Origin of the sequence: Prosthecobacter vanneervenii (assembly GCF_014203095.1) — a bacterium.
In the GTDB taxonomy this organism is placed as follows: Bacteria; Verrucomicrobiota; Verrucomicrobiia; order Verrucomicrobiales; family Verrucomicrobiaceae; genus Prosthecobacter; species Prosthecobacter vanneervenii.
In genome coordinates this window covers 402,887-460,295 of sequence record NZ_JACHIG010000001.1, presented here as the reverse complement: position 1 = coordinate 460,295, position 57,409 = coordinate 402,887, and the positions used below count along the sequence as shown (strand labels likewise).

Here is a 57,409-nt window from a genome sequence, read left to right as displayed (position 1 = left end):
GCAGGAATATGCGCACCGAGGCGAGTACCCACGCTGTCCATGAGATTGCGCCCCACCTGCCCGGATGAGTTCGCCAGCCCGGCTTTGTCACCGGATTTTGAGTTCAGCAAAATGCGTGATGTTTCACAGGTGCTCGCGGCCAGGATGACCACGCGTGCTTTTGCCACCGCATCGCGGCGGGAGATCTTGTCGATGTAATGCACACCCGTCGCTTTGCCATCCGCGCCCATCACCACCTCGCGGACCATCGCGTCGGTGATGATGTCGAGATTGCCTGTGGCCAGCGCAGGCGGCAGAAGCACGGTGGTGCTCTGGAAGTTGGCGCGGATGCTGCAGCCTCGGATGCAGTTCGTGGCCCAGAAGCAGGCAGCACGGGACATCATGTCCTTGCCGATGATCTCCTGCGCCTTGGGATTGTTGGGAAAGAGCACCTTCGGCAGATTTTTCCAGTCCATCGGCTGGCTGAGCACTGCACGATGAGCGGCCACGACGGGCACGCCGAGTTTACGCCCAGCCTTTTTGGCCAGCAACTCACCCACACGCGGCTTCGGCGGAGGCATCAGCACTCCAGGTGATGAGTTGGGCGCATTGGCAATGCCATCATTTTCGCCATACACACCGATGAGCTGCTCCACGCGGTCATACCACGGAGCCATGTCTTCATAGCCCATCGGCCAGTCCACACCGAGGCCATCGCGGGACTTGGGTTTGAAATCAAACTCGCCAAACCGCAGCGAGATGCGGCCCCAATGATTCGTGCGCCCGCCGAGCATGCGCGCGCGCCACCACCAGAAGTCGCCTTCCGTCCCCTTCTTGTTGGTGTAAGGCTCTCCCGGCACCTGCCAGCCACCGTTCACCGTGGCATCGTAATACCCGAAATACCGATCCGGCGTGGCCGCCCCACGCAGCGGAGCCATCTCAGGCGTGTTGAACATTGGCGTCTCCTTCACCGGATCATAATTGCGCCCGGCCTCGATCATGAGCACTTTCACGCCATTGAGAGCCAGGATCATCGCCGCCATGCCGCCCCCAGCTCCGGATCCGACAACAATGACATCATACTGAGGCTGAGTTTTGCGTTCGGTGAGAATCGGCATGGGAAATGGTTTGCTCGGACTACAGCCAAGCGGTCATGGCGGCAAGTCATGTTACAGTTCGATCAGATTTTACGCGTTCTGCAGCGGGGTTTTTCACCCGAAAAATGACAGAACTGCCACAAGGCAAAATCGTCACCTCGCAGCTTTCGACAGTGGCAGGCAGTGAGCGCATAGGCGGCGCGCTCAGCCTCTCCTGACATGAAAATCCTCCCTTGGAAAATCACCGCAGCCACCTTCACGCTCGCTGCTCTTCTCGCGGCCACCTCGCTCCCTGCCGCCACCTTTGTCATCAGCACAAACTCCACAACCGCCCAGACGCTGGGCAGTGGATCGGGACAAACCGGCACCATCAACAGTGGTGTCTCGCTTACAGTCAGCGGTGCCACAGTGGCTGTCACCATCACAGGCAACAACGAAACCCTGACCAATCTCGGCACCCTCAGCCAGACCGGCACCGGACGTGCCATCCGTGACAACACCGGAGTGACCGGCCTCATCATCAACAACGGCAGCAGCACCAACTCGACGGCCCTCATGCAGACGGCTGATGCGGACGTCATCCAGATGAACAAAGCGGCCGCCAGCGTGACTTTCAACAACTACGGCACCCTGACCTCTCTAAACGCCTCGGCTGGCGGTTCCCAGGCAATCGACTTCAACGCCATCACCAGCGGCAGCAATATCCTCAACAACTACTCCACCGGCATCATTCAGGCCTCGGAAGCCGACGCCGTTCGTCCTGGCTTGAATGGCGCTGTCAACAACGACGGCACCATCAAATCCACCACGAGCACCGGCAGCAGCAGCGATGGCATCGACGCCCAGGCAAACACCGGCATCACGATTGTGAACGCTGCCAGTGCTGGTGGTGGAACCGGCACCGGCCTGATCGAAGGCGCACGCCACGGCATCACCGGCGGCAATACGGCCACAGATGCCAGCGGTAATCCAACCGTCAACAACGGTGCCTACACCATGAGCATCACCAACAATCTCGGCGGCACCATCAAGGGAAACAATGGCTCTGGCATCAACATCGACGGTCTCAACGCCAACGAAACCGCGACCATCATCAACCGCGGCACCATCACGGGAAACGGCCGCGATCTGGGCGATGGTGCCGCTCATGATGGCGACGGAATCGATATCGATGGTGTGGTGAACATCACCAATACCGGCACCATCAAGTCCATCAATGCCTATGGCGGCACGCCCGTCGGCGGCGTGCAGGGCATCGAGAACAGCGAGGGCATCACTGTAGGTGGCGGAATCATCACCAATTCAGGCCTTATCCAGGGCAGCGTGGCTGCCGGCAACACCACAGCCATCGGCCGTGGCATCACCATTGCAGGCGTGGACAAGCTCATCACCAATGGCGGCACAGGCAGCGAGGTTGATACCCCCATTCCGGTGCAGGCTCCGTATGCCGCCACCACCATCACCAACCAGGTGGGTGGACAGATCATCGGCGACTCAGATTCCGCGATCATCTTCAGCTCCGCACTTTCCAGCGGTTTCAGTCACACCATCGCCAATCAGGCTGGTGCGCTCATCCAGACGGGCAGCACCACGGCACCCGCCATCCTGACAGCGGCTGATTTCGTGACCATCAATGACTCAGGTACAATCGACGGCTCCAGCAGCGGCAAGGCCATCACCATGGGCACCGCGGGCGGCGCGATCAATGTCTCCGGCGGATCGGCCGTCATCAATGGCAACATCGACGGTGGCAATGCCAGTGTCACTTCCGCCACCTTCACACCCGGAGTTGGAAATTCCTTCAGCTACTCGGGTTCCATGTCCAACCTGCACGATGTGACCATCTCCACCGGCAACGTCATCCTCTCCGGGGCCAGCACCTACAGCGGCAGCACCACGGTGAACGGCACTCTGAGCGTCACCAACACCACCGGCAGCGCCACAGGCTCCGGCTCCGTGCTGGTCAACTCAGGCGGCGTGCTCAAAGGCACCGGCAGCATTGGCGGAGATCTATCTCTGGCAAACGGCGGCACCCTTTCCCCCGGCCTCAGTGCGGGCACGCTCGGCGTCGGCGGCAGCCTCAGCCTCGTAAGCGGCTCTCATCTGGCCTTTGATCTGGGAAGCATCTCCGACCTCGTCAACATCACCGGCGCTCTCAACTACACCGGTGGCGGCGCCACCATCTTTGACATTGTGGACAGCGGCGGCCTGACCAGCGGCTCCGACTACACGCTGCTGAACTACGGGTCCGTTTCCGGCCTGTCCCTTTCCAATCTCTCCTTCGGCAACACCCCAGCTGGTTTTGCCGGCCAGTTCACTGTCGGCACCAACTCACTGACACTGCACGTAAACGCTGTGCCTGAGCCTTCACGCGCACTCCTGGGTGCCATGGGGCTGGCCTTCATCGCCCTGCGCCGCCGCCGCTTACGCAAGGGGACTGCCGCCTGAACAAGCCCCGAACGGAATCAAAAAAACATGGCCGGGCTGCACTCAGCAACCCGGCCATGTTCGTTCTCAGAAAGCGTACGGACTCCGCCAGTCGAAGGTCACATCAAAACTCCCCGCGAAACACGCAGCGGGCGCTGGGTGTCTCATAAATGACGATCTCGCACAGGCCGGGGAGCTGCGGGGCCAGCTTCTTCCAGAGCCATCCCGCCATGTACTCGATGGTGGGGTTTTCCAGTCCCTCGACTTCATTGAGGTAGGAGTGGTCCAGGCGGTCGATGATCGGCTTCATGGCCTTGGAAATTTCCGCGTGGTCATAGACCCAGCCGATCTTGGGGTCCACCTCGCCTTCGACGGCGATCTCCACCTTGAAGGAGTGACCATGCATCTTGGTGCATTTGTGTTCGCCGGGGAGATTGGGCAGCGTCTGGGCGGCCTCGAAACGGAAGTCTTTGATGATGCGTGCGCGCATGAATGGTTGGGGGAATGGGAGAGTCTTTAATCCACTTCTTCTCTCTGGCCAGCACGAATGCTGTGCGGAATCTGTGAATGGCCCCTCATGCCACGCTCAGGGATTCTTGTCCGGAGCAGCCGTGGGGGCAGGTGCCACGTGCGGCGGCAGGATGGTCAGGTTCAGCCGGTACACCTGTCCGTCAAAGGGGGTGCTGTTGGGGTATTTGGCCGCTTTGAGGATGCCAAAGCTCTGCCCGGCAAAGAGGCCCGCTTTGGGCTCCTGCGGAAACCCTTGGGTAAAGGGGGCCACCCCCAGCACCTCGCTATGGCCCGGCGCTGCCAGGGAGATCACGCCTCCGGTCTCGATCTGGGCGCGCAGATTCACCCGCCCCTTTTCCAGAGTGGCGGTGCTTACCGATGTGACCTGTCCATTGGCAAAGACGCTCAGCGTCGGCTGTCCGGCCACCAGATGCAGCACATAGCCAGACTGCTCATCCCCCTGGGCCAGCAGGGTGCTGTCCTGATCCACCAGCGGATCAAACTCAAAAGCCGCATCTATAAAAACACCCCTGCCTTGGATTTTCGGAACCTGATCGGCGCGAATCGTATCGCCAACCTGTAGTGCCAGATCCACCGACCCCGCAGGGCTGGTTGCCCCCACGATCTCCGCCGCCGGACGCTCGGCGCTCTTAAACTCCTTGGGGAAAAAGGAGGTCAGCTTTTCCTTGAGCCCCGCGTGTTCGGCTCTGCCCGCGAGATTGGTCCACTCGTGCGGATCATTTTGGTGGTCGTAGAGCTCCTCGCTGCCGTCTGCGTAGCGGATGTAGCGCCAGCGATCATCGCGCGCGGCATAGCCCGCATTTTTGCCACCACCCATGCAGGTGATGGCGGGGCGATCGCGCTTGGCAGCTGGATCTTGCAGCAGTGGCTTGAGACTGCTGCCATCCAGATGCTCAGGCAGCGGCAACTGGGTCAGATCGCAAAGCGTGGGATACAGATCAATGAGAGCCACGGCTTGCGCGGAGGCGCTGTCCGCCTGAGTCACACCCGGTGCGTAGATGGTGAGAGGTACGCGTGTCGTCTCCTCCCAGAGCTTGCCTTTGTGCCACATCTGCTTCTCTCCGAGATACCAGCCGTGGTCAGAGGTGAAAACGATGATTGTATTCTTCGCATTCGGCCCCTTTTCCACCGCCTCCAGGATGCGCCCCAGCATGGCATCACAGAAGGCCACACTGGCCAGATACGCACGCACGGCATCTTTCCAGAGGTGCTTTTCCAGGATCAGCTGGTGATACCCCTCTTTGAGATGCGTCTTGGCGACGGCGGGTACATCGTCCAGATCATCCGCCTTCACCTCGGGCAGCTTGATCGCATCCAGCGGTGGCAGAGCATCAAAATACTTTTGAGGCACATACCAGGGCGAGTGGGGGCGGTAGAGCCCCAGCGCCAGAAAGAAAGGCTGCTTCTGCTTTTGAGTCAGGAAATCAGCGGCAAAGGCGGCGATCTGCCCGTCATCCGTCTTCTCATCCACCACTTGAATGCCACCCCAGTCCCAGTGCCAGATATTGAGACCGTTGAAGTTCTGCCCCGTATGCACCGGCAGGTCGGGGATCTGCACCCCAGTCTCAGGAAAACGAATTCCCCAGGCTGCGTCCTGCTCAAAACCGCGCCGCCCGCCATGCCAGCCGGTCAGACGCCCCTCTGGTCCGCCATGGTTGGCATGGAATATCTTGCCTGCAGCAGCCGTCGTGTAGCCTTGGGATTTGAAATGCTCCGGCAGCGTTGGCTTGCCGACAACCTGCACGCTGCGCCGCCAGTCCTGCTCATTGCCAAACACACCATTGGAAGAGGGCAGCATCCCTGTCAGGAGGGAGGTGCGGGAGGGATTGCACAAAGCGTAGTTGCAATGAGCATTGGTAAACCGCATGCCCATCTTCGCCAGGCGGTCCATGTTGGGGGTCACCGACTGGGGGTGACCTCCCAGCCACGCCGGATAGTCGCGCAGATCATCTGCAATGATGAAGAGCACATTGGGCTTCCCTGCGGCGGAAATGGTTCGTGTTTTCGATTTCACCGCAGCACCTGCGGGGGCTGAAATCAGCGCAATGAGAACGCACAGAAAAAGACTGGCATGGGATGACATTGGTGAAACGCTCGCATGAAGCCGGCAGGATGTCGAGCCTAGCTGTTCAAAGCCTCACAATAGCGTCAAATGAACACTCTATCCTATGTATTTTATTTAGTCGTTTCTGCCGAATTTTTGATCGTGGAACGAGCTAGTTGATGAAAACGGCGACTTTGTGAAATTTTTCACAAATAGGGCTTGAACCCTTTTCCCAAGTGGCTAAAAACAAGGCCCGCCATCCCGGCCAGACCCTACAACGGCCCTCCCCGGCAGCCCCTACCCTCATGTTGTCCTCGACTCTGCACTCAACCTCCTTCTCGCCGGTGCTCGCGAACGTGCCCAGCTATGCGTCGGAGTTCTTTAAAGAGAGCAATCTGAGCTTCATCACCACATCTCTTTTCGTCGCAACCATCATCACCGGTTTGCTGCTGTGGTTCGCTCGCAAGGCCACGACGAACATGACTCTGATTCCGCACAAGACTCAGAACCTTTTCGAATTCATCGTCGAGTTTCTCTTTGGTCAGGTCGAAGGCATCGTGGGTGCAAAACTGGCCCCAAAGGTGTTCCCGCTGCTGGCGACCGTCTTCATCTACATCCTGGTGTCCAACTGGTTCGGGCTGCTGCCTGGCGTGGGAACCATTGGCTGGGGCGAAGGCACCGGCACCCTGAGCGTTAAGGAAGTTCACTTTGCACTGCTTCGTCCTCCAACGACTGACCTCAACGCCGCCTTCGGTCTTGCCGCCGCCATGTTCGTTGTCTGGCTTTACATCACCATCAAGGAAGTGGGCGTTTGGGGCTTCATCGTACACACCTTCGGCCCCAAGGGCGGCCTTAAGGGCGTCATGGGTATGATGGTGGCTCTGGTCTTCCTCTTCGTCGGCGTGATCGAAATCTTCTCGATCGTCTTCCGCCCCATCACTCTTTCCTTTCGACTCTACGGCAACATCATCGCCGGTGAAAACGTGCTTCACACCATGAGCGGCATGGGCGGCTTCCTGGGCAGCATCCTTGCCCCCTTCCCCTTCTATTTCATGGAGCTTCTCGTCGGTCTCCTGCAGGCCATTGTGTTCACCCTGCTGAGCACGGTTTACATCCAGCTCTCCACCGCTCATGACGACCACGGTCATGAAGAGGGCCACCACTAATCTCTGACTTTGCCTGCGGGACCATGCGCAACGCGTGGACGCAGGTGACACAACAAACCAAACTAGACACACGACTATGACACTCGAACTCATCTCCATGGCCTCCGAAGCAGCAGCTCAGGTTCCCACCGGCGTCACCGGTTCCATCGCCACCGGTATCGGTGCTGGCAGCGCCGCCATCGGCGTGGGCCTCATCGGTTCCAAGGCTGTGGAAGCCGTCGGCCGCAACCCCGGCGCTTTCGGCAACATCCTGACCCTCGGCATTATCGCCATGGCCCTTGCAGAAGGTCTCGGCATTCTGTCCTTCATTCTTGGCAAGTAAGCCTTGAATTTCGCGGCGGGCTGAGTCCCAGCCCGCCGCAGCTAGCTCTCTTCTTCTCTCTCCTTTTTCTCTTCAAACTTCGGCCATGGACCAGATCAAAGGCATCGCATATCAAATCGCAGGCGACTTCGGACTCGCCTGGGGCAAGTTCTTCGCCCAAGTCATCATTTTCATCGCGGTCTACAGCATCCTGAAGAAGTTCGCTTTTGGTCCCATCCTGGCCATGCTGGAGCAGCGCCGCCAGCGCATCGCCGATGGCGAAGCCAAGCTCGAAAAAATCGCCCGCGAAGCCGCAGAGGCCAAGCAGAACACCCAGGCCATTCTCGACAAAGCAGAGGCTGACGCAGCCCGCATCGTGAAGGAAGCCGACGACGCCGCCAAGGCCATCCAGGAGCGCCGCCAGCAGGACGCCGTGGCCAGCGCCAACACCATCATCGCCAAGGCCCGTGAAGCCGCCCAGCTTGAGCAGGAGCAGCTCATGTCCCAGCTGAAGCGTGAATTCGGCCGCATGGTCTCCGACGCCACCAGCCGCGTCACCGGCAAGGTCCTCAACACCGAAGACCAGACCCGCATCAACCAGGAAACCGCCGCCCAGGTCTCCGCTTAATTTTTCTGCCGCTTCGCCATCATGAAGATCACCAAAGAAGCCCGACGCACCTCCCGCCAGCTCTTCCGCGCCTGCATGGTCAACGGAAAGCTCGATGAATCCAGCGTGCGCAAGGTGGTCAGCACCGTGGCCGGCAGCAAGCCCCGTGGCTACATCGGCATCCTCGATGCCTTTGCACGCCTCGTGGCCAACGAAGTCGATCGTCAGCGTGCCGCAGTGGAAAGCGCCTCCCCGCTTTCCCCCGCCACACAGACCGAGCTCCAGGCAAGCCTTTCCAAGAAGTACGGCCGCCCGCTCACCCTCGACTTCAGTGTCAATCCAGAGCTGCTCGGTGGCATCCGCGTGAAGGTCGGCTCTGATGTCTGGGACGGCAGCGTCAAAGCACGTCTCAAAGCCCTGTCTGACTCCCTCGCCGCTTAATTCCCGCCCCGCCTCTTCCCTCTTAGCTTTTTAAAACCAGTAATACCATGAGCAACATCCTCCAGGAGATCGAATCCCAAATCGCCGGCCTCAAGACCGCCGTCACGAAGTCCAATGTGGGCATCGTCCGTGAAATCGGTGACGGCGCAGCCAAGATTGAAGGCTTGAGCGATGTGATGCTCAACGAAATGATCGAGTTCCCCGGCGGTGTGTACGGTCTCGCTCTGAACCTCGAAGAAACCGAAGTCGGCTGCGTGCTCCTCGGCTCCGGCGAAAACATCAAGGCTGGCGACGAAGTCAAGACCACTGGCCGCCTCCTCTCAGTGCCGGTCGGCAAGAGCCTCCTGGGCCGCGTGGTGAACGCGCTCGGTCAGGCCATCGACGGCAAAGGCGAAGTGAAGGGTGCAACCCAGTATCCCGTCGAAAAGCTCGCCCCTGGCATCATTGCCCGTAAGTCCGTGTCCGTCCCCGTGCAGACCGGCATCATGAGCATCGACGCCATGATCCCGATCGGTCGTGGTCAGCGCGAACTGATCATCGGTGACCGCTCCACCGGCAAGACCACCATCGCCGTTGACGCCATCATCTCCCAGGCCCAGCAGAACAAGGCTGCCGAACAGGGCAAGCTGAAGGGCCACAAGCCCCTCTACTGCATCTACGTCGCCATCGGCCAGAAGCAGTCCAACATCGCCCGCGTCATCAAGACCCTCGAAGACGCCGGTGCCATGGAATACACCACCATCGTCAGCGCTTCCGCCTCTGACTCCGCGGTGAACCAGTATCTCGCCCCCTACGCCGGTGCTGCCATCGGTGAGTGGTTCATGGATCAGGGCATGGACGTCCTCATCGTCTATGATGACCTTTCCAAGCAGGCTGTGGCTTACCGTCAGGTGTCCCTCATCCTGAAGCGCCCTTCCGGCCGTGAAGCTTATCCGGGCGACGTGTTCTATCTCCACTCCCGTCTGCTTGAGCGCTCCTGCCGCGTCAGCGAAAACTACGGTGGTGGCTCCATGACCGCTCTGCCGATCATCGAGACCCAGGCTGGCGACGTGTCCGCCTACATCCCGACGAACGTGATCTCCATCACCGACGGTCAGATCTTCCTCGAAACCGACCTCTTCTATCAGGGCATCCGTCCCGCCATCTCCGTGGGTCTCTCCGTGTCCCGTGTGGGTTCCGCCGCTCAGACGAAGGCCATCAAGAAGGTGTCCGGCACCACGAAGCTCGACCTCGCCCAGTTCCGCGAACTCGCCGCTTTCGCCCAGTTCGGTTCCGACCTGGACGCTGGCACGAAGGCCAAGCTGGACCGCGGTGCGCGCATCGTGGAACTCTTCAAGCAGCAGCAGTATCAGCCCAAGAGCCTGCCCATCATGGTCAGCACTCTCTACGCCATGCAGAAGGGCTACTTTGACTCCGTCTCCGTGGACCGCGTGAAGGAATTCCAGACCAAACTGGAAGAATACCTCACCACCCGCAAGGCCGAGCTCATGGACCAGCTGGCCAACGAGAAGACCCTCGACAACGTCGAAGCCGGCCTCAAGTCCGCCCTCGACGACTTCAAGACCGCTTGGAAGTAAGTTGTTTTAGTTCAGAGTTTTTCATCCTTCATCCTTTAAAAGATGCCCTCCACCCGCGACATCAGACGCCGTATCAAATCGGTCAAAAACACGGCCCAGATCACCAAGGCCATGCAGCTCGTCGCGGCCGCGAAGATGAAAAAGGCGCAGGATCAGGCCAGCAACGGCCGCGCCTACGCCGAGATGCTCAACAAGATTCTCGTGAATCTCAAGGAGCACGCTGAAGAAGGCATCCATCCCTTCTTCTCCGCTGGCAAGGGGGACAAAACCCTCGTCCTGCTCATCGCCTCCGACAAAGGCCTCTGCGGCGCCTTGAACACCAACCTGTTCAAGAAGCTCCTCACCACGCAGATCGAAGGCGAAGTCGAATACGTCACCATCGGCAAAAAAGCCGTCCAAGCCATCAACCGTCTGCGCCGCACCCTGCTGGCTGACTTCCCGATCAAGGACCCTGCCAAGTTCCCTGAAGTGCGCGCCGTTAGCCGCTTCCTCCAGGAAAAATATCGCACCGGCGAATACAAGAAGGTGCTGGTCGTCTTCAACAACTTCATCAACACCGTCACCGTCGTTCCCTCCGTGGAGCAGCTTTTGCCGGTGAACCCGGTGACCCTGGGTGGCAAGCGTGACTTTGGCCATGACACCTCCGCTCCTGCGGGCCCTTCACTCGAATACAAATTTGAGCCGAGTGCCCAGGTTGTGTTTGAAACCGTGCTCCCGCAGTATGTGAACGACACCGTGTATCAGATGGTGCTCGAATCCCGCGCCTCCGAGCACTCCAGCCGAATGGTGGCTATGAAGAACGCCACCGACAACGCCAAGCAGATGATCAAGGACCTCAGCCTTGAGTACAACAAGCTCCGCCAGGCCGCGATCACCAACGAACTCCTCGAAATCACCACCGCCAAGATGGCTCTCGAATAAGCCCCTTCCACCCATCCCCTTTTACCTTTCATTTTTTATATGAGCAACATCGGCAAAATCGTTCAAGTCATCGGTCCCGTGGTGGACGTGGATTTCTCCGCTACCGGCAAGCTTCCGGCCATCTACAACGCCCTCGAAATCAATTTCGAGCAGGGTGGCAAGTCCGTCCGCCTCGTCTGCGAAGTGCAGCAGCATCTCGGTGACGGCTGGGTCCGCTCCATCGCCATGATCTCCACTGAAGGTCTGAAGCGCGGTATGGACGTGACCGACACCGGTGGCCCGATCACCGTTCCTGTGGGTGAAGAAGTTCTTGGCCGTATCTTCAACGTGACCGGAGACGCCTGCGATGACCAGCCCGCTCCCTCCGTCCAGAAGCGCTATCCCATCCACCGTGCAGCCCCTGCACTCGTGGACCAGAATCCTTCCGCTCAGATCCTCGAAACCGGCATCAAGGTGATCGACCTCATCTGCCCCTTCACCAAGGGTGGTAAAGTGGGCGCCTTCGGTGGTGCAGGCGTCGGCAAGACCGTGGTGATCATGGAGCTCATCAACAACATCGCCAAAGGCCACGGTGGTTACTCCGTGTTCGCCGGTGTGGGTGAGCGCACCCGTGAAGGTAACGACCTCTACCACGAAATGATCGAGTCCGAGGTTATCAAGGTGAAGAAGAACGGCCACGACATCGTGAAGAACGACCAGGGCGGTTACACCTGCGAACCTGGCTCCAAGGTGGCCCTCGTGTACGGCCAGATGAACGAGCCCCCGGGAGCCCGTCTCCGCGTCGCTCTCTCCGCCCTCTCCATGGCTGAGTACTTCCGCGACGAGAAGAACCAGGACGTGCTTTTCTTCGTGGACAACGTCTTCCGTTTCTCCCAGGCCGGTTCTGAAGTGTCCGCTCTCCTTGGACGTACGCCTTCCGCTGTGGGTTACCAGCCCACCCTCGCCGCTGAAATGGGTCAGATGCAGGAGCGAATCACCTCCACCAAGACCGGTTCCATCACCTCCTTCCAGGCCGTTTACGTGCCTGCTGACGACTTGACCGACCCTGCTCCGGCCAACACCTTCGCCCACCTTGACTCCACCGTGGTGCTTGAGCGTTCCCTCGCCGAGCTGGGCATCTACCCTGCTGTGGACCCCCTCGCCTCCGTGTCCAAGGCTCTTGCCCCCGAAATCGTGGGTGCCGAGCACTACCGTGTGGCCCGTGGCGTGCAGCGCGTCCTTCAGCGCTACAAAGACCTGCAGGACATCATCGCCATCCTTGGCATGGACGAACTCAGCGAAGAAGACAAGCTCACCGTGTTCCGCGCACGTAAGCTTCAGCGCTTCCTCTCCCAGCCCTTCCATGTGGCCGAAATCTTCACCGGCACCAAGGGCGAGTACGTCAAGGTGGCCGACACCATCAAGGGCTTCGCTGAAATCCTTGACGGCAAGCACGACAACGTCCCCGAAGCCAACTTCTACATGAAGGGCGGCATCGACAGCGTGAAGAAGGACTAAGCTGCTGCTTTTTCGTCATTCTGAGTCAGTCATTCGTCATTTCCTTCCCACATGCCTCTCAAACTCGAAATCGTCACCCCAGATGCCCGCGTCTATTCAGACGAGGTCGATACCGTCGTGCTTCCAGGTTACGAAGGTGAGATGGGCGTGCTGCCTGCGCACAGTAATCTCGTGACCACCCTGCGTCCCGGCGAGCTGCGCATCACCAAGGCTGGCAAGACGACCGAACTGGCCGTTGGCGAAGGCCTTGTCGAAGTGACCGGTTCCGTCACGCGCATCCTCACGGATTCCGCGCTGGACGCCGACAAGATCGACGAAAAGGCCGCTGAAGAAGCCATCGCCCGCGCCAAGAAGACCCTTGAAGAACTCAAGCCTGGTGAACACCAAGAGGAAGTGGCAGCCGCCATGGCCGCCATCCAGCGCGCCACCGCCCACCTCAACTTCAAGCGCAAGCGCAAGACCGTCTAAAGGACCAGCCAACGCTCCGACAATTCAAGGCACTGAGATGAAAGTCTCAGTGCCTTTTTGTTTAGTGCGAATCGCAGGCGGTGTTTCCAGGTCAAGTCACCGCCACAGCCGGGATTATACCACGCACAGCTGAAAAAGGGTCTCATGGGTGGAAGCCAGCATTTCATGCGGACAAGCCAGCGCTCTGGCGGAGAGGGATCGTCCCGATCCCTCTCGCTCCCGCATCGCCCTGCGTTCTCGTACCTCCACAAAACCGAGCCTCCCGCATCGTCCAGCGCCCTCGCACCTCCACGAAGCTGCTGCAGGAGGGGGATCAAGATGATCCCCCTCCTCCGTCGGCTCGTGCCTCCGTCTTCAGACCCGTTTTCATCTCATCAGGGTATTAACCCAGCACGCGAAAAGGCGGCTGGTCCTCCAGCCGCCCTCATGCCTCACCAAGCACCATTACCGCGCCTTCTCACTGAGAGATTGAGAAGGAATCCACGATGCGCTGCACCGCAGGCCCTTTGGTAACTGGCATGCCGTAATACGAGAACAGCAGACCGATCATCTGCCCCTGATGGATGAAGGTGTAGTTCAGCAGAGATTGCTGGGCCTCGGGCTTTTGGGCCTCAAAGCGCAACGCCTCGCGTCCGCCCACTCTGACGAGCTGAGGCTTGTTGAATTTGGTGAATCCCTTCCGAGTCCATGCGCCCTGCAGGGTTTTGAAAAACGCCTTGTCCGTCACGCTTTGAAAGCTGGTCTCCGGCACAGAGATGAGGGCAAACACCATCCCACCCGGCTGGCCACCTTCATTCTCGCGTGCGGCTCCCAGCAGGCGTCCGGGCCCCTTGGTTTTGGGCATCGTCTTCCACCCCGCAGGCAGAAAGAAAGAGATGTGCTGGCTGGGGAAAGAGAGCTGCTCGCCTCCCGCCACCGGCTGGCGCTGTGGCTTGGAGGAGGTGGCGCAGCTCATCAGGGACAGGGCACTTGTGAGGAGGAGGAGAGACAGGCAGGCTTTCTTCATGGCAGGCCTCCGCAGTAGCCGTTCTCCCCTCCCGGGGTCAAGCACGAAAGAGCGCCGCCCCCGACCCTGCGCATATTCCAAAGCGCGGCCCACCTTTGTAGTTGGCAGACCGGGGATTCCCACGCAGGCTCTGTGAGTCAGCAACCACACCACGCCTATGTCCATCGCCTTTGGCTGTTTTGTCGGATCCATTGTCTGGTTCCTCATGCGCTACCTGATCGCAGGTTTCTACACGGTGAATCAAAACGAGCGGGCGGTGAAAACCAGCTTTGGCCGCGTCCAGCGCATCGGCAGCCTCCGCACCGTGGACGATCCCGTGGCAGAGCACCTCACCCCGGAGCAAAAGCTGCGCTACGACTACCCGCAGGTGCGTGTCATCCCGCCGGGCGGTCCGTATTTCAAATGGCCCTGGGAGCACGTGTACAAAGTGGATGTGGCCACCAGCACTGTAAACATGGCCTGGGATCCCAATGATCCCAGCGCCAACAGCTCCGGCAGCATTCTGGAGGCCGTGACCAAGGACCAGCTCAATGTGGGGCTCACCGGCCAGATCCGCTTCCGTGTCTCTGACCGCAATCTCTACGCCTTCATCTTCGGCGTGAAGAACGCCTACGCCCATGTCATGGGCTACTTCGTCAGCGTGCTGCGCGAGCGCATCGCCACCTTTGAGGCGCCCAAGGCCCAGGGGGTGGAGGCAGAGCAGCCTGCCAGCGCCGCCGCCAGCATCAGCATCTCCATCAATGACATCCGCAAAAATCTGCGCGACCTCAATGAGCACATGGATCGCGAGTGCCTTAGCTCCTCGGCACGCTACGGCATCGTCCTGGATGCCTCCCTGATCACCGGCATCGATCCGCCGCAGGAGGTCGAGTCCGCGCTCGCCGCCATCAACACCGCCTACAACCAGGTCTCCTCGGACATCAGCCTTGCCCAGGCTAGCGCCGACCAGAAGATCGTGCAGTCACAGCGCGCCGTGGAGATCGAAACACTCAAGGCCCAGGCCGAAGTCGAGCCCCTGAGGCGTCTGGCAGACCAGCTCAGCCAGCTGAAATCCCGGGGCACCACAGCCCTGCGTGCCTACGTGCGCAACGTGCGGCTCGCCCTCTTTGACAAAGCCGGACAGGTCTTCGTCGAAACCCACAAGGACTAAACCCAGAACCTCGCACTGAGACCATCCTATGGACGCTTTTTCCAATTTCCTCATCGCTGCGGCCGGCACCTTCATCGCCTGCAGCATCGCCGTCCCCCTGCTGCTCTGGATCGCCCGTGTCGCCGGTCTCTACGCCATCGTGCAGGAGCGCCGGGCGCAGGTTTACGTGCTGTTTGGCAAGGTCATCGGCACCATCGACGAGCCCGGACTGCACTTCCTGCCCAAGAAACTTGGGCTTTCAGCCTTCCTGGTGAACTGGCTGGGCAAATGCCATGAAGTGGACCTGCGTCTGGACCAGACCTACCTGCGCAGCCAGCCTGTGAACTCCGAGGAGGGCGCGCCCATGGGTATTGGCATCTGGTATGAAATGTTTGTCAGCGATCCCGTCTCCTTCCTCTTCAAAAACACCGACCCCAGCGGCTCTCTCTCCGCCAACGTGAGCAACTCCACCGTCCGCTGCCTCAGCAACATGCCGCTGGCAGACATGCTGGTAAACCGCCACGTCATGAGCGACACCGTGCGCAATGAAGTGACGCCCAAGTCCCACGAGTGGGGCTACAAGCTCGGCAGCGTGTACATCCGCAAGGTCCACTTCCGCGATGCCAAGATGATCAAGCAGATCGAGAGCAAGGTCGTGAACCGTCTCCGTCAGGTCACCTCCGCCATCAAGCAGGACGGCGCCAACCAGGTCAACATCATCACCAGCACCGCCGAAAAGACCGCCGCCATCGAACTCGCCAAAGCCGCCGCCGTGCGTCCCGAAATCGTCGGCAACGCCCTCCGCGACATTTCAGCCGACCCCGATGTGGCCCAGGCTGTGTTTGATGTGCTGGAAGCCCAGAAGATCATCGGCGGTCAGGCCACCGTGACCCTCGTTCCCTCCTCCGGAGGCGGCTTGCTCACGGAACTGCTCGCGGCGCAGCAGCCACGAAGTGAGAGCTCTCCTCCTCCTTTGAAGAAGTAAGTTCCTGCTGAGAAGCCAACGCTGGCAGCATCAAGAGCTTGCAGGCAGGTGAAGATGGAACCATCTCCGCCTCATTTCCGTCGCTTGCATTCCCTGCACGTCTGCTACAATCGCCCTCCCGCCTTTTTCGGGCGCTGGCTTGTCGTTTCCCCTCAAATTTCGTCATTTTCCCACCCCACATGTCCCACAGAGTCCTTATCATCGGTGCCGGCGGCGTTGGCCGCGTTGTTGTCCATAAATGCGCCCAGCAGCCCGACGTGTTCGGCGAGATCATGCTGGCCAGCCGCACCAAGTCCAAGTGCGACAGCATCGCCGCTGAACTCAAGCGCCCCATCCAGACCGCCGCTGTGGACGCCGACAACGTGCCGGAGCTGGTGGCCCTGCTGAAGAGCTTCAAGCCCGAGGTCGTCATCAATGTCGCCCTGCCCTACCAGGACCTCACCATCATGGACGCCTGCCTCGAAGCCGGCGTGCATTACATCGACACCGCCAACTACGAGCCGCGCGATGTGGCCAAGTTTGAATACCACTGGCAGTGGGCCTACCAGGACAAGTTCAAGAAGGCGGGCCTCACCGCGCTGCTCGGCTGCGGCTTTGACCCGGGCGTCACGAATGTGTACACCGCCTACGCGCTGAAGCACCACTTCTCCAAGATCGACACCCTCGACATCATCGACTGCAACGCCGGTGACCACGGCAAAGCCTTTGCCACCAACTTCAATCCCGAGATCAACCTGCGCGAAGTCACCGCCAACGGCCGCTACTGGGAAAACGACCAGTGGGTGGAAACCAAGCCGCTCGAAATCAAGCGCAGCTTCCCCTTCCCGGATGGCATCGGGCCAAAGAACATCTACTGCCTCTATCACGAGGAGCTGGAGTCCCTGACCAAGCACATCCCCATGCGCCGTGCGCGCTTCTGGATGACCTTTGGCGACGCCTACATCAAGCACATGGAAGTGCTGGTGAACGTGGGCATGACCGGCATCCATCCCGTGAAGCACAAGGGCGTGGACATCATCCCCATCGAATTCCTCAAGACCCTGCTGCCTGAGCCCGGCACCCTCGGCCCCGACACCAAGGGCAAGACCTGCATCGGCAACTGGATCGAAGGCACTGGCAAGGACGGCAAGCCGCTCCGCTACTACGTGTACAACATCTGCGACCATCAGGACTGCTACAAGGAAACGAACAGCCAGGGCGTGAGCTACACCACCGGCGTGCCCGCCATGATCGCCGCCCGCCAGCTCCTGACCAATCCTGACGAATACCGCCAGCCCGGCGTGTGGAATGTGGAGCAGCTCAATCCAGATCCCTTCATGAAGGACCTCAACGCCTACGGCCTGCCCTGGGTGGAGACCTGGCCCACGGAGAAGATGCCTGGGGAGTAAAGATGTTCAAAGCGTCATGCCAGGTCAAGCGCTGTGCCTTGGCCTGCATGACTGCTCATTGATCCTTTTTTTGAGTTCGGATCTTCCAGACTCCGCGCCACTTCGATGCCGATGATGCATACATCGTCATCAAAATCCTGGCGCTGGGAGAAGGACTGCACTTCGGACAGGATTTCCTGAAAGAGCGTGTTGGTCGGCAGGTTCAGGCGCTCATGCACGGCCTGCTGCAGATCTTCGTGGCTGTAGAGCGCCCCTTCAGGGGTCTCGACCTCGAACAAGCCGTCCGTGAAGAGCATGATCAGATCTCCAGGCGCGATGGTGGCGCGTGCTGTGGTGAAAATAGTATCGGCAAACAGCCCCAGCGCTCCGCAGGTGCCTCGGCCATCCAGCGGAGCTGTCCTGCCCTCATGCCGCCGCAGGTGCAGCGGAGACGGATGTCCGGCGACGGAGTAGAGAACCTCTGACCGCGCCGCATCAGCGATGAGCATCACCCCGGTGGCATACATGGTAGTGCCTGCCTGCTTCAGGATCGAGTGCAGGCCGTGATTCATCTTTGTGAGCAGGATGCCGGGATCGGGCTCCTCCTCGCTATGCTGCTCCAGCAGGGCGCGCAGCATGCTCGTCACCAGAGCCGCGCGCACACCGTGTCCCATGACATCGCAGATGAAAATGCCCACTCCAGTTTCTGACACCGGGAAGACGCTGAAGAAATCTCCGCTGACTACGCCTGCGGGCTGGTAGAGCGAGAAGAACCGTAGCGCGCTCTCAGTCGCTGGTGCAGAGCGGGGGATGCTGGGAAAGCGGTCCGGCAGCAGGGCCAGCTGCAGCTCGCGCGCCATCGTCAGCTCCTCCTGCATCTGCTGGTTTTTGGCGCTCAGCTCCTGCGTGCGCTCGATGATGCGCTGCTCGAGGTGCCGGTTCAGCGCCTGCAGGGCGTCCTGGGCCTCGTTGCGCTCACTTTCCGCCTGATCGATGCGGCGGCCCAGCAACCGCGCCACCTGGGAGATCACTGCGGTGACGATCAGCGTATGAAGCAGCGTTGAGAGCGCGGATGCCAGCGCGGGATTGAGCCCCAGATCCACGAGAAACCGGGTGCGCAGCAGCCCCTCTGCCAGCGCCACCAACACCACAGCGGGCAGAAACCAGCGTAGCAGCATGGCTCGGGTGGAGTCCCCCATCCAGCTGCGCAGCGGCCAGCACTCCGCCCCCACAGCCGCCACCACGCTGGCGCTCATGAGGATGAAGGCTGTGGCCGTGGGCAGCGCCACAGGGATGATGGCCCCTCCGTAGAGCAGCGGCGTGCCATGCAGGTACCCCAGCACCACCACGCCGCAGATGGCCGCCACCGCAGCAGCCAGAGGCCCGGCCCAGAAACGCAGGCGAGGCTTCAGCAGGGCAAATATGGCGCTGCTGACGAGCAGAAAATTCAACGCCGTGATGGGGGACATCCGCCCTGTGCGCACGGTTCCAAACTTCACCGGATCCGCCACCAGCCACTCATCCACCCCCAGGCTGGCCCCTGAGAGAAACTCCACCAGCTTTCCAGCCGCCACGATCCCAACCGCCACCAGCACCACCTCCGCTACAGGCCTCCGAAACTTTGAATGCTCCCGCATCAGCAGCACCAGGCTGAGCAGGGTAAACGCCAGCGCCGTGCTGGGTGCCATGGGTATGTAGGCCTGGCTCACACTGGCCAGGATCACCTTTCCCGACACCCAGCCGATCAGCGTCAGAGCACCAAGTGCGCCCGTCAGTAAAGCGCAAAAAAAGCTGAGTCTGCGATAGATCATCTTCATAGTGAAAGCGACTCCCGCATAGGGTTGGTGGACAGCGCGCAGATGAAACCACGGTTGCGGAAAAAGACAATGGAATCTCTGTGTGGCGGCAAAGGGCACACATCGTGGGCGGCAGGCCGAGCGCGGGCAGGCAAAGACCATGGAATCAGTCTTCGCTGCCCTTGACTGTGCCATCCACTCCCGCTACGCAGACTCTTCAAGCTGCTATCCAGGCCACACGCTCCCGCACATCTCGTGCTTCAGGACGAAGCCACCTGCTGACACAGCCCCTCCTATCTCCATGCCACTTTCCCTCATCCTCACCCATCCAGGCGGCGCGCATAAGGACGAATTCCTTGCCTGCAGCCTGCTCGCCGCCGTGCACAGTGTACCCATCGTGCGGCGCGAGCCCACGGCGGAGGATCTGGCCGATCCCACCATCGCCGTGGTGGACGTGGGAGGAGAGCATGCGCCGGAGCGCCACAACTTTGACCACCATCAGTTTCCCGCCGACCACGAGCCCATCTGCGCACTGAGCCTCGTGCTGCAGCACATGTCTCTGTATGAAGATGCACGCGCCTTCTGCGACTGGCTGGAGCCCGCCGAGTGGTTTGACACCCGTGGCCCCAACACCACCGCCAAATGGCTGGGCGTGAGCCGCGAGGCCATGTCCAAACTGACCTCTCCCATCGACGTCACCCTCCTGCGCCGCTTTGCCAAAGCCAAGCGCCTTGAACCCGGCGAGCCGCTGTGGGAAATCCTCAGCTACATCGGCTCCGATCTTCTGGAGTACCTGCGCGAGCTGCGGACCCGGCTCGACTACATCGCCCTGCACGCCAAAATCTGGAACCTCGGCGACCACGAAGTCCTCTTCCTCCCGCGTACTGATCCACTGCCCGACGAGCCCTCCTCCGGCATCGAGCGTTATCTCGAAAGCATCGGCAAGGACAGCAGTGTCGCCGCCCTCATCTATCCCGACCGTCGCGGCACCGGCTACGGCCTCTCACGTCATAACGACAATCCGCTCTACGACTTCACCCGTATCGAGAAGGAACCCGACGTCCACTTTGCGCATGCGCGTGGGTTTGTGGCGAAGACGTCTGCGAAGGAGATGGAGCGAGTGAGGGAGCTGCTGGGAATGGCGAGGGTTTAGAGGAGGCAAAACAACTCCATCCGATCAACGCGGCCTGAAACTAGACAGACCCTGCACCTTTCAGAACCAACCGGCCTCATTGACTATTCTTCGACATCCTCACCGACGGATCGTCAACATTACAGAATCCTTCCGCCTTCATCCAAACATCAAGCTGACGAGCGTGTTCCACGAAGGTGGCATCGTAGATCAAATTTTTATTGATCAGCAAGTTAATCTTGCATCGACGACCTCTCAGCCGGTGTGTCATCTCGACCAGAAACCCCCGATGGGGCTGGAGCAATGCCAACACCTGCTCGGACTCAAACTGCTCTTCAAAATCTCCAAACACAGCCAGTCGCTCGCGAATCCGAATGAATGGGTATTCCAAACGATGCCCAAAAAACCTCCAACTCGTTGATGGTTTACGCAGGGTCGCGCCAAGGCCGTCTGGGGTATCGAGTTTTATCGAGCCCCCCATTTCCTCAAATTTACTCCAGTTTCTATCATGCGAATATGAGAGATCTCTACGGAGGCTCCACTCGACGAGCACTTCCATGGAAAACGGCGTCACATCCAGTCGCGTCAGTTTATCTGGATCATGCCACCACACATAAAACTCACCCGAATCACGAGAGATAAAGTAGGCATGCCCATCAGGATCACCGCCCACCTCGAAACAACGATCATGTGATTAGATCAGATCGCTCCCGGGCATTGATTGGAATTTTTCCATCGAACTGCCATAAATTATGATTCGATCTGAAAGACTTTCATTCGGTGGGAAGATCCTGCACTCTCCTAGAGCAAATGACATTGGGGCACGTGCCCATTGCCGTACCCCAAGCTTCGGATTCGGGACCGAGAACGAACCGAAATCCTGACTTGGGAAATTCAAGCTATGGAAACGCATGGCCGAAGGATTGGAGTCTTACAGCCTCCGCTCCTTCACCTCACTCGTGATCTCCGCAATGAAGTCATCGATGGCCTTAACGCCAAGGTCGCCCTTCTTGCTGTGGCGGACGGCGACGCTTTGGGCGGCAGCTTCTTTCTCGCCGAGGACGAGCATGTAGGGAATGCGGTCGAGCTGGGCGAGGCGGATCTTGGCGCCAATTTTGTCGGCGTCGTTGTTGAGGGTGACGCGCAGGCCGGCGTCCTTGAGCTTGGCGTACACTTCATCGGCGAAGGCGTCCACCTTTTCGCTGATGGTGAGGATGCGCACCTGTTCAGGGGCGAGCCAGGTGGGGAAATGACCGGCGAAGTGTTCGATGAGCACGCCGCAGAAGCGCTCCATGCTGCCGAAGGGCGCACGGTGGATCATCACTGGGCGGTGTGGCTTGTTGTCCGCGCCGTTGTAGGTCAGGTCAAAGCGCACGGGCAGCACGTAGTCCACCTGCACGGTGCCGAGCTGCCATTCACGGCCGATGACGTCCTTGATGACGAAGTCGATCTTCGGGCCGTAGAAGGCGGCCTCGCCGGGCTCTTCGGTGAAGGGCACGCCCAGGGTGGCTGCGGCGGTGCGGCAGGCTTCTTCGGCGGCATCCCACTTGGCGGGATCTCCGGTAAACTTGCTGCTATCCGGATCGCGCAGGCCCACGCGCACGCGGTAGTCGTGCATGCCCAGGGTGTTGAGCACGATCTTCACGAGACTGAGGCAGCCCAGCACTTCCTTGGCCACCTGATCCTCGGTGCAGAAGAGGTGGGCGTCATCCTGCGTGAAGCCACGCACGCGGGTCATGCCATTCAATTCACCGCTCTGCTCCCAGCGGTACACGGTGCCGAATTCAGCAAGGCGCACGGGCAGATCGCGGTAGCTGCGTGGCTGGCTGGCGTAGATCTTGATGTGGTGCGGGCAGTTCATCGGCTTCAGCAGGAAGCCGTCGAGAAGCTGGTCATCCGGCATCACACGGTCCTCAGGCACCACTTCCTTGCCGGCACGCTCATTGAGCTGCTGGCGCAGGCGGGAGGAGACAGCACCGAGGCGCTCCATGACCTCGCAGCAGCCGCAGCCTTCCTTGATCACCTTAGCGAGATCATCATTCTCAATGACCGGCGCGAACTGGCTGTCCTTGTAGTAAGGGAAGTGACCGCTGGTCTTGTACAGCACGGTCTTGCCGATGTGCGGCGTGAAGACCTGGCTGTAGCCCTGCTTGCGCAGTTCTTCGCTGATGAAGTTCTGCAGTTCCTGGCGCAGGATGGCGCCGTTCGGCGTCCAGAGGATGAGCCCCTGCCCCACGTCTTCGTCGATGTGGAAGAGCTTCAGTTCCTTGCCCACCTTGCGGTGGTCGCGCTTCTTTGCCTCTTCCAGCTGCTCCAGATGCTTGGCCAGTTCTTCGCTCGTCGGGAAGGCGGTGCCATAGAGGCGCTGCAGCTGCGGCTTCGTCTCGTCGCCCATGTAGAAGGCGCTCGCCACCGACATAATCTTCACGTTCTTGCACTTCGACGTGTAGCCCACGTGCGGCCCCGCACAGAGGTCGATGAAGTCACCGTTCTGGAAAGTGGAAATCTGCTCGCCTTCTGGAATTTTTTCCAGCAGGTCCAGCTTGAAGACGCTCGGATTCCCCGGACGCTCCGTCAGGCCGCCCAGACGGCCGGACTTCGCCAGCGCGATCGCTTCTTCGCGGCTCACGCCCTTCCATTCAAACTTCTGGTTCTCCTTGGCGATCTTCTTCATCTCCGCCTCGATCTTCTCGAAGTCGTCCGGCGTGATGCGGTGATCCGGGAGATCAAAGTCGTAGTAGAAGCCATTCTCCACAGGCGGCCCGTAGGCAAACTGGGCGTTGGGCCACAGGCGCAGGATGGCGGTGGCCATCACGTGGGCACAGGAGTGGCGCAGGCGGTCGATGTCGGACATCTGAGCGCGTTCTTCGAGGGTCTTGCGGGCTTCGGACATGGTTGTAAATGGGGCGTGTCCATGCCTCAGGACACGACGGGATTCAAGGTGATTAACAACACGATCCCTCATGACGCTGTCTGGCGCTGAGGATTACGTGCCAGGAACAGGTGTGGCGGGCGTGATCAGGCGGCGACGCGTCACCACAGGCACATCCCCTGTATTTACCGAAGGTGTAGAGGCAGCCTGCACCGTTGCGGCACCAGCATTGACAGTGCCTATGGAGCGGTTGGCGGCGGACACAGCAGCCACAGGAGGCTGCACCACAGGCACACCACCACCTGGGCTTCCCATGGGGTTTCCTTGGGGCACCTGCGGCATTTGAGGCATCTGCACCCTGGGATTCTGATTGGCAGCCTGAACTCCACCCGGGCCCATTGGGCCACGATTTTGCTGCTGACCAGGCTGCATGCCACCCGGGCGCTGCTGTCCGGGGACACCGCCAGGCACCGGAGCCTGCTGCCCGCCTCTGGCAGCATCCGCCCCGGCCACCTGCTTCAGGTAGTCGTTGTCAAATTTCACCTCAGCCGTCTGGCTGCCCATCGTGATCTCAGCCACGGCATCCTTCCGGCTACTGCCAATCTTCAGCGCCTTGAGCTGCATGCCGTCCTTGCCTTCCCCCTGCGATTTTCTCAGCGAGGTGCGTTTGCCGGTCTTGGTATTGACCACCACGACTGTGGGATCCTTGGCATCGCCAAAGTAGGAACCAATCGCTAGATCCTTGGCAAAGGAATCCTGATCCAGCACCGTGGGCGCTGTTTTCAGGGTGAATGGGTTTTTGTTCCAGCCAGCCTCATAACGGTCAATCGGGTAGGCCTTGGGGGCTTCAAAGGTCTCAGGCTGCGTAGTCTCCGGAGCCTGTTCCTGCACCGGCTCCTGTGCAGATGCCATGCCAGCACACACCAGACAGAGCACCACAAGGAGAACCGCCCTCGGGAGGTTCCCCGCTGCCGGCTGAGGCTTGATGGCTGACAGGTTTGTCTGTTTCAAATCAGGTGGCTGTGGATGAGAAATCGAATTGTTTCCAACAGTGCTGCCCTCGGCAAAAATCGCAATAGGAACCTTTGGCCAAAGCTGACAAGGGCTAGATCAGATCAGCAGGTGCCGGTTTCGTCTCCTACTTCTGCTTGTCGCGCACGTAGATGATTTCGCCGGACTTCAGGCGGTAGGCTGTGCCCAGGCGCTCGCCCTCGCCGCTCTTGCTGGCGGTGCTTTCCTGAAAGCGCTCCACCTTCATGCGGGCGGCGTCGATAGCTTCTGCCGTGGGGGATTTGTCAGCCTGTGCATCAGCAGCGGCAGCCGGTTTGGGGAGGTTGAAATAGCTCACCACTGCGAGCAGCAAGGCTGCGGCAAAGGCAATCCAGACATCGAAGAGATTGATCAGTCCTGTGGCGGGATCGTCACCTTCGGAGTCGTCCCAAAGGCGCTTTTTCATGGCATGGCGGGACGGTTGGCGTTGATGAAGAGATGCTCCAGCGTGCTGAGATCGCTCTGATACCAGTTCTTCCGCACGAGGTTCATCGTATAGGAGCAGCAGCCCAGCAGCACACCCACCACCGTGGCGGTGAAGGCCACCACGAGATTGCTGGAAAGCGTGGCCAGATCTCCCGAGGCCAAACCGGTGAGCGCAGGCCCCAGCGGAATGAGCGTGCCCATGAGCCCGAGCATGGGGGCGATGCGCGTCATCCACGTCAGGCGGGAAAGCGCAGTGGCAGTCTCGATCTCCAGATCCACCAGGCAATGCGCCAGCTCCCCTGCTCCGCCCCACTGGGCCAGCAACTGGTGCAGCCGTGCCGGGAGGCCGCTGGTGGCAGTACTTAGAATTTGCAGCAGCCGCACCTGATCCCCGCCCTCCACATGCGCACGGCGGAGCTGGGCCAGGATGAAGGCCGTGTGGCTGCGCCCCAGCCACTCACGCAGCAGCCCGCCCAGCAGCATGGTGCTCCAGCCCACAAGGATGACGATGGCCGCCAGCGTGGGCAGCAGCACCGCTTCGGAGATCAGGGAAAGGAGTTGTTCGAGCAGCTTCATGAGGCGGATCCGGCCTTTTTAAAGAAGCCGGCCACCATCAGGAGCACAGCTGCGGCGGCGATCAACCAAGCGAATGAATTCCATGCAGGTTGCAGCACCGTGCCCTCGGGCTGCGGCGGCTGCGGTTTATCTGCGGCTGCCGGCTGGCTGATCTGAGTGCCACTGACCTTCTCCACCGCAGTGGGCGGCGGCTCGGCGCTTTGCTGCAGTTTGGCCCGCATCTCCTGCGCCAGCGCCGCACCTTCCTGATCTCCCGGCGCGGTGAGCTTGGCGTTCACAAAATCGGCCATGCGGGTGTTTCCACCGCTGACGAGACCACCGGAGTCGCCATGCGCATTCACGGAGCGCGCATAGATCTCTGCCAGCGTGCGCACCTGCTCGGGCGTGGCCTGCCACAGGTCCTTGCGCGCGGCCTCGATCAGCGTGGCGCTGATCTCCTGCATGGCATGCGGAGACACGCGCTCAAACCACTCGGGCAGCTTGAGATTGTGCTTGTCCTTCACCAGCACGTCATACACCTCGTTCCATGTTTCCTGCGTGATGCTACCCCGCCGTGTGACGGACCAGCCAAAGGTGTTTTTCACCAGCTCGGAGATGTGCCCCGCCCCGGCGTAGTCGTGCGATTTCATCCCCTCCAGCCAGCGGCGGTTAAGGAGCTCGGACTTCAGGTTGGACGCCAGCACCTCCTCGAAGTCGCGTACGCGTGCCCCGCTGGGATCGCGCACATCGGAGATGACGGCGGCGGGTGATTTGCCGGTGACCTTCGTTACCGCCATGCTCAGGCCGCCGAGATACTCGTAGGCGTGGTGGTTGGAGAGCTGGCTGGTCATGTTGGAGGCCCACACGCGCAGCACGGTGTCGGTGTTTTGCAGCGCCTCCTCGTAGAGCCCGTCCACCTTCTCGCCCCAGGTGTCCTGGGTGTACACAAAGCTCATGCTGTCCGTGTACACATCGGTGATCTCATCGTCCTTGTCCCACACGCCGGAGCGCGGCACGAGGTAGAGGATGTTTGTGCCGCTCATGTTCCCCGGCTTGGTGCCAAAGATGCGCGCAGCGGCATATTGATCGGCACGTGCACCGGAGTATCCACGCTTGAGCAGGCGCTCCTTGGTGGCGGCCACGGCATCGCGCACGGGGTTTTCGGTTTCAGGTGCGGCTGCGGCCATGCGCACGGCCTTGTCCAGCAGCGCCACTCGCGTGGGGAAGTTCTCCTTGTACTGCCCGCCCATGGCAATGAAAACCTCCACGCGCGGCCGCTTCAGTTCCTCGGCTGGAATCAGCTCCACATCGATGACGAGGTTGTTCTGGTTCCAAATCGGGCGCACGCCCAGCAGCGCCAAGATCTGCCCCTCCATGACGCCAAAGTCGCGCATGGTCTCCATGCCATTGAGATCCATCGCGATCTTCTTCGGTTTGCGCGTGCGTAGCAGTTCATCCACCAGCTTGCGCGCAGTTTCCCACGCGGGGCGTGTCGGGATCTCCTCGGGATTGAGTGAGTAAAGATTGCGCCCGCCGGGAGCGGTGGCCGGATTACGGATGGGGTCAGGACCAGGCCCCGGCTCCATGTAGTGGCCGCTCAGTGCGGTGATGAGCCCCGCATGCTCCTTGCCTGCATCCAGCAATCGCGCGCGCACATCCCGTGCAAAGGCCAGGTCCTTCTCCAGGTCCGCTGTCATGCGCACATCGGCTGGCGGAGGGCCGTCCAAGGCGGCGCGCAGAAACTCCGCAGCAGCTGCTCTGTCCTCCTTCTTATGCTCCAAAGCAGCGCGGTGAATTCCACGCGTGGCTGCCAGATGATCCAGCAGCGGCTCTCCCAAAATCTGCGCCAGATACGGCACCATCTCCTGCTCATGCGGCCCCTCTCCCAGCACATGCAGGCGCAGCGGCGTGCGTGATTCAAAGAGATTGTGCAGATGCTCGTCCAGGCGTGTGACGGCTGCGTCATCCAGCACAGCCTCCGCAGAGCCAGCAGCGCCATGCAGCTTGGCCTCCCGCGCCTGCTGGCTGATGCGCTTGCGGTATTCCTCCTTCAGCAGGCCGTCCTCCAGCGTGCGGTATTTGTGGATGTCCTCGTGCAGGTTTTTAAACTCCTCATCCAGCCCTGCGGCCAGCGTGGGCGGTGGCATGTGGTCCACCAGCGCGGCATAGGAGCGGCGGCGCGAGAGCGTGGCCTCGCCCAGATTGTCGGTGATCCACAGATTCACCACCGGCATGTGCCCGGCGCAGATGTCGCTCCAGCAGTCCTTGGAAAGACCGGCCTCCTTGCCGGGCATCAGCTCCAGCGTGCCGTGCGTACCCCAGTGGACGATGGCATCCGCATGGTACTGCTGATCCAGCCACCAGTAGAAGGCCAGGTAGTTGTGCGGCGGCGGCACATCGCGGTTGTGCAGCAGGTTCTCGTCCTGCTTCTCGCCACGCTCAGGCTGCGGCATGAGCACGAGGTTTCCCATCTCGATCTTCGGCAGAACGATGTGCGGCTCCCCATTGCGCCGCACCACCATGATGCGCCCTGGAGGCGGGCCGAATTTCTCCACCATCACCTTGCGTGCGGATTCGCTCAGCTTGGTGTTAAACCACTCCTCATACTGATGCAGCGGCACAAGCACAGGCTGAGACTCATCCACGAGCTTTTCCAGATCTCCCTGCGCCCACGGGCCGATGTTGCGACCGCCGCGTTTCATCGCCGCGATGAGAGCCTTGGAGTCTGCCGGTGTGTTCTTGAGAGTGAACCCCGCCTCCTTCATTTTAGGCAGGAAGCGCATGAAGCTCTCCGGCGCGTCCAGAAAGCCGCCGGTGGGACTGCCGCGCATGAGGTCATCCTGGCCCAGTCCTTTGTTATAATAGATCAGCGCGATCTTCTTATCCGCATTGCTCGTCCGGCGCAGCGCGGCCCAGCGTGCGGCACGTGCGGCAAAGGCCTCGATGCGGTCCGGGATGGGTTCATGCAGGCGGAAGCCCTGGATGTTCTCCTTCAGTCCGCCCACCACCACAGGTTCGATCGTTCCCCAGGATTCCTGAAGCGCCATGAACATGCCCACGTCCCGGTGCGAGAGTCCGCGCGGATCGCGCAGCCACTCCTCATTCGTGGTGGCCAGCATGGAGATGGGGCGTAGGTAGGGCGCGTTCAGCTCCTTCAGCAGCGCCGTGCTCTGCCACATGGCGCCGTGTCGGTCCTCGATCAGGATGGTGGGCTTGGCGGCCTGCACGAGTTTGGTCACCTGTGCCTCCCGGTCTCCAAACACCGGCACCACATTGAGTCCATGCTTTTCCAGCGCCTCTATCTGGGCGTCGATGACCTTCAGATCATGCGTGATCCAAAACGACTGCTGCAGCACCAGCACCGCTACGGAGGCCTCTTCAATCCAGCGCTTCTTGCTGCGCTTGAAGGCGATAAGTTCTCCGATCTCGGCAAAGGATTCCTCGCGCGCTGGATCGTAGTAGCCCGAATCTGGAATGAGCACAGGGGGCTCGATCTCCCCCTGCTGCCCGCAGTGCTTCACCATGCAGTAGCGGATCAGGCGACGCACGTTTAGCATGCCATTGGGCCGCCAGTAGGCGGGCACAGCTTCGTCCTTGAGCAGCAGCCCCGCCTTGTCCAGATCCATCTGGCTGCCGCGCGCATCCAGCGGGATCACGCGCTGCTCAGGATTGAGCGCACGGGCCTTTTGCAGCAGCTGCGTCAGCGCCGGAGCCTGCTCGGCCTCCAGATTGAGCACAAAGACGATGCGGTAGCGCGCAGCATCCGCCTCCTTCTGTGTTTCATTGAAGGCCTGGCCTTTGAAAAAGGAAGCCTTGATGCCGCTCTCCCGGCACGCGGCCTCCACCTGCGGCATGGAGCGGTCCCAGATGCCGATGAAGGCCCAGTCCAGCGGCTCCGCCGCATCCACCCGCCCTGTAAACAGCAGCAGACAGCAGATAAACCAACTCAAAAGACAGCGCATGGCAGGGATGGGGGCTGGGGAAAAGATGACTGGCTGGAACCGTTCAAAAATGACGAATGAGTAAATCCGAATGACTAAATAATGTCGAATGGCAAAGCTCAAAGATGGACGTGAACTCGCCACATGTCCTCCACTCTGCTCCTGAAGCGGGCGGTTTCGTCATTCGCGCTTCGTCATTCATTCGTCATTCGGATTTACTCATTTGTCATTTTGTAGCGCCGCTCCATCAGAAGCGGCACGCCTCTTCTGTCTTCTTAGAACGTCAGTCTTCCGCCCACGACCACGTTGAAGCCTGCGGCCTGGCGCTCCTGCTGGGAATAGGCCTCGCGGTATTTGGAGTCGAAAACATTGTTCAGATTCAGAGTGAGTGAGAAGGAGCTGTTCCCCTGCTCCCACACCTTGACCCCGGAGCGGATGTTCGTCACGATGAAACCTGGGATTTGGAAGTTGGGATTGATCGGCAGGTTGGTGGTCGTGTTGGGAGAGCCCAGCGCCGGGTCGGTGGAGAAACCGGCGTCGATTTCGTCGCTCGTATTGTGGCGGATCAGCGGACCGGCCCACAACTCAGAGACGTCCACCCACCATTTTTTCTCCTCGCTCTGGAAGCGCACGCCAAAGCTGCCGTAAAGCGGCGGGATGAAGCGCAGCGGCACTGCCTGGGACTGGTTCTGGCCGTAGGTCCAGGTGGTGTTGTTAAAGACGCTGAAGTGCTTGTCCAACTGGTAGTCCAGGGCCAGCTCCACGCCGGTGATGTAGCCTTTGGAGGAGTTGGAGTTGCGGGTAGCATTGTAAGTCACGCCACCGATGACAACGGTACCAGAGGTGGTGGAGACGATGAGGTCGCGCAGCTGGGTCAGATAGCCGGTGAGCGAGCCTTTGAAGCGCTCCGTGTGCATGCGTGCGCTGAGCTCATAGGTCACGCTCTTCTCCGGGTTGAGCATGGCGCTGGGCAGTGAGGCGGTGAGACTGGAGAAGACGGGCGTGCCCGCGCTGAGAAGATCGCTGTAGGTGGGGGTGCGGTAGCCGGTGGCCACATTTCCCACGAGGTCAAACGAGTCCGTCACCTGATACACGGCCCCCACATTCCAGGTCACGGCATTCCAGTACTTGTTGGCCATGAGATCGCTGAGGGAGTAGCCGGCACCGGGGATCACGTCCATGATCTCCGGACGGGAGCGCAGGTGTGTGTTCTCATAGCGTGCGCCCATGTTCACCAGCAGACGGTCCACAGGCTTGAAGTCGAGTGTGGCAAAGGTGTCAAACACCGCATAGGTCCCGTCCGGTGTGATGCCCGCCGGCTGTGAGATGGTGGTGACCCCGGTGGCCAGCACGCGGGAGTTCAGCACCTGGGAGGAGGACAGATTCTCATGGCGGTAGTCCATGCCGATGACGAGGCGGGTGTTTTCCCCGAAGGTGGCGGCATTTTGGATGCCCACCCCCCATACGTCCTGGTCTGAGTTGGTGATGGTGTTGTTGAACGTGGTGGCGCTCTGCACACGGCGCTCGCGCAGCTGGTCGTAGTACTGGTAGTAGCCGTACACCTTGAGTTCCTTGCTGAGGAATCCAAGATCCTCGGCGGTGTAGTCCATCTTCACGATGCCACGGCGCTCCAGCGGGGTGTAGATGCGGGGGATGCCGTTGACATTGAGCCGGGACTGCACGTAGCTCTTTACATCCGTGCGCTCATTGCCCACCCAGGAGAGGCGAAAGGTGTGCCCTTCCACAGGACGCCAGGCGAGGTTGGCGTAGCCGCCGCTGGCATGAAAGCCGGTGGGCTGTAGCGGGCCGGAGGAGCTGTGATAGTTCCCCACGTCCTGAGCGGACCATCCGGCGGAAAAGGCCAGCTCCTTGGTGCTGGCGTGCGTGTTGATCGCGCTGGTCATTTCCGAGTTGTTGCTGCCGTAGCGGGAGTAGATGTCTCCACCCACGTTCAGGCTCTCGGAGAATTCACCGCGCTTGGAAAAGACATTGATCACACCACCGATGGCGTCGCTGCCATACTGTACGGAGCCCGCGCCACGCACCACCTCCATGCGGCCCACGGAGTCGATGGGGAACTGGTTGAAGAAGGGATTGGGGCCGGAGAAGATGGCGCCGTTGTTTATGCGGATGCCATCCCAGAGATACACCAGTTTGTTCCCCATCTGGCCACGGATGATAGGAGACCCCTGCGCTGCCACCTGGTTCACCCAGATCCCGGGCTGCTCCTGGAGCATCTCAGAGGGAGCAGTGGCTTGGTAGTGCTCGATGCGCTTCTGCTCCACCACGTTGGTTGACTGGGGCACTTTCTTCTGCTCCGTGGCTGTTCTGGAGGCCGTGATCACCACGGTGGGCAGCTCATCGGGCTCTTTCTTTTCAGTCTCCTTTTTGGGCTTTTCAGCAGCATGTACGTGCACGGCCAGCAGTGCGGTCAGCGAGAATGCGAGAGCGGGAATATAAGAACGGGAGACAAACATCGCGCTCCTCTTTGCATCCCCTGCGTAGAGTGGCAATCCACGCTCTTTGGAAAGGGGGCGAATGGTCACTTTTTATCCATATCGCACTAGGAATGGCAGGCTTTTGACCGATGGGCAGCGCCCCTGCCTTCTCTCTAGCGCCGGTTGTCCACCCCGGTGGCAGACAGCCAGTCGCCAGCCTGAGGTGTGATCTGGCCATTTATACCGTCCGCAGAAAAGGCATGCCGAAACGGTGCATCCGTCCCAAAATGGCGGATATGAAAGCCACGGCATCTTCAGTTCTCATTCTGGGTGGCGGTTGTTTTGGTCTCACAGCCGCACTCGAGCTCCGAGCCCGCGGCTGGCAGGTGACCCTGATCGACCAAGGCCGCCTCCCGCATCCAGACGCCGCCTCCACCGACATTAGCAAGGTGGTTCGCATGGACTATGCCACCGACAAACAGCACACTGAGATGGGCGAACGCAGTATTGAGCTTTGGCATCAGTGGAATGCACAGTGGAAAGAAAACCTCTACCATGAGACAGGTTTCCTTGTGATGTCTCGCGGAGCCCTCATGCCGGGCGGCTTTGAACATGACAGCCTGGTCTTTGGAACAGGCCGTGGGCACTCATTGCACCGGACCTCCGCTGAGAGGCTGCGGGAATGTCACCCCACGTGGAATGCCGATGCCTACCAAGATGGCTACCTGAACCCCAGAGGAGGCTGGGTGGAGAGCGGACGTGTCATCGCCCGGTTGGCCGCCGAGGCACGAGCCTTCGGGGTGCAAATTCACGAGGACGTTGCTCACCCCCGCCCCATTTTTGCAAACCGCTGTTGTACCGGCATCACCTCCGCCGACGGACGCACTTGGCAAGCTGATGCAACGATCATTGCCGCAGGTGCCTGGACGCCAAGTCTCTTGCCTGAACTGCGAGAGGTCATGTGGGCCACGGCGCAGACCGTATTTCATTTCAAGCCTGAGAATCCCGATCCATTCACTCCACCGCATTTCCCCGTTTGGGGCGCAGACATCGGCCGCACCGGCTGGTATGGCTTTCCAGCCAATGCTGATGGCTTGGTCAAGGTGGCGAATCATGGACCAGGCCGCCGGGTGGAGGCCTCCGCCCTCCGCAGCCTGCCGGACGGGGAGGAAGCGCGCTACCGAGCCTTTCTCCAAGAAACCTTTCCCAGCCTGGCCGCAGCCCCGCTTTATTCCACACGCGTCTGTCTCTACTGCGACACCTTTGACGGAGCTTTCTGGATTGACCACGTACCGGATCGACCAGGCCTCATCGTCGCAGCAGGAGACTCGGGGCACGCCTTCAAATTTACACCCGTCATGGGTGGGATCATTGCAGACGTGGTTGAGCATAAACCCAATCCTTGGACCCGACGCTACCGCTGGAGAGAAAGAACCGCTGCAAATTCAGATGGTGCCCGTGCCTCATCTTGAAACGGTTCACTAGTAACATTCCAGCTCCGCCTGATGGTGTCCAACATTGCGAAAGTTCGGCTTGGAGACGGCAGCTTAGGTCAGAAGCTCAACTTGATGCTGGTGCCTTTGTCTCAAAACAGCATGGGCTGATCGTCCGCTTCAACAGCGGCTTTGGCACGCTTCTTTTTGGGGGTTAGTTCTTCGGCTTGAATCACCAAAGCATCTCCTTCTGTAGTTTGCTCAGGTAGCGGCTGAACTGCTTCTCTCACAGGCTCTAATGAAGGGGGGGCTACATCTGTAGGCACCTCTACCACCATCGACTCTTGAGGAGCATCAGTGGCCACGATAGGTGCTTCCATGATCGTTACATTTTTCACCGCCACTTCGTGGTCGGATATAAACACTGTTTCACCGACTTCTAAATCTATATTTCGTATTTTTACGTCTTCAACATGATCGGCATTGACCACTTTTTTAGCCCGCTTGGTCGTCCCCTTTTCTCTTTTTGGTAACGCTGTGGATGGTAATTCGTCGTTAGCTCCTGCTTTGCGCAAACGATGTCTGGCCACACGTTTGGCAGTCAGCGCCTTGTTCTGCGCAACAGGGCTGTTGTGCCTTTTGAAATTACGAAAAGATAGTTTCCCATTCGTATCAACCAGCCAGCCTGTGTGCTCAAGTGCCAGGGCAAATCCTTTACGCCCAACCACGCGATCAATAAACTCTTTGGTAACGCTTAAGTCGTTAGGATCTATCCGATTCAGCTCGGCCCAACTCCATAGACGAACGAGCTTGCCCATCACCGTATCTTCATCCATGCGGAGCTGAGTGGATAGGCTGCAGATCTCCGGCTTGTCCGGTGTGCAGGTTTCGATCTTAATCCAAGGGCGTCTCATAGGGCTCGTATTTCAGCGGGAGAGCAGGTTGCCGTCAAGGAAACCTTATTAACGTTACATTGTCGCTCTGTGAATAACCTCACATACAAGCTCGCCGACTGAATGGACTTCTTGCCTATCGGTCTGAATCCAAGATCATGTCACGCGATCTTCCACGCCTCGCGCATCGGCTTGAGCAGCATCTGGTTGGCCGCGTCGTCGCTTTCAAAACGCTCGGCTTTGGGGTCAAACTTGAGCGGGCGGCCCAGGGCGGCCGAGATGGCGCCGATGTGGCAGGTGGTGGCGGCACGCTGGGCGATCTCCGCCGTGGCGGCTGTGCGGCCCCGGGAATAGACTGCGTCGATGAAGTTGCGGTGGTGATTCTTCGACTCGAAGAGCTTCACGTCACTGTCCTTGAGCTTGGCGCGCAGGATGGCGTCGTCGCTGGCTTTGAGGACTTCGGACTCGGTGTAGATCCAGCCTTCGCTGCCGATGAATTTGGTGCCCCACTTGGTTTTGTCGTCTGTGCTGGTCATCACCACACGCAGGCCGCTGGCATAATGATACTCGATGCGGAAGCTCTCGGCAGCATCATAGATCCCGCTGGTACGGCGTTTCACCTCGGTGGCGCTGACTTCGGTGGGGGTGGTTTCGTCCATGCCCGCGCCCCACTGGGCCACGTCCAGGAAATGAGCGCCCCAGTCGGTGATGTAGCCGGGGGCGTATTCCTCGATCCAGCGGAAGTTGAAATGGCAGCGCGCTGCCGTGTAGGGCCTTTCCGCCGCCGGGCCAAGCCACATGGCGTAGTCCAGATGGGCGGGCACGGGCTCGGGGGCCTCCAGGCCGGTGAAGCCGCCACGGATGGCAAACTTCCCCGGCACTCCGATCTCGATCTCCTTCAGCGTGCCGATGTAGCCATTGCGCACGCGCTCGCAGGCCATGCGCACCTTCAGGCCGGAGCGCCGCCAGGTGCCGCACTGCAGCACGCGTTTGTTTTCTTCCACCGCCCGGCAGATGGCACGGCCCTCCACGATGCTGGCACCGAGGGGCTTTTCCGAATACAGATCCTTGCCAGTCTTTGCTGCGGCGATGGCTACATTGGAGTGCCAGTGGTCGGGAGTGGCGTTCATGATGGCGTCCACATCACTGCGGGCCAGCACCTCGCGGAAGTCTTTGAAGATGGCGCTCTCGGGCAGTCCGGCCAGCTTGGCGGCAGCGGCGGCGTGCTGGGAGTCCACATCGCAGATGGCCACGACCTGCACACGCTCGTCCGCCATCAACGCCCGCAGATTGCTCGTGCCCTGCCCACCCACGCCGATGCAGGCCAGGCGTACTTTCTCATTGGGAGAAACCGCGCCAGCACGGCCCAGTGTGGCGGCGGAGACGATGAAAGGAACAGCAGTTTGTAGAAACTGACGGCGGGAAGTGGAAGCAGACGCAGACATGGGAAAGAAACGCAGCTCGTTTCCGATATTCATCACCCACCCGATTTCTTCACCCGCTCATGGATTCCTCGCCCCTGCCCCGCCGTCGTGACTTTCTGCAAACCACCGGCCTGGGCCTCATGGGCTGGCCGCTGATGCAGGGACTCTTTGGCAGCACAGGCAGTGCAATGGCGCAAACAGCAGCCTCTGCACCCGCACTCCCGCCGCTGAACCGCTTTCCGCGCATGATGCAGGACTGGCTGGTGGCGGAGGTGCGTGCCGCCGAGCAGCGTGGCAATGCACGACGCGAGGCATTGAAGACCAAGGCGGACGCCGAAGCCTATGTGAAGTCTGTACAGGAGCGCATCCGCCAGTGCTTTGGCCCCATGCCGGAAAAGACACCCCTGAATGCCAAGGTGACGAAGACGATGGAACGCGATGGCTACCGCATCGAGAACATCACCTTTGAAAGCCGCCCGGGTTATCTCGTCACAGGAAACCTCTATCTGCCCACTAGTGGCAAAGCCAAGGCGCCAGGTGTGATCGGTGTATGCGGTCACTCGCTGAATGGCAAGGCGGCGGAGGCCTACCAGAGCTTTGCGCAGGGACTCGCGCGCCAGGGGCAGGTCTGCTTTCTCATTGACCCCGTGGGCCAGGGAGAGAGATTTCAGTACTTGAACGAAAAGCTGGGCTCACGCCTAGGTGGCGGCACCTCGGAGCACAACCAGATGGGCGTGCCACAGGCGCTGGTCGGAGAGTTTCTCGGAACTTGGTTTGCCTGGGATGGCATCCGTGCACTTGATTACCTGATCACACGCCCGGAGGTGGACACCACTCATCTCGGCATCACTGGAAACTCCGGCGGCGGCACGCAGACCACCTGGCTCTGCGGGCTGGAGCCGCGCTTCACCATGGGCGCGCCCTCCTGCTTTATCTCCACCTTTCGACGCGATGCGGAGAACGAGCTGCCGCAGGACATGGAGCAGTGCCCGCCGCGTGTGCTGGCGCAGGATCTGGATCACTGCGACTTCCTTGCTGCGATGGCGCCGAAACCGGTGATCATCCTCGCGCAGGAAAAGGACTTCTTTGACAATCGCGGCTCCACCGAAAGCTACGAGCGTCTCAAGAAGCTCTACACGCTGCTCGGTAAACCGGAGAACATTCAACTGCACATCGGACCCGATCCGCACGGTTACTCGCAGTCCAACCGCGAGGCGATGTACCAATTCTTTGGCAAGGCCACCGGCATCCCTGCCGCAGCTGCTGAGCCGGCGCTCACCATCGAGAAAGACGAAGTGCTGCTCTGCACACCGAAAGGACAGGTGGCGGAGGCGGGCTCGCGCACGCTTATGACCTTCACGCGGGAAAAGGCGGACGATCTGGCCGCAAAGCGCAAGGCACTCTCTGGCGAAGCATTGCAAAAAGCTGCGCGCAAGGTGCTGAAGATGCCCACGATGACAGATAGTGCGCCAGACTACCGCATCCTGCGCAGCGTGGGCGCGCGCAAGTATCCCACCAAGGGCTACTGCACCTATGCCGTGGAGACGGAGCCGCTGATTCATGCGCTGGTCACACGCCTGAGCGACGAGGCGCTGACCTCGCGCCTGCCACGCGGACAGAGCAAGGCCGTGCTATACATCTCTCATCGCTCCGCCGATGCCGAACTGCGCAGCGATCCCTTTGTCAAAGAGCTCATTGCCGCCGCGCCTGACGCAGCCTTCTTTGCCTGCGATGTGCGCGGCATGGGAGACTCCCAGCCCGACACCTGCGGTGCGAATCAGTTTCTTGGCCGCTACGGCAGCCACTACTTTTACGCCGCCTTCAGCCAGATGCTCGACCGCCCGCTGCCGGGGCAGCGCACCTATGACGTGCTGCGTGTCATCCAGCTGCTCGCTGCAGCAGGACACACGGAGATCCATCTGGCTGCTCAGGGCTGGGGCACACTGCCCGCCGCCTTTGCCGCGCTGCTCAGCCCGGATATTAAACAGGTCACGCTCAAGCATGCACTCAGCTCCTTCCACGAACTGGCCGCGCACGAAGACCAGCAGTGGCCCGCCGCCATCATGGTCCCACAGGTGCTGCAGCACTTTGACCTGCCCGACTGCTACGCGGCGCTCAAAGCACAAAAGCTACAGCTCATCGAACCCTGGGGCGCTGCGGATGGCATGAAGCAAGAGTAGGCCAGCTCGTTTTGTTTCGCGCTTTTGTGTGCAGAGGGATTTTTTGTCCTCTTAAAACCGTCCGTGTCTTCATGACGGACAGTCAGTTAACCGTGGTCGGGCTGGCGAGATTCGAACTCACGACCTCTTGCACCCCATGCAAGCGTTCTACCAGGCTGAACTACAGCCCGACCTAGGTTTGACTTCCCGCCAGCGGCGCCGCATTTGGGGTGGCTCCGGTTGGTGGGACGTGCATTGTGGAGAGTCCTGAAAGCTTTGCAACTGCGATGTTGCATTCTTGTGAGAATCTCTGCGCGGCTGGCTTGCGAATTGCCTTGAGACTCAAGTTCTAGTAAAAGCCATGGAAGGATTTTCGACTCCTTCTTTTTCCTCACCCCAAGCGCATGGTCACCATCACACTCCAGGAACTCACCAAACGCTTCAGCGGCAGCGTGGTTCTCAGCAGTGTGGATCTGCAGGTGCCTGCCGGGGAGCTGTTCTTTCTGCTGGGCCCCAGCGGCTGCGGCAAGACCACGCTGTTGCGCCACGTCGCGGGCTTTTACCGGCCGGACGAGGGGCGCATCTGGTTTGATGACGAGGATGTAACCCGCCTGCCTGCGCACCGTCGCGGCACGGGCATGGTGTTTCAGAGCTACGCGCTGTGGCCGCACCTGAACGTGGCGCAGAACGTGGCCTTTGGCCTGGAGGAGCGGAAGCGCCCGCGCCGGGAGATCGAGCACCGCGTGGCAGAGGCGCTGGATCAGGTGAAGCTGCAAGGCCTGGGCACGCGGAAGATCCAGCAGCTCTCCGGCGGACAGCAGCAGCGCGTGGCGCTGGCGCGTGCGCTCGTCATCCGCCCCAAGTGCCTGCTGCTGGACGAGCCCCTGTCCAATCTGGATGCCAAGCTGCGTCTGGAGATGCGCACCGAGATCCGCCACATCGTCAAAGAGCACGGGCTGACGGCCATTTATGTGACGCATGACCGCGACGAGGCGCTGAGCATGGCTGACCGCATGGCCATCATGGATGCGGGCAAGCTGGTGCAGGTGGGTGTACCACAGGACATCTACCGGCACCCGGCCACACGCATGGTGGCGGAGTTTATCGGCGAGACGAATTTCGTCGAAGGCCGTGCCATGCGACAGAGCAGCTGGGCGGGCTTTTACGATGTGGAGACTCCATTTGGAACACTGCGCGGCCGCACCAATGACGGCACCTGGCAGCCAGCCGCGGGTCAGCCTGTGGTGCTGAGCATCCGGCCGGAGTCGCTGACCTTTGGCACCGTGGTGGATTCATCCAATCGCATCCCCGGACACGTCGTGGACACCACCTATCTGGGTGCCACGGTGCAGTATCTCATCCAGGTGCACGGCGGTCCGCTCATGAAAGTGTGCGAGACCAACCCCCAGGAAATCCGCCTTCCCTCCGAGGACGAGGTGCGTGTGATGGTGGCGATGAACGATGTGGTGATCCTGCGCAAATGAAGGCTCTGCTCCAGCACCCGCGCACGCAGGCCCTGCTATCATGGCTGGGGCACTGGCGCAAGGAGACTGCGGTGTGCCTGCTCATGCTGGCCACGCTGGCGGGTCCATTCCTGCTCAAGCCAACGCAGAGCACCGCACCGGCACACTATGACCGGCGGCTGATCATTGTATCGCCGCACCATGACCGCATCCGCGAGGAATTCGGGCACGCCTTTGTCGCACACTGGAAACAGAAGACTGGAAAGACGCTCTTCATCGACTGGCGTGTGCCCGGCGGCACCTCGGAGATCGCGCTGCTGATCAAGTCGGAGGCGCTGGCGGCATTTCAGCAGCACTGGGAAAAGAAGCTGCATCAGATGTGGAGCCCTGCCGTGGCCGTGGCATGCCTGAATCCGAAAGCCGCTGCCGATGATCCCGCACGGCAGGCCTACCTGAACTCGAATGTGGGCACAGGCATCGATCTCTTCTTTGGCGGCGGCGCCTTTGACTTTGAGCAGCAGGCGCGCGCAGGTACGCTCGTGGCAGGTGATGGCATCAAGACAGGTCTCAGCGCGCTGGCCAAAAAGCACCCCGAGTGGTTCAGCGATGCGGGCATCCCCGAAAAGCTCAGCGGCGAGCCCTTCCGCGATCCCCAGGGCCGCTGGTGCGGCACCTGCCTCTCCAGCAGCGGCATTGTTTTCAACCGCGATGTGCTGCGCCGCATCGGCATCCAGGCCGATCCCACCGCCTGGGCAGACCTGGCTGATCCACGCTACTACGGACAGATAGCCCTGAGCGATCCGGGCAAGAGCGGCTCCGTGACGAAGGCGCTGGAGATGCTGATCCAGCAGCAGATTGAACTGGCGCTGGAGCGGCTGAAGTCAGTGCCAAAGTCCAAGCTGACACCGCAGCAGATGGAGGAGCAGGCTGTGGCCGAGGGCTGGAATGAAGGGCTGCGCCTGATCCTGCGCATCAGCGCGAATGCGCGTTACTTCACCGATTTTTCCACCAAGATCCCGCTGGAGGTTGCCAAGGGCGATGCTGCCGCGGGCATGTGCATCGACTTCTACGGACGCTCTGCCGAGGAGGATGTGCGGCGTGCGGACGGCACCTCGCGTGTGGGCTTCATCGCACCGCTGGGCGGCACGTCCATCAGCGTCGATCCCATCGGCCTGCTGCGCGGTGCGCCCAGTCCGGAACTGGCCACGGCCTTCATGGAGTTTGTGCTGGGAGACGCCGGGCAGAAGCTGTGGAGCTACCGCGTGGGAGAGCCCGGAGGCCCGCGCCGCCACGCCTTGCGCCGACTGCCCGTGCGGCATGATCTCTACACGCCGGAAAACACCGCCCGCATGAGCGACGGGGCGGAGCAGCCCTTTGAAAAGGCCCGCGCCTTCACCTACCACCCCGAGCGCACCGCAGCTCTTTTCAGCGCCATCCGCTTCATCGTCCGCGTCATCTGCGTGGACTCCCATGAAGAACTGCACACCGCATGGCGGCAGATCATCGACAAGGGCATGCCCGAGCGTGCCGTGCGCGTGCTGGAGGATCTCACCCGAGTGAAGCACGAGGCCGCCACCGGCAACATCTCCCGCATTCTCTCCGCTCGCGACAAAGTACAGGAAACCCGCCTAGCCCGCGAACTGGGAGACGCCTTTCGCAATCAATACATCAAGGCCGCCCGCATTGCCGAGCGGGGGATGTAAATCACTCACTCAAGACGCATGTCCAAACTCCTCTCACTGCTGATCTTTCTGGGGATGACTGCGTTCTTCGCCTGTTTCTTTGCCTACCCCATCTGGGCGGCGCTAGAGGCGGCGTTTCGGGGGCCGGATCATCGGCTCACGCTGGAGTATGTGTCGGAGGTGTTTCTCAATGAACTCTACCGCGAGGGGCTGTGGAATTCCTTCATCATCGCGGTGTGGACGACGCTGGGCGCGCTCTGCGTGGCGCTGCCGCTGGCGGTGTGCTACGTGCGCTTCACCTTTCCCGGTCGTGCGCTGCTGAACTCCCTTTTGCTTATGCCGATGATCCTGCCGCCTTTTGTGGGGGCCATCGGCATCAAATCACTGCTCGGGCAGGCCGGTGCGCTGAACAGCCTGCTCATCAGCCTGGGAATGATGGACGCCATGCACCCCACAGACTGGCTGGGGCAGCAGCGCATGCTGGGCATCATCCTCATGGAGGTGCTGCATCTGTATCCGATCATTTACCTGAATGCGGCGGCGGCTCTCTCAAACCTAGATCCGGCCCTGGAAGAAGCGGCGGCAAACATGGGCTGTGATGCCTGGAGCCGCTTCTGGCGCGTGACGCTGCCTCTCATCATGCCCGGTGTGTTTGCGGGCGGGACGATCGTGTTTGTGTGGTCCTTTACCGAGATGGGCGTACCGCTGCTTTTTGACTACGACCGCGTCACTGCGGTGCAGGTCTTCCGCAGCATCAATGACCTGAGTGGAAACCCATTCCCTTATGCGCTGGTGGCGGTGATGCTGGTCTTCAGCACGCTGTTCTATCTGGTCAGCCGGCTGCTCTTTGGCAGTGCGAATGCCGGCGGTGGCGGACGTGCCACCACAGCACGGGAGGCCGCCCCCCTGCCCGCTGGTCTGGGCTGGGTGTGCACGGCGCTCTTTGCCAGCGTCACCTTCCTGGCCGTGCTGCCGCATATGGGAGTGGTGCTGCTGTCCTTTTCCAAAGACTGGTACGGCACGGTGCTGCCGCACTCGCTCACGTTGCAGCATTATCATGATGCGCTGGGTCATGAGCTCACGCTCTCATCCATCGCCAACAGCCTGAAGTACTCTGCGCTGGCCATGCTGGTGGCGCTGGTGCTGGGCATCGGCGTGGCCTATGTGTCGGTGCGCACGCGCATCTGGGGGCGCCAGCTGCTGGACGCCATGGCCATGCTGCCGCTGGCAGTCCCTGGTATCGTGATGGCCTTTGGCTATCTGGCGATGACGCGCGAGGGGCGGCCCTTCCACTGGCTCATGCTGGGGGAGGATCCGCTGATGCTGCTGGTCATCGCCTACGCGGTGCGCAGACTGCCGTATGTGGTGCGCTCTGCCGCCGCCGGATTCCAGCAGGTGAGCCCCGCGCTGGAGGAGGCCGCGCAAAATCTCGGCGCACGTCCGGAGAAGGCGCTGTGGCGCGTGACGCTGCCGCTCGTGGCTCCGAACCTCGTGGCTGGCGGTCTCCTGGCATTCTCCTTTGCCATGCTGGAGGTGAGCGACAGCATGATCCTAGCGCAGCAGTCCACGTACTTCCCCATCACCAAGGCCATCTACTCGCTGGTGCTGGCACTTGGCAGCGGTCCCAATCTGGCCTCCGCCCTCGGCGTATGGGCCATGCTCTTCCTGGCCGTGACCATTCTCGGTGCCGGGGTGATTTTGGGGAAGAAACTCGGCACGCTGTTCCGTGGGTAAACAACATGCACTCATGAAGCCCAGGCGCCCCGTCAAAATCAAAACCTTCGAGCAGGCCTATGAGTTCGTCCTGCAGGTGAAGACCTGCCTCATCTTTGGCTCCAAGACCTCCGACCTGCCCTGCCTGTGGGATGCTGTGGATCTGCCTGGCAGGCAGCCCGGACAGAAGGGCTGGGGCCAGAAGGTGGAGGCCGTGTGGGCTTGGAAAAACGAGCTGCCTGCGCAGTTCCCCGACGAGATCTTTTACGGCAAGCTGCCCGGCGGACTGGCCATGCTGATGTGCGTGGACTACCTGCGGCGCGTGCACTATCCGGCTCAGCATCGGCCAGTTTCCACCTGCAGCCCGCTGGCGCGGCGTGCGTTAGAGCTGATCCGCAGCGAGCCTCATACCACGGCAGAGCTGCGCAAGGCGCTCTCGCCTTCCGGCGCGATCACCAAAAGCAAGGTGGACGGTGCTCTGGTGGAGCTGCAAGTGACGCTGAACATCACCCGATCCAATGCGCCGAAGCTGAAGCGCGACACCTGGCTGCCGTTTACCGAGCAGTATCCCGATATAGGAGGCGAGGCATGAACCGCACGGACCGTCTCGTCTCCATGGTGATGCTGCTGCAGTCGCGCCGGGTCATCACCGCTGCGCAGCTGGCGGAGCATTTTGAGATCACGGAGCGAACGGTGTACCGAGATCTCGCGGCGCTGGGAGAAGGCGGCGTGCCCATCGTGGGAGAGCCGGGCGTGGGCTACAGCCTGATGAGTGGCTACTGCCTGCCACCGGTGATGTTCTCGCCGGAGGAGGCCTTTGCCTTTGTGACCGGAGGGCTGCTGGTGGAGCGCATGACGGATGCCTCCATGCGCGATGCGATCCGCTCCGCCATGGGCAAGGTGACAGCCGTGCTGCCTGCCGGACTGCAGGGGCGCGTGGACCGCCTGCGCAAGACGATGGTGATCGGCACCCGCCCGCCGACCAAGGGCAGCGTGCCGCTGAGCACCGTGCAGCGCGCCATGGCGGAGGGGCGTGTGCTGCGGCTGGACTACCTCGGTGCTGCACGCGGTGAGCCCACCGAGCGTCTGGTGGAACCTCGCGGGCTGGTCTTCTACATGGATCACTGGCACCTCATCGCGTGGTGCCGGCTGCGCGAGGACATGCGGGACTTCCGCGTGGACCGCATCGTCCGCTGCGAAACTCTGCCAGAGCCGATCCCGCCGTGCCCGGGCTTCAATCTGGACGAACACCTGGCCAAATGCGTGGTGCCTGACCGCAGCGACTTTGCGATCATCGAAGTTCCTGATTACCTTCTCGAAAGCGTGCGCCGTTTCTGGGGGCCCACGATCGTGGAGGAAGTGCCGGTCGTGGGAAGGCGTGCGCGCGTACGCTTCGCCTACCGCTCCGAAGGGCTCCCCTACGTCTCCCGCTGGCTGCTGAGCCTTGGGACCGATGCTGAGATCATCTCGCCACAGGTGCTGTGTGAAAAGGTGGCCGAGATGGCGCAGGCCACCGCAGAACATCATCGGCAGAAAAAACGTCTCGGATGAAAACACCCCTGACATAGGGTTGTCAGGAGGTGGTGCGAATGTTGGCAGGTGATCGCCACTGACTGCGATCCATCTTAACAAAACACAAGCCAAGACCCACCCCATGAGCCAGCCCAACGAACCCACCGTCTCCTTTTCCCTCACCTGCAAAAGCGCCGCTGATGCGCTCGACTTCTACGCCCGCGCCTTTGGCGCGGTGGAGCTCTTCCGCCTCTCCCCGGCCCCAGGCGTGGTGCCGCATGCTGAGTTCATGATCGGAAACACTCACATCTATATCTCGGACGAAGCCCCCTCGGCGAACGCCCACGCCATCCCTGCGGGTGGCATGGCGCCCTGCGGGTTTACGATTCAGGTTGAAGACTGTGACAAGGCGTTTGAACGCGCGCTGGCAGCAGGCGGCTCTCCGCTAAGCCCGTCGCGCAATCAGTTCTGGGGCAGCCGCACTGCGATGATCCGCGATCCCTTCGGCTACCGCTGGAGCTTCAGCCAGCACCTTGAAGACGTGCCGCCGGACGAGCTGCTCAAGCGCGCGCAGGCCTTCATGAGTGAAGGTTCAAAATAGGGCCTTTGTCTCAGCCAGGTGGCGGGGCCGCCTGGCTGAAGATTCACCCAAGAGCTATGAGGATTCATGGTGCACCGCCTCAAACACAGCTCCGCCAAGAAGGCGTTCGCCGTCATATAAAGCGCAGATCTGCCCAGGCGTAAGCGCACGCTGAGGCTCCGCGTATTCCAGCTCCGCACGGCCATCTCCCAGCGGGCGGAAGGTGGCATTGCCAGCCGGGCAGCGATAGCGTGGCTGGGCCTGCAGCAGACGTTCTTCCGTCAAAGGCACGCCGGTGCTTGAGATGGTGTGCAACGTGGCTTTCCGCGCCCAGAGGAGCGGAGTGTCCGCATTTTCGATGGCGACAACGAGCTCGTTGGTCTGCGGTCGTTTGGCCACGACGACGTAGGCCTGCTTGTGGATGGGGCTGGCGACGCCGTGCCCCTTGCGCTGGCCGAGGGTGTAGAGATGCAGGCCACGGTGCTCCCCCATGACTTTTCCTTCCAGATTCACAATAGGACCGGGCTTGTCCGGCACAAAGGTGCGTAGAAAGTCCTCCATCTTTACCTGGCCGATGAAACAGATGCCCTGGCTGTCTTTCTTTTCCGCCGTGGAAAGGCCAAACTCACGTGCCAGATCCCGCAGCTCAGGCTTGAGCAGATGGCCGATGGGAAACTGCGCGATGCGCACCTGCTCCGGCTGCATCATGGCCAGGAAGTAGGTCTGATCTTTGTTGGGGTCCACCCCACGCAGGATGGTGCCTGCATCCAGCTTTCTAGCATAGTGCCCTGTAGCAATGGCCGCAAAGCCGTGCTCCCGCGCCCACTCCCAGAGCACGCCAAATTTCATCTCACGGTTGCACATCACATCAGGATTTGGCGTGATGCCAGCCTGGTAGCCTTCGAGGAGGTACTTCACGACCTTTTCGCGGTACTCGGTCATGAGATTGACCACACGGAAAGGTATGCCGAGCTGCTTGGCCACCGCTTCGGCATCGGTGATGTCCTCCTCCCAAGGGCAGTGGCCGATGATGTTCTCCTCGTTGATCCAGTTCTTCATGTACACACCGGACACGTCATGCCCCGCGCGGACGAGCACGGCGGCGGCCACGCTGCTGTCCACGCCTCCGGACATGGCTGCGAGAATCTTCATTGTATGAGAATCGGCGGCTGTGAGCTTCCGTCAATCAAGAGGCGCATTGAGTGATATACCGAAGCCTTTGCCATACAGCAGATAACGTCTCATCATGCGTGCATGAGATCTGTTTTAATTGTGGTTCTTTTTGAGTGGGGCTTGCTGCTTTCCAGCTGCGCAGGCATTCGGGGCGGCTCCTCTTCACTGCCTGTGCTGATGGTGCAGCGGCTGGACTGGATGGATGAGGTGGCTGAGGCCAAGCGTGCCAAGGGGCTGCCCATCACAGACCCGAAACGCGAAGCCGAGCTGCTGAACGCCATGATGCAGCGCGGCACGGCTGCCGGACTACCGGCTCAAAAGGTGCGGCTATTCTTCAGCGGGCAGATACAGGCGGCCAAGGTGCGACAGGAGGAATGGCTGTGGCAGCACCCCGCTGCTAGTGGTGGCAAGGCCCCCGACCTCGCCACCACCATCCGTCCAGCGCTGGATCAGATCGGACGGAAGATGATCGAGCGGCTGGCACAGGAAACACAGGAGATCTGCTCCAGCGATGCCCTGCTGATCGAAAAAGAGACCCGTGAGCGCCTGGCCAAGGCAGGTTACACGGAGACTGTTGCCCAGCCTGCGCTGCAGGGGCTGATTGCAGCATTGCGCCGAACGGCTCATGAACCAATTCCTACCAAGCCCCAAGCGACACCTACCACCAGCAGAAGATAACCTTCATGAACGCCTCTCCTTCATCCCTTGCACTGAGTCTTCTCCTGCCGCTGGCAGCCCTGTTTTCCACAACTACCTGCCCCGCCCAGCAGCCTGCCATGCCGCATTGGAGTCTTGGAGCGCCGGTGCTGGACCTCTCACAGCCCTCCCAGGGCGCACCGATCAAGCTGCTTGACCCCTGTGCGGTGCGTCATGATGGCAGGTGGCATGTATTTGCTGGGTCCATGTATTTCGCGCTTGATGAGTTCAAACCTGGCGGTCCGTCTCCACAGCCGGTCAAGCTCCCCGTGGAGGGCGCGTTCGTGCCGCAGGTGTTTTTCTACAGCCCGAAAAAGCAGTGGCACTTCATCGGCCAGATCGCAGACACGAGTGGGCGCTATCCCAAAAGCGTGCCTGTGCTCAGCACCAATGAGAACCTCAGCACCCCCCAGGGATGGAGCAAGCCGGTCATTCTGGATGTCCCACCACCTGAGACTGGAGACAAGCCGGTCAAATCATGGATGGATTTTTACGTGATCTGCGACGACACCAAGGCACACCTCTTTGCCACCGGTGGGGGACGTATGTGGCGCTCTGAAACGGCGCTGGAAAAGTACCCAAACGGCTGGTCAAAACCCGTCGTGGCGCTGGAGGGTGATTTCCTCTACGCCAGCCACACCTATCGCCTGGACATGCCGGGCAAACCTCCACGCTACTGGATGAACCTCACCGGGGCAAAGAAGGAAGCAGATGGCAGGCGGCTCCAATATCAGCAGAGCTATGTAGCCGAAAAGCTCGAAGGCCCCTGGCATGCAGAGCTGGCCACCGCAGAGTCTCCCTTGGCCGGATGGAACAACATCCGCATGCAGGATGGAGACTGGACGGGGGATATCGTGCACGGGGAGCCTCTGCGCACGAGCATTGATGAGCATATGCTTCTTGATCCAGCTTTTGCTGGTTTCATTTTCCATGGAGGACATGGGAGCAGCAAGACACCCTGCATCGGTGTACTGGAACGCATCAAGCCCTGATGAGCGGGCATGCTGGAAACTAGGGCTTCCTGCCACGGTAGACAGGCTCAACTTGATCTTTGCGCTCCCCGCATTCAGATGAAGGCATGGCAAAGATCCAAAAAACTCCCACTGGCGAATTCCACTCCGGCTACGGCTGCGTCATCATGGCAGCGGTTGTCGGGGTCTTTGTCTTTATAGTCTGGTGGGGCTACTACACGCTGACGACGATGGACGCCGCCATAGCAGCAGTCAGCCAGCCAGCCCCGGTGCAGCTCCCTGCTGTGCAGGCCGTTCCAGGACTGGAGCAGAAGCTTACTGCTTTTGCTGCTGATGTCACTGCGGGCAAGCCCGCCACGCTCAAGTTCAGCGTGGTGGATCTCAATGCCCTGCTAACTCTCGCGCCAGATGGAGGCAATGGCAGCTACAAGGACATGCTGCGGGTAAAATCGCTCGATGCCGCCAAGCAGACCATCACCACCGACGCCAGCCTGCCGATGAACACGGCCAAATTCTGGGAGGACAAGAAGCGCTACCTCGTGGGCGAGGTGGATTTCTCCCTCGAAATGACTGCCCTGGGTCCCGATGTCAAGGTCAGCGCCGTGCGTGTGCCAGGCAAGACGATCCCGGAAGAAATGGTCAAGGGCATGGCCATGTACGGCTACCTGGGCCCTTACCAGAACCACGCCACCATCGGCCCCGTGCTGAAGGCTCTCAAAAGCTACAAGGTGTATGCCGATGGCGTGGTGGTGAGCACCGTGGAGAGCAAGTAAAGCGGTCCGAAACAGCCTGTTACAGCGGCGTTGTTTACGCGACCTTGACCGCGCAGCGGCGCTCTTGACTCTCCCGCCATGACCGAACTCCCGCAGCACCCGAATCCCTGGAAAACAGTCTCCACCCGTGAAACCTATGCCAACCCCTGGCTGCGCGTGCGTGAGGATCAGGTGATCAAGCCCTCTGGCGGCCCGGGAATCTATGGTGTGGTGGAGTATAAAAACATCGCAGTGGGAGTGGTCCCCATCGATGACGAGGGCTGCACTTGGCTGGTAGGACAGTGGCGCTACTGCCATGGGCGCTACGAGTGGGAAATTCCCGAGGGTGGCTGCCCAGCAGGTGAGGCCCCGGCTGACACCGCCCGACGCGAACTACTTGAGGAGACCGGCATCACGGCCGCCACCATAGAGCCCCTGCTCTCCGGCATTCAGCTTTCCAACTCCACCACCAATGAGGTGTGTGACATCTTTGTGGCCACCGGCCTGACCCACGGCAAGGCCCAGCCAGAGGACACCGAGCAGCTGGAACTGCTGCGCCTGCCGCTGAGCGAAGCCATCCAGATGGCACGAGACGGCCGCATCCGCGATAGCGTGAGCGTGCTGGCCCTGCTGGCGGTGGCCGGACGTAAAGGATGAGGTAAAAATCCCCATTCAGACTCATGTAAAAGCCTTGTCTCCGCCCGCACGCGGTGACAGAATTGCATTCATACACGTTATGACCTCGGAGCAACTCCTCGAACTGAAGAAGATGGTGGAAGAAGCAGGCGACCTGCCTGCGACGGCGAAGGAAAAGCTGCTGGAGCTGCTGGCCCAGCAGCAGGCGGCGCAGGGACAGTGGATCTCCTCAGTAGAAGAGCTGGAGGCCGCCCACCCGGAGGCCACAGGCTTCATGAACCGGCTGGCCACCACCCTGGCCAACATGGGCATTTGAACCGTCAGGGAGGCCTATCATTTCCGCTTTCTTTAAAAAGACTGCAATCCGCCTTTGACAGAACTTAGGAGGCGTGTAGTTTCGCGCCCCTTTTTCCCCGGGGAAACTGTCGCCATGCCAAACACACAAGTCATTCTCAAAGAAAAAATCAAAGGCCTCGGAGCCGAAGCTGACGTCGTCAGCGTGAAGCGCGGTTTTGCGCGTAATTTCCTGCTTCCCCAGGGCAAGGCCTACGAGGCCACCAAGGGAAATCTCCGCCACACCGAGCGCCTCAAGGCCATCCGCGCTGAGCGTGAAGCCAAGGAACTGGCCGAAGCTGAAAAGCTGGCCTCCAAGCTCAAGAAGGTGAAGCTCAAGCTCACCCTCTCCACCGGTCAGGGTGGCAAGGCTTTCGGCTCCATCACCAACATCGACATCGCCAAGGCCTTGGCTGAGGAGTCCAAGATCGAGGTGGACCGCCACATGATCGTGCTGGAAAAGCCGATCAAAAACACCGGCAACTTCGAAATCACCGTGAAGCTCGGCCACGACATCACAGCCACTGTGAAGCTTGCAGTGTCCGCCGCTGGAGACAGCGCTCCCGCCGAAGAAGAAGCCGCCGCTGAATAAGCGCTGCTGTTTTTCTCACAAACCCCAAAACCTAGGCAAGGCCGCGTGATAAACGCGGCTTTGTTATTTTCTAGCGTTTGCATGCCTGCTTTATGCTTTTCCTAACGCCATGAGGCTCTGGCCGCAAAAACACTCGAAAGAGACACTTCCGTACAGGGTATTGGTATTGACAATTCTGCCTCCGGTTTGGAGCATGCAACGAACCTTTTACCATGAAGAAATACAACGTCGGAATCATCGGATACGGCTGGGCCGCCACCGCCCACATCGAAGCCATCAACAAGACCAATCAGGCGCAGGTCACCGCGATCTACTCCTCCCGCAAGCTGGACGACGCCGAACTCAGTGCCAAGCACGGCTCCCCCATCAAGAGCTACCAGAACCTTGACGAGATGCTGGCCAGTCCTGACATCCACGTGGTGGACATCACCAGCTATCCCAGCCAGCACCGTGACCAGGCTGTGGCCGCCGCTAACGCCAAGAAGCACATCATTCTGGAAAAGCCGATGGCCAATTCCCTGCAGGAAGTGCGCGAGATCGTGGCTGCTGCCAAAGCGAATGGAGTGAAGGGCTGCGTATGCTTTGAGTGCCGTTTCTCCAATCAGTTCCAGGTGACCAAGGCCGTCATCGACGAGGGCCTTCTCGGGAGCCTGCACTACGGCGAAGTGGACTACTACCACGGCATCGGCCCGTGGTACGGCCAGTTCCGCTGGAACACCGGCAAAAAGGACGGCGGCAGTGCACTGCTCACCGCCGGCTGCCATGCGCTGGACGCCCTGCTCATGGTCATGGGCGGCGAGATCGAAAGCGTGACCAGCTTCTCCACCAAGACTCAGAGCGAGATCTTCAAGCCCTACGAATACGACACCACCAGCGTGACGCTCATCCACTTCAAAAATGGTGCCGTGGGCAAGGCCGCCGCTGTTGTGGACTGCCTGCAGCCCTACTACTTCCACACCCACCTGTGCGGCAGCCAGGGCAGCCTGCTGGACGACAAATTCCACTCCATGAAGCTGCACACTGACAAGCACTCTTGGAGCAAGCTCTCCATGAAGATGCTGGATTCAGGCGACGTGAGCGATCATCCCTATCAGTCTCAGTTCCAGGCCTTCTTTGACGCCTTGGACGCTGGGAAGGACATGCCGCTGACGAGCTTTACTGAAGCTCAACGCACCTTTGAAGTCATCTTTGCTTCTGACAAGAGCGCAGCCCAAGGAGGCAAGCCGGTGCGCATCTCCGATCTGGACTAAGCACCATCCTGCGGCGCAGCGCCCCCACCTAAACGACCGCGTGGTATCTTTGGATGCCACGCGGTTTTGTTTTTTTGAGCACTTTCCCTTTCACAGCGTCTCTTGCTTTCTCAAAGCAATGAAGAATGATTCTCCCATGAACACGCACAACCTGCTGTCCGTCGGCAAAGCCGGATTCCTTTTGGTCACGGCACTCCTAACCCTCACGAGCTGCGACCCATACTACGGTGGCTACGGCTATGGAGGAGGATATGGATACGGAAACTATGGCTACGGCGGCTATGGCTATCCCGTGGGCCTGCGCCCCTATGTGCCGGTGTATGGCAGCAGCTACAACTACTCCTACTACCCGCGCTACTCCGCCTACTACCACCGCCCCACGCAGCAGTACCACTACTTGAGCGGCAACCGCTGGATGTCAGGCCCAACGCTGCCGGGCTACTCACCGCGCACGATCCAGGCCTCCCACTCGGTGCCGTTTTATTTCAACAACCATCCCTCGAGCTACCACAGCCAGGTGAGCCATGCATTCCCGCACAACTGGTCTCCTCCCAGCGGAGGTTCCACTGGTGGCGGCTTTCCTCACAGTGGCGGCGGCAGCCACGGTTCTGGCTGGAGCGGCAGCGGTGGTGGCGGGTGGAATGGCAGCGGTGGTGGCTACCACGGCAGTCACAGGCACTAACCAGTCAGCAGCCTGAGTTCATTCACCGGGGAAGGCAGATGCTGCCCTCCCCTTTTTTACGCCTGTTTCTGCATTCAGCGGAAGAGCTTCTTCACCTTCGCGGGACCGTTCACCAGCACGCGGCGCTTGGAGAAATCCAGTATCATGAGCGCATCCGGCCGCACACCTTTGATGTGCTGCTGGCCGGACTGCACGGTGGGGTCTCCCTCCAGCACCACCTCCGTGGAGTTGCTGCGGAAATGAATGTGCTGGGATATACCGAAAAAAGTGCCGTCCTTGGTGATGACCGTGACCTTGCTGCGCTCTGACGCACGCGCCAGCACCGGCCAGGGCTGCCTGTCTCTTTTCACATACACCAGCTTTTCCCCCTGCAGCAGCACGAAAGGAAATTCATTAACTGCCAGCTGACGCCTCGTATCATCGATGGAGCCCAGATTGCCCTCCGTGTGAGTGCCTGCGGCGATGGCCAGCAGCGAGGTAAACATGCCCATCACATCCCCCGCCCTGCCGGTGATGCCTGAACTGGCCCGCCTAGCCTTTGGCGAGCCCTTTGGCAGTTCCTCATCCCGAATGAAAAGGCTGCGGGAGACAAGCTTGTTTTCCTGCACCTCCAGCATGGGGCCCGGCAGCGCCGCCCACTGCTTCAGGTCCGGAAAAGGCAGATAGTCCAGCGGCTCAGAGGTCAGAGGATCCGTCATGCCACTGAAGGCCCTGTGAGCCAGAGAGCCCATGTGCATCTGGCAGGAAGTGAGTGTGAGCAGGCAGAGTGTAAAGACCGGCAGCAGCCACCGGGGGGAATTCCAAATCATGGCCATGATAGGCTGTCGTTACCACATCCATGCGCAAGCATTGATTTCATGCATTGCCACTCATGAAAGATTGCTGAGTCATCGTCAATGAGATGCAAATTCCGGAGATTCTTTACCCCTTGTTAGGCTGTCGGCTGAACACCAAACTTTGGCGCATGAGTAGGTTACATTCATGACGTCTTTTTGCAGTTCCTCGAATGAATCCGAGTGTGCTACAAAAGCGTATAGGACGCGAGCCTATCTAACATTTTGACACACTCAATCCCACCACCCCACCCCCTGTCATCCACGACACTGCTGCAGCTCTCTGCCATTTTGGGCATTGAGCTGGATGTGGAACGTGCACGTCTCGCCACTGAACATGCCCTCCGGAAGCAGGACCTGCCGGGAGAGCCGCTGGAACTGCTGTGTATCGCGGCGGCAGATGCAGGCATGCAGGTTTCCCCCGTGCGACTGCCGCTGCGAGAAGTTGTTTGGCACGCAAGGGAGGATTCTCCCGTGGTGATATGGAGCGCTGGAGAGAGCTGCTGGCGTGTGATCACCAGCGCAGGCTGGTTCCGCCTGCGCATGGCAGCAGACGAGCATCCAGACCACCGCATGACACTCTCCCGCCAGGCGCTGGCGCGGCTGCTAGGACTCAATAACGTGGATGCGGTGGTGGAGGCAGGAATCGTGCATGCCAGCCGCCCAGCACAGGCGATGAGCGCATTGCAGGATCCTGCGCCAACAGGCGACCATGGCTCTGCGGAAGCCCATGGTCATGGCGGAGAAAGCCCTTCTCGAAGATTCATCGGCCTGCTGCTGGCCGAGCGGCAGGAAGTGCGCACGCTGCTGTTATTCTCTATTTTCTCGGCTTTGCTATATCTGGCCGTACCGCTGGCGGTGGACGCAATCGTGAGCAATCTGGCCTTCGGCGGGCAGTCGCGCCCGTATATTCAGGCGTTGGTGGTGGTGTCTCTGGCGTTGTTTGGCTGCCTGGGGCTGCAGGCCGTGGTGACAGCCTTTCAATACTATGTCTCTGACGTGATCCAGCGGCGCATCTTTGTGCGCACGGCGGCAGATCTGGCCTACCGCCTGCCACGAGTGAAAGCCCAGGTGCATGATGAGGTGCATGCGCCGGAGATGGTCAACCGCTTTCTGGATGTGGTAACGGCGCAGAAGTCCACGGCCATGCTGCTGCTGGACGGGGTGAACCTCGTCTTCGGCGGGCTCATCGGCATGCTGCTGCTCTCGTTGTATCATCCGCTGCTGCTGCTCTTTGCGGCGGTGCTTCTTGGGCTGATCATTCTTAGCTTGTGGCTGCTCGGACGGGGAGCTGTGGCCACGAGCATCGAGGAGTCGCGGATGAAGTATGATCTGGTGAACTGGTTTGAGGAGGTGGCTCATTTCCCCTTTCTCTTCAAAGGGCCGGGAGGCAGCCGTATGGCGCACGAACGCGCCAATGAGCTGAGCACAGGCTATGTGATGGCGCGCAGCCGGCACTTCCGTGTGCTGATGCGCCAGATCGCGGGGTTGCTGACGCTTCAGGTGGTCGCCTCGGCAGCGCTGCTGGTAGTGGGCGGGTATCTGGTGATCAGCCAGCAGATCACGCTGGGCCAACTTGTGGCCAGCGAGATCATCATGAGCGGCATCGTGACTTCCCTCTCCAAGCTGGGGAAGCAGCTGGAGGCCTGGTATGATGCCATGGCGGCCATGGACAAGCTGGGCCACATCTTTGACCTGGAGACGGAGCGCGAGGGCGGGGAGAAGCCCGCAGGTCGCAACTCTGCCGATGGAAGCAGCGGCGGCGCGGAAGTGGTGGCGGGGGGCATGTCTTTTGCACATCATGCAGGTGCCGTGCTCTTTCGAGGGCGCAGCTTCAGCATCCCCGCCAGCACGCGAGCCGCTGTGGTTGGGCCGCATGGAGCTGGAGCCAGCTCTCTGCTGGACATCCTCTTCGGCCTGCGCCAGCCAAGCGCCGGCTATGTGATGGTGGACGGCGTGGACCTGCGCAGCTGGGATCTGGAGGCTCTGCGTGAGAGCACTCAACTGCTGCGCCGGGATGAGATCATGGACGCCACGGTGGTGGAAAACCTGCGCCTTGGCCGCTGTGACATCGGCATGGATGAAATCCGCGCTGCGTTGAAACAGGCCGGTCTGCTGGAGGAACTGCTGGCGCGTCCGGAGGGGCTGGGCCTACGGCTGAAGATCGGCGGTGCACCACTCTCCGGAAACCAGCGCATGCGTCTGCTGCTGGCGCGCGCCATAGCACAACGACCGCGACTGCTGCTGATTGATGAGCTGCTGGACAACATGGACGACGCCTCCTTTGCACAGCTCTCCGAGGCCATCCTGGGCAAGGAGCAGCCGTGGACTGTGGTGGTGGCCACACGCGATGCACGGGTCAGTGCGCGGTGCGATCAGATCATCGAACTGGCCCCCTGCCATCTGAATGGTGGCACCATATCTCAGCCCCATGCCGCCTGATGCCATGATGAGCCAGACGAAGACGACGCAGATGACTGATGCCATGAATTCCCCTTCCCCATCTTCCGCCCCCTTTTTCACTCCATCAGCCCCTCGGCTGCCGGCACTCAGCCTGGCCAGTCCGGCGCGCTTTATCCGCATCTTCAGCCGCGTGCTGGTGGTATGCTTCATCCTAGGGGTGCTGGCCCTGCTCTTTCTGCCGTGGCGGCAGTTTGTTGCGGGGACGGGGCGGGTCATTGCCTTCAATCCGCTGGACCGTCGCGTGAATGTGGAGGCGCAGGTGTCCGGCCGTGTGCGCAATTTGCACATCACCGAAGGCCAGCGGGTCAAAAAGGGGGAGCTGATCATCGAGATCCAAGACAACGACCCCAACCTCATCAACAACCTGAAAGCACAGCGCGAGGCCATCGAAAGCCGACGTGACTTTGCCCAAGGGCGTGTGGAGTCGCTGACAGCGCAGATCACGCAGCAGGAACTGGCCAAGGCACAGGCCATCGATGGCGCAGAGCAGCGCGTGGCCGGGGCCAAAATTGCGGCGGAGACAGCGCAGCTGAACTTCACACGTACACAGGAGCTTTTTAACAAGCAGCTGGAGTCCCAGCGCAGCCTGGAGCTGGCCAAGCTGCAAAGGGATGCTACGAGCGCAGACCTGAAGTCCGCCGAGGCGGCGCTGAAGCGCACTGGTAATGACATGGATGCGCTGATCGCCAGCATCCATGCTTCCAAGGGCAGCGCGCTGGCAGAGGTGGCCACGGCAGAGCGCGACCTCTCGGTGATCGATGTACAGATCAATCAAAACCTGCGACAGGTGGTGGAGGTTCCGCGAGATGGCATCGTGCTGCAGGTGGCGGTGACGGATGGCACCTACCTGCGCCCGGGCTCGCTCATCTGCGTGATCATACCTGAAAGCGACAGCCGCAATGTGGAGGTATGGGTGGACGGCAATGACATGCCATTGGTCCACGCGCGCACAGAGGAGAATGGCGTGGTGACACCCGGCAGCCAGGTGCGCCTGGCCTTTGAAGGCTGGCCAGCGGTGCAGACGATTGGCTGGCCCCAACTGGCCATCGGCACCTTTGCAGGAGAGGTGGTGTTTGTGGACGCCAGCGACGATGGACAGGGGCGCTTCCGCGTGCTGATCGGTCCGGCGGATGATGTGGTGGATCGCGGCGACGGCAAAGGCCCCGTGAAGGTGGGCTGGCCGGACCGCGAGCGCTGGCTGCGACAGGGCACACGAGCAAATGCGTGGATCCTGCTCAACGAAGTGCCGCTCTGGTTTGAGCTCTGGCGGCAGATCAACGGCTTCCCGCCGGTGTACTCGAATGCGGACGGCAAGCTGGATCCCACCAAGAAATGATTTTCTCCATGACATTGAAGATGATGCTGAAAACACGCATGATGATGAATCCGCACACTGGACGTCGCGTGAGCCGCTGCCGTGCTGCCGTGGTGGCACTGGTGCTGCCCTTATCCGGCCTGGAGGCTGCACCGGAGGAGAAAGCACGCCCTCTTCTGCTGACAGAGGTGCTCCAAAGCGTCGAGACTCAATACCCGCCCTACCTCGCGGCGCTGATCGAGCAGGACATCGCCAACGGACGCGTGCGCCAGGCGCTGGGCTCCTTTGACTTGAATCTGAATGCAGGCAGCTCCTTTTCGCCAGCGGGCTACTACGACGGGCAGACAGGCTACGCCATGTTGGAGCAGCCGCTGACCAACTGGGGCGGCAGTGTGTACGGCGGCTACCGCCTGAGCAGCGGCTTCCTGCCCAACTACAACAAGGACCGCACCGGCGTGGACGGCGAAGGCCTGTTGGGCTTTCGTATCCCGCTGCTGCGGGATGGCACCATCGACCGCCGCCGCGCCTCTCTATGGCAGGCGCAAATCGACCAGGAGCTGGCAGATCCCTTCATTCAGCGGCAGTACCTGGACTTTGTTCGGGCAGCTACCATATCCTACTATGGCTGGCTGGCCTCAGGTAAGAGGCTCGCACTTTCAGAGGCGCTGCTCCGCGTGGCGAGAGACCGCGACTCAGCCATCGCCGAGCAAGTGAAGAACGGTGCCTCGGCCCCCATCGTGCAGGTGGACAATCAGCGACTGGTGGTCAGCCGCGAGATCGCAGTGGTGCAGGCCACGAGGCGGTTTCAGGCCGCCACCATCGAGCTTTCGCTTTTTTACCGGGATGCCCGCACGGCTGAGCCCATTCTGGCGAAGCGCTCCCGCGTGCCCTCAGCCTTTCCTGAGCATGACCGCCCAGGGGAGTCACAGCTCACGGCAGACATCGCGAGGGCGCTGATCTTCCGCCCGGAGATGCGGCGCATCGAGCTAACGCTGGAAAAGACGGGGATCGACCTCCGCCTGGCCAAGAACAACCTGCTGCCCAGCTTGGAGGTGGGCGTTCAGGCCGCACAAGGAGTCACTGGCAAAACGCCGCGCGACA

General features: G+C 60.6%; 48 protein-coding genes and 1 tRNA gene (2 of these 49 cut by a window edge). 32 read left to right on the top strand and 17 right to left on the bottom strand.

Features of this window, described 5'->3' with window-relative positions; genetic code table 11:
* Positions 1-1,097, bottom strand: partial view of a GMC family oxidoreductase gene (locus HNQ65_RS01640; protein ID WP_184337708.1) — the 5' portion only. 685 nt of this gene lie to the left of the window's left edge; 1,097 of the gene's 1,782 nt are visible here — the first part of the coding sequence; its start codon is at positions 1,095-1,097; the stop codon falls past the left edge of the window.
* A 198-nt stretch (positions 1,098-1,295) separates the two neighbouring features.
* Between HNQ65_RS01640 and HNQ65_RS01635 the strand changes: the two genes are divergently transcribed.
* Complete coding sequence (locus HNQ65_RS01635) at positions 1,296-3,524, top strand: hypothetical protein (RefSeq protein WP_221306010.1); 2,229 nt, start codon at positions 1,296-1,298, stop codon at positions 3,522-3,524.
* A 103-nt stretch (positions 3,525-3,627) separates the two neighbouring features.
* Here HNQ65_RS01635 and queD read toward each other — a convergent pair whose 3' ends face one another.
* Together queD and HNQ65_RS01625 are read right to left on the bottom strand one after the other, a co-directional pair.
* A complete protein-coding gene (gene queD, locus HNQ65_RS01630; protein ID WP_184337706.1) occupies positions 3,628-3,993 on the bottom strand; it encodes a 6-carboxytetrahydropterin synthase QueD in 366 nt (121 codons plus the stop codon).
* Positions 3,994-4,089: 96 nt separating this feature from the next.
* A complete protein-coding gene (locus HNQ65_RS01625) occupies positions 4,090-6,117 on the bottom strand; it encodes a sulfatase (RefSeq protein WP_184337705.1) in 2,028 nt (675 codons plus the stop codon).
* Positions 6,118-6,383: 266 nt separating this feature from the next.
* Between HNQ65_RS01625 and atpB the strand changes: the two genes are divergently transcribed.
* The 8 genes from atpB (at position 6,384) to atpC (ending at position 13,056) form a co-directional block, all read left to right on the top strand.
* A complete protein-coding gene (gene atpB, locus HNQ65_RS01620; RefSeq protein WP_184337703.1) occupies positions 6,384-7,244 on the top strand; it encodes a F0F1 ATP synthase subunit A in 861 nt (286 codons plus the stop codon).
* Between the two features lie 76 nt (positions 7,245-7,320).
* Positions 7,321-7,566, top strand: coding sequence for an ATP synthase F0 subunit C (locus tag HNQ65_RS01615; RefSeq protein WP_246437484.1), 246 nt, complete (start codon positions 7,321-7,323; stop codon positions 7,564-7,566).
* Positions 7,567-7,651: 85 nt separating this feature from the next.
* Entirely contained in the window at positions 7,652-8,173 is a 522-nt protein-coding gene (locus tag HNQ65_RS01610; protein ID WP_184337701.1) for a F0F1 ATP synthase subunit B family protein, read from the top strand.
* A 21-nt stretch (positions 8,174-8,194) separates the two neighbouring features.
* Positions 8,195-8,593: an ATP synthase F1 subunit delta gene (atpH, locus tag HNQ65_RS01605; protein WP_184337699.1), complete on the top strand. Its 399-nt coding sequence runs from the start codon at positions 8,195-8,197 to the stop codon at positions 8,591-8,593.
* A 47-nt stretch (positions 8,594-8,640) separates the two neighbouring features.
* A complete protein-coding gene (atpA, locus tag HNQ65_RS01600) occupies positions 8,641-10,170 on the top strand; it encodes a F0F1 ATP synthase subunit alpha (RefSeq protein WP_184337697.1) in 1,530 nt (509 codons plus the stop codon).
* A gap of 42 nt (positions 10,171-10,212) precedes the next feature.
* A complete protein-coding gene (gene atpG / locus HNQ65_RS01595) occupies positions 10,213-11,091 on the top strand; it encodes an ATP synthase F1 subunit gamma (RefSeq protein ID WP_184337695.1) in 879 nt (292 codons plus the stop codon).
* Positions 11,092-11,130: 39 nt separating this feature from the next.
* A complete protein-coding gene (gene atpD / locus HNQ65_RS01590) occupies positions 11,131-12,588 on the top strand; it encodes a F0F1 ATP synthase subunit beta (protein WP_184337693.1) in 1,458 nt (485 codons plus the stop codon).
* A 51-nt stretch (positions 12,589-12,639) separates the two neighbouring features.
* On the top strand, positions 12,640-13,056 hold the full coding sequence (atpC, locus tag HNQ65_RS01585) for an ATP synthase F1 subunit epsilon (protein ID WP_184337691.1): 417 nt from the start codon (positions 12,640-12,642) through the stop codon (positions 13,054-13,056).
* A gap of 457 nt (positions 13,057-13,513) precedes the next feature.
* Here the strand turns inward: atpC and HNQ65_RS01580 are convergent, their stop codons facing one another.
* Positions 13,514-14,062, bottom strand: a complete 549-nt coding sequence (locus HNQ65_RS01580; RefSeq protein WP_184337690.1) for a hypothetical protein — start codon at positions 14,060-14,062, stop codon at positions 13,514-13,516.
* A 157-nt stretch (positions 14,063-14,219) separates the two neighbouring features.
* On the opposite strand from HNQ65_RS01580, the gene HNQ65_RS01575 reads away from it, so the two are divergent.
* From HNQ65_RS01575 to HNQ65_RS01565, 3 genes are all read left to right on the top strand, one after another.
* Positions 14,220-15,212: an SPFH domain-containing protein gene (locus HNQ65_RS01575; protein ID WP_184337688.1), complete on the top strand. Its 993-nt coding sequence runs from the start codon at positions 14,220-14,222 to the stop codon at positions 15,210-15,212.
* A gap of 28 nt (positions 15,213-15,240) precedes the next feature.
* Complete coding sequence (locus HNQ65_RS01570; protein ID WP_184337686.1) at positions 15,241-16,176, top strand: SPFH domain-containing protein; 936 nt, start codon at positions 15,241-15,243, stop codon at positions 16,174-16,176.
* Positions 16,177-16,355: 179 nt separating this feature from the next.
* Positions 16,356-17,564, top strand: a complete 1,209-nt coding sequence (locus HNQ65_RS01565) for a saccharopine dehydrogenase family protein (protein WP_184337684.1) — start codon at positions 16,356-16,358, stop codon at positions 17,562-17,564.
* 14 nt (positions 17,565-17,578) lie between these two features.
* On the opposite strand, the gene HNQ65_RS01560 is transcribed toward HNQ65_RS01565, so the two are convergent.
* The gene (locus HNQ65_RS01560) at positions 17,579-19,354 is read right to left on the bottom strand and encodes a PP2C family protein-serine/threonine phosphatase (protein ID WP_221306009.1); all 1,776 of its coding nucleotides are present in this window, start codon (positions 19,352-19,354) and stop codon (positions 17,579-17,581) included.
* A 286-nt stretch (positions 19,355-19,640) separates the two neighbouring features.
* Here HNQ65_RS01560 and HNQ65_RS01555 point away from each other — a divergent pair, with 286 nt between their 5' ends.
* Positions 19,641-20,492, top strand: coding sequence for an MYG1 family protein (locus HNQ65_RS01555; RefSeq protein ID WP_184337680.1), 852 nt, complete (start codon positions 19,641-19,643; stop codon positions 20,490-20,492).
* A gap of 76 nt (positions 20,493-20,568) precedes the next feature.
* Here HNQ65_RS01555 and HNQ65_RS01550 read toward each other — a convergent pair whose 3' ends face one another.
* From HNQ65_RS01550 to HNQ65_RS01520, 7 genes are all read right to left on the bottom strand, one after another.
* Positions 20,569-21,144 carry a hypothetical protein gene (locus tag HNQ65_RS01550; RefSeq protein WP_221306008.1) on the bottom strand — a complete coding sequence of 192 codons (576 nt, stop codon included), beginning with the start codon at positions 21,142-21,144 and terminating at the stop codon, positions 20,569-20,571.
* 258 nt (positions 21,145-21,402) lie between these two features.
* Positions 21,403-23,364: a threonine--tRNA ligase gene (gene thrS / locus HNQ65_RS01545; RefSeq protein ID WP_184337678.1), complete on the bottom strand. Its 1,962-nt coding sequence runs from the start codon at positions 23,362-23,364 to the stop codon at positions 21,403-21,405.
* A gap of 93 nt (positions 23,365-23,457) precedes the next feature.
* Positions 23,458-24,255, bottom strand: a complete 798-nt coding sequence (locus HNQ65_RS01540) for a hypothetical protein (protein WP_184337676.1) — start codon at positions 24,253-24,255, stop codon at positions 23,458-23,460.
* Positions 24,256-24,481: 226 nt separating this feature from the next.
* Positions 24,482-24,799, bottom strand: a complete 318-nt coding sequence (locus HNQ65_RS01535; protein WP_184337674.1) for a DUF2149 domain-containing protein — start codon at positions 24,797-24,799, stop codon at positions 24,482-24,484.
* The gene (locus HNQ65_RS01530) at positions 24,796-25,395 is read right to left on the bottom strand and encodes a MotA/TolQ/ExbB proton channel family protein (protein WP_184337673.1); all 600 of its coding nucleotides are present in this window, start codon (positions 25,393-25,395) and stop codon (positions 24,796-24,798) included. The genes HNQ65_RS01535 and HNQ65_RS01530 overlap by 4 nt, the downstream gene beginning before the upstream one ends.
* Positions 25,392-29,336, bottom strand: coding sequence for a cobaltochelatase subunit CobN (locus tag HNQ65_RS01525; RefSeq protein WP_184337671.1), 3,945 nt, complete (start codon positions 29,334-29,336; stop codon positions 25,392-25,394). The genes HNQ65_RS01530 and HNQ65_RS01525 overlap by 4 nt, the downstream gene beginning before the upstream one ends.
* A 254-nt stretch (positions 29,337-29,590) precedes the next feature.
* Complete coding sequence (locus tag HNQ65_RS01520; protein WP_184337669.1) at positions 29,591-31,792, bottom strand: TonB-dependent receptor plug domain-containing protein; 2,202 nt, start codon at positions 31,790-31,792, stop codon at positions 29,591-29,593.
* Between the two features lie 257 nt (positions 31,793-32,049).
* On the opposite strand from HNQ65_RS01520, the gene HNQ65_RS01515 reads away from it, so the two are divergent.
* Positions 32,050-33,225, top strand: coding sequence for an NAD(P)/FAD-dependent oxidoreductase (locus tag HNQ65_RS01515; protein ID WP_184338420.1), 1,176 nt, complete (start codon positions 32,050-32,052; stop codon positions 33,223-33,225).
* Positions 33,226-33,338: 113 nt separating this feature from the next.
* Here the strand turns inward: HNQ65_RS01515 and HNQ65_RS01510 are convergent, their stop codons facing one another.
* Together HNQ65_RS01510 and HNQ65_RS01505 are read right to left on the bottom strand one after the other, a co-directional pair.
* On the bottom strand, positions 33,339-34,022 hold the full coding sequence (locus HNQ65_RS01510; protein WP_184337667.1) for a hypothetical protein: 684 nt from the start codon (positions 34,020-34,022) through the stop codon (positions 33,339-33,341).
* A gap of 218 nt (positions 34,023-34,240) precedes the next feature.
* Positions 34,241-35,524, bottom strand: coding sequence for a Gfo/Idh/MocA family protein (locus tag HNQ65_RS01505; RefSeq protein WP_184337665.1), 1,284 nt, complete (start codon positions 35,522-35,524; stop codon positions 34,241-34,243).
* A gap of 59 nt (positions 35,525-35,583) precedes the next feature.
* Here HNQ65_RS01505 and HNQ65_RS01500 point away from each other — a divergent pair, with 59 nt between their 5' ends.
* Positions 35,584-37,683: an alpha/beta hydrolase family protein gene (locus HNQ65_RS01500; protein ID WP_246437481.1), complete on the top strand. Its 2,100-nt coding sequence runs from the start codon at positions 35,584-35,586 to the stop codon at positions 37,681-37,683.
* Between the two features lie 93 nt (positions 37,684-37,776).
* Here HNQ65_RS01500 and HNQ65_RS01495 read toward each other — a convergent pair.
* Positions 37,777-37,853, bottom strand: a tRNA-Pro gene (locus HNQ65_RS01495).
* A 213-nt stretch (positions 37,854-38,066) separates the two neighbouring features.
* Between HNQ65_RS01495 and HNQ65_RS01490 the strand changes: the two genes are divergently transcribed.
* The 6 genes from HNQ65_RS01490 (at position 38,067) to HNQ65_RS01465 (ending at position 44,633) form a co-directional block, all read left to right on the top strand.
* Positions 38,067-39,146 (top strand): ABC transporter ATP-binding protein, encoded by a 1,080-nt coding sequence (locus tag HNQ65_RS01490; RefSeq protein WP_184337663.1) that lies wholly within the window; start codon positions 38,067-38,069, stop codon positions 39,144-39,146.
* Positions 39,143-40,828, top strand: coding sequence for an ABC transporter substrate-binding protein (locus tag HNQ65_RS01485; RefSeq protein ID WP_184337662.1), 1,686 nt, complete (start codon positions 39,143-39,145; stop codon positions 40,826-40,828). Before HNQ65_RS01490 ends, HNQ65_RS01485 begins: the two co-directional genes overlap by 4 nt.
* A gap of 18 nt (positions 40,829-40,846) precedes the next feature.
* Entirely contained in the window at positions 40,847-42,541 is a 1,695-nt protein-coding gene (locus HNQ65_RS01480) for an ABC transporter permease (RefSeq protein WP_184337660.1), read from the top strand.
* A gap of 13 nt (positions 42,542-42,554) precedes the next feature.
* A complete protein-coding gene (locus HNQ65_RS01475; protein WP_184337658.1) occupies positions 42,555-43,112 on the top strand; it encodes an AlkZ-related protein in 558 nt (185 codons plus the stop codon).
* A complete protein-coding gene (locus HNQ65_RS01470; protein WP_184337656.1) occupies positions 43,109-44,071 on the top strand; it encodes a helix-turn-helix transcriptional regulator in 963 nt (320 codons plus the stop codon). Before HNQ65_RS01475 ends, HNQ65_RS01470 begins: the two co-directional genes overlap by 4 nt.
* Before the next feature lie 103 nt (positions 44,072-44,174).
* Entirely contained in the window at positions 44,175-44,633 is a 459-nt protein-coding gene (locus tag HNQ65_RS01465; RefSeq protein ID WP_184337655.1) for a VOC family protein, read from the top strand.
* Between the two features lie 54 nt (positions 44,634-44,687).
* Here the strand turns inward: HNQ65_RS01465 and mnmA are convergent, their stop codons facing one another.
* The gene (mnmA, locus tag HNQ65_RS01460) at positions 44,688-45,764 is read right to left on the bottom strand and encodes a tRNA 2-thiouridine(34) synthase MnmA (RefSeq protein ID WP_184337653.1); all 1,077 of its coding nucleotides are present in this window, start codon (positions 45,762-45,764) and stop codon (positions 44,688-44,690) included.
* 102 nt (positions 45,765-45,866) lie between these two features.
* Here mnmA and aroQ point away from each other — a divergent pair, with 102 nt between their 5' ends.
* From aroQ to HNQ65_RS01420, 8 genes are all read left to right on the top strand, one after another.
* Positions 45,867-46,463, top strand: coding sequence for a gamma subclass chorismate mutase AroQ (gene aroQ, locus HNQ65_RS01455; RefSeq protein ID WP_184337651.1), 597 nt, complete (start codon positions 45,867-45,869; stop codon positions 46,461-46,463).
* A 5-nt stretch (positions 46,464-46,468) separates the two neighbouring features.
* On the top strand, positions 46,469-47,473 hold the full coding sequence (locus HNQ65_RS01450) for a non-reducing end alpha-L-arabinofuranosidase family hydrolase (RefSeq protein WP_184337649.1): 1,005 nt from the start codon (positions 46,469-46,471) through the stop codon (positions 47,471-47,473).
* Positions 47,474-47,559: 86 nt separating this feature from the next.
* A complete protein-coding gene (locus HNQ65_RS01445; protein ID WP_184337647.1) occupies positions 47,560-48,225 on the top strand; it encodes a hypothetical protein in 666 nt (221 codons plus the stop codon).
* A gap of 78 nt (positions 48,226-48,303) precedes the next feature.
* A complete protein-coding gene (locus tag HNQ65_RS01440; RefSeq protein ID WP_184337645.1) occupies positions 48,304-48,861 on the top strand; it encodes an NUDIX domain-containing protein in 558 nt (185 codons plus the stop codon).
* Between the two features lie 79 nt (positions 48,862-48,940).
* The gene (locus tag HNQ65_RS01435; RefSeq protein ID WP_184337643.1) at positions 48,941-49,156 is read left to right on the top strand and encodes a DUF4404 family protein; all 216 of its coding nucleotides are present in this window, start codon (positions 48,941-48,943) and stop codon (positions 49,154-49,156) included.
* A 114-nt stretch (positions 49,157-49,270) separates the two neighbouring features.
* Entirely contained in the window at positions 49,271-49,765 is a 495-nt protein-coding gene (gene rplI, locus HNQ65_RS01430; RefSeq protein ID WP_184337641.1) for a 50S ribosomal protein L9, read from the top strand.
* Positions 49,766-49,977: 212 nt separating this feature from the next.
* Positions 49,978-51,015: a Gfo/Idh/MocA family protein gene (locus tag HNQ65_RS01425; protein WP_184337639.1), complete on the top strand. Its 1,038-nt coding sequence runs from the start codon at positions 49,978-49,980 to the stop codon at positions 51,013-51,015.
* Between the two features lie 136 nt (positions 51,016-51,151).
* Positions 51,152-51,697, top strand: a complete 546-nt coding sequence (locus tag HNQ65_RS01420) for a hypothetical protein (protein ID WP_184337638.1) — start codon at positions 51,152-51,154, stop codon at positions 51,695-51,697.
* A 74-nt stretch (positions 51,698-51,771) separates the two neighbouring features.
* Here the strand turns inward: HNQ65_RS01420 and HNQ65_RS01415 are convergent, their stop codons facing one another.
* On the bottom strand, positions 51,772-52,506 hold the full coding sequence (locus tag HNQ65_RS01415; RefSeq protein WP_184337636.1) for a hypothetical protein: 735 nt from the start codon (positions 52,504-52,506) through the stop codon (positions 51,772-51,774).
* Positions 52,507-52,755: 249 nt separating this feature from the next.
* Here HNQ65_RS01415 and HNQ65_RS01410 point away from each other — a divergent pair, with 249 nt between their 5' ends.
* The 3 genes in view from HNQ65_RS01410 to HNQ65_RS01400 are tightly spaced (at most 8 nt apart) and all read left to right on the top strand, a layout consistent with a single transcriptional unit that may run on beyond the window.
* Positions 52,756-54,972 (top strand): peptidase domain-containing ABC transporter, encoded by a 2,217-nt coding sequence (locus HNQ65_RS01410; RefSeq protein ID WP_184337634.1) that lies wholly within the window; start codon positions 52,756-52,758, stop codon positions 54,970-54,972.
* Positions 54,962-56,329: an HlyD family secretion protein gene (locus HNQ65_RS01405; protein WP_184337632.1), complete on the top strand. Its 1,368-nt coding sequence runs from the start codon at positions 54,962-54,964 to the stop codon at positions 56,327-56,329. Before HNQ65_RS01410 ends, HNQ65_RS01405 begins: the two co-directional genes overlap by 11 nt.
* Before the next feature lie 8 nt (positions 56,330-56,337).
* Positions 56,338-57,409: the 5' portion of a TolC family protein gene (locus HNQ65_RS01400; protein ID WP_184337630.1), read on the top strand. The gene runs 395 nt beyond the window's last position; only the first 1,072 of its 1,467 coding nucleotides appear in the window; it begins with the start codon at positions 56,338-56,340; the stop codon falls past the right edge of the window.

Bases quoted from the DNA above. Each gene is read 5' to 3' on its own strand.
- HNQ65_RS01635 (WP_221306010.1), top strand. From the start codon at position 1,296: ATGAAAATCCTCCCTTGGAAAATCACCGCAGCCACCTTCACGCTCGCT.
- queD (WP_184337706.1), bottom strand. From the start codon at position 3,993: ATGCGCGCACGCATCATCAAAGACTTCCGTTTCGAGGCCGCCCAGACG.
- HNQ65_RS01625 (WP_184337705.1), bottom strand. From the start codon at position 6,117: ATGTCATCCCATGCCAGTCTTTTTCTGTGCGTTCTCATTGCGCTGATT.
- atpB (WP_184337703.1), top strand. From the start codon at position 6,384: ATGTTGTCCTCGACTCTGCACTCAACCTCCTTCTCGCCGGTGCTCGCG.
- HNQ65_RS01615 (WP_246437484.1), top strand. From the start codon at position 7,321: ATGACACTCGAACTCATCTCCATGGCCTCCGAAGCAGCAGCTCAGGTT.
- HNQ65_RS01610 (WP_184337701.1), top strand. From the start codon at position 7,652: ATGGACCAGATCAAAGGCATCGCATATCAAATCGCAGGCGACTTCGGA.
- atpH (WP_184337699.1), top strand. From the start codon at position 8,195: ATGAAGATCACCAAAGAAGCCCGACGCACCTCCCGCCAGCTCTTCCGC.
- atpA (WP_184337697.1), top strand. From the start codon at position 8,641: ATGAGCAACATCCTCCAGGAGATCGAATCCCAAATCGCCGGCCTCAAG.
- atpG (WP_184337695.1), top strand. From the start codon at position 10,213: ATGCCCTCCACCCGCGACATCAGACGCCGTATCAAATCGGTCAAAAAC.
- atpD (WP_184337693.1), top strand. From the start codon at position 11,131: ATGAGCAACATCGGCAAAATCGTTCAAGTCATCGGTCCCGTGGTGGAC.
- atpC (WP_184337691.1), top strand. From the start codon at position 12,640: ATGCCTCTCAAACTCGAAATCGTCACCCCAGATGCCCGCGTCTATTCA.
- HNQ65_RS01580 (WP_184337690.1), bottom strand. From the start codon at position 14,062: ATGAAGAAAGCCTGCCTGTCTCTCCTCCTCCTCACAAGTGCCCTGTCC.
- HNQ65_RS01575 (WP_184337688.1), top strand. From the start codon at position 14,220: ATGTCCATCGCCTTTGGCTGTTTTGTCGGATCCATTGTCTGGTTCCTC.
- HNQ65_RS01570 (WP_184337686.1), top strand. From the start codon at position 15,241: ATGGACGCTTTTTCCAATTTCCTCATCGCTGCGGCCGGCACCTTCATC.
- HNQ65_RS01565 (WP_184337684.1), top strand. From the start codon at position 16,356: ATGTCCCACAGAGTCCTTATCATCGGTGCCGGCGGCGTTGGCCGCGTT.
- HNQ65_RS01560 (WP_221306009.1), bottom strand. From the start codon at position 19,354: ATGATCTATCGCAGACTCAGCTTTTTTTGCGCTTTACTGACGGGCGCA.
- HNQ65_RS01555 (WP_184337680.1), top strand. From the start codon at position 19,641: ATGCCACTTTCCCTCATCCTCACCCATCCAGGCGGCGCGCATAAGGAC.
- thrS (WP_184337678.1), bottom strand. From the start codon at position 23,364: ATGTCCGAAGCCCGCAAGACCCTCGAAGAACGCGCTCAGATGTCCGAC.
- HNQ65_RS01540 (WP_184337676.1), bottom strand. From the start codon at position 24,255: ATGGCATCTGCACAGGAGCCGGTGCAGGAACAGGCTCCGGAGACTACG.
- HNQ65_RS01535 (WP_184337674.1), bottom strand. From the start codon at position 24,799: ATGAAAAAGCGCCTTTGGGACGACTCCGAAGGTGACGATCCCGCCACA.
- HNQ65_RS01530 (WP_184337673.1), bottom strand. From the start codon at position 25,395: ATGAAGCTGCTCGAACAACTCCTTTCCCTGATCTCCGAAGCGGTGCTG.
- HNQ65_RS01525 (WP_184337671.1), bottom strand. From the start codon at position 29,336: ATGCGCTGTCTTTTGAGTTGGTTTATCTGCTGTCTGCTGCTGTTTACA.
- HNQ65_RS01520 (WP_184337669.1), bottom strand. From the start codon at position 31,792: ATGTTTGTCTCCCGTTCTTATATTCCCGCTCTCGCATTCTCGCTGACC.
- HNQ65_RS01515 (WP_184338420.1), top strand. From the start codon at position 32,050: ATGAAAGCCACGGCATCTTCAGTTCTCATTCTGGGTGGCGGTTGTTTT.
- HNQ65_RS01510 (WP_184337667.1), bottom strand. From the start codon at position 34,022: ATGGATGAAGATACGGTGATGGGCAAGCTCGTTCGTCTATGGAGTTGG.
- HNQ65_RS01505 (WP_184337665.1), bottom strand. From the start codon at position 35,524: ATGTCTGCGTCTGCTTCCACTTCCCGCCGTCAGTTTCTACAAACTGCT.
- HNQ65_RS01500 (WP_246437481.1), top strand. From the start codon at position 35,584: ATGGATTCCTCGCCCCTGCCCCGCCGTCGTGACTTTCTGCAAACCACC.
- HNQ65_RS01490 (WP_184337663.1), top strand. From the start codon at position 38,067: ATGGTCACCATCACACTCCAGGAACTCACCAAACGCTTCAGCGGCAGC.
- HNQ65_RS01485 (WP_184337662.1), top strand. From the start codon at position 39,143: ATGAAGGCTCTGCTCCAGCACCCGCGCACGCAGGCCCTGCTATCATGG.
- HNQ65_RS01480 (WP_184337660.1), top strand. From the start codon at position 40,847: ATGTCCAAACTCCTCTCACTGCTGATCTTTCTGGGGATGACTGCGTTC.
- HNQ65_RS01475 (WP_184337658.1), top strand. From the start codon at position 42,555: ATGAAGCCCAGGCGCCCCGTCAAAATCAAAACCTTCGAGCAGGCCTAT.
- HNQ65_RS01470 (WP_184337656.1), top strand. From the start codon at position 43,109: ATGAACCGCACGGACCGTCTCGTCTCCATGGTGATGCTGCTGCAGTCG.
- HNQ65_RS01465 (WP_184337655.1), top strand. From the start codon at position 44,175: ATGAGCCAGCCCAACGAACCCACCGTCTCCTTTTCCCTCACCTGCAAA.
- mnmA (WP_184337653.1), bottom strand. From the start codon at position 45,764: ATGAAGATTCTCGCAGCCATGTCCGGAGGCGTGGACAGCAGCGTGGCC.
- aroQ (WP_184337651.1), top strand. From the start codon at position 45,867: ATGAGATCTGTTTTAATTGTGGTTCTTTTTGAGTGGGGCTTGCTGCTT.
- HNQ65_RS01450 (WP_184337649.1), top strand. From the start codon at position 46,469: ATGAACGCCTCTCCTTCATCCCTTGCACTGAGTCTTCTCCTGCCGCTG.
- HNQ65_RS01445 (WP_184337647.1), top strand. From the start codon at position 47,560: ATGGCAAAGATCCAAAAAACTCCCACTGGCGAATTCCACTCCGGCTAC.
- HNQ65_RS01440 (WP_184337645.1), top strand. From the start codon at position 48,304: ATGACCGAACTCCCGCAGCACCCGAATCCCTGGAAAACAGTCTCCACC.
- HNQ65_RS01435 (WP_184337643.1), top strand. From the start codon at position 48,941: ATGACCTCGGAGCAACTCCTCGAACTGAAGAAGATGGTGGAAGAAGCA.
- rplI (WP_184337641.1), top strand. From the start codon at position 49,271: ATGCCAAACACACAAGTCATTCTCAAAGAAAAAATCAAAGGCCTCGGA.
- HNQ65_RS01425 (WP_184337639.1), top strand. From the start codon at position 49,978: ATGAAGAAATACAACGTCGGAATCATCGGATACGGCTGGGCCGCCACC.
- HNQ65_RS01420 (WP_184337638.1), top strand. From the start codon at position 51,152: ATGAACACGCACAACCTGCTGTCCGTCGGCAAAGCCGGATTCCTTTTG.
- HNQ65_RS01415 (WP_184337636.1), bottom strand. From the start codon at position 52,506: ATGATTTGGAATTCCCCCCGGTGGCTGCTGCCGGTCTTTACACTCTGC.
- HNQ65_RS01405 (WP_184337632.1), top strand. From the start codon at position 54,962: ATGCCGCCTGATGCCATGATGAGCCAGACGAAGACGACGCAGATGACT.